The organism is Pseudomonas sp. lyk4-TYG-107 (genome assembly GCF_030209055.1).
Taxonomy (GTDB): domain Bacteria; phylum Pseudomonadota; class Gammaproteobacteria; order Pseudomonadales; family Pseudomonadaceae; genus Aquipseudomonas; species Aquipseudomonas putida_A.
On sequence record NZ_JARVST010000003.1, the window covers coordinates 1 to 57,671 of the forward strand.

51 protein-coding genes are annotated in these 57,671 nt (G+C 60.8%); 21 read left to right on the forward strand and 30 right to left on the reverse strand.

What is annotated here, in order from left to right; genetic code table 11:
• Window positions 1-172: 172 nt before the first annotated feature.
• Both QRN61_RS03430 and QRN61_RS03435 read right to left on the reverse strand, forming a co-directional pair.
• Window positions 173-478 carry a ribbon-helix-helix domain-containing protein gene (locus tag QRN61_RS03430; RefSeq protein WP_150370430.1) on the reverse strand — a complete coding sequence of 102 codons (306 nt, stop codon included), beginning with the start codon at window positions 476-478 and terminating at the stop codon, window positions 173-175.
• Between the two features lie 13 nt (window positions 479-491).
• On the reverse strand, window positions 492-1,073 hold the full coding sequence (locus QRN61_RS03435; protein ID WP_064586386.1) for a DJ-1/PfpI family protein: 582 nt from the start codon (window positions 1,071-1,073) through the stop codon (window positions 492-494).
• Between the two features lie 281 nt (window positions 1,074-1,354).
• Between QRN61_RS03435 and QRN61_RS03440 the strand changes: the two genes are divergently transcribed.
• Entirely contained in the window at window positions 1,355-2,260 is a 906-nt protein-coding gene (locus tag QRN61_RS03440) for a DMT family transporter (RefSeq protein ID WP_285373227.1), read from the forward strand.
• A 59-nt stretch (window positions 2,261-2,319) separates the two neighbouring features.
• On the opposite strand, the gene QRN61_RS03445 is transcribed toward QRN61_RS03440, so the two are convergent.
• The 4 genes from QRN61_RS03445 to QRN61_RS03460 all read right to left on the reverse strand — a co-directional run bounded on the left by QRN61_RS03445 (window position 2,320) and on the right by QRN61_RS03460 (window position 5,840).
• Window positions 2,320-3,537, reverse strand: a complete 1,218-nt coding sequence (locus tag QRN61_RS03445; protein WP_183781561.1) for a class I SAM-dependent methyltransferase — start codon at window positions 3,535-3,537, stop codon at window positions 2,320-2,322.
• Between the two features lie 277 nt (window positions 3,538-3,814).
• The gene (locus tag QRN61_RS03450; RefSeq protein WP_027614420.1) at window positions 3,815-4,432 is read right to left on the reverse strand and encodes a TPM domain-containing protein; all 618 of its coding nucleotides are present in this window, start codon (window positions 4,430-4,432) and stop codon (window positions 3,815-3,817) included.
• Window positions 4,433-4,465: 33 nt separating this feature from the next.
• On the reverse strand, window positions 4,466-5,218 hold the full coding sequence (locus tag QRN61_RS03455; RefSeq protein WP_285373228.1) for a TPM domain-containing protein: 753 nt from the start codon (window positions 5,216-5,218) through the stop codon (window positions 4,466-4,468).
• A gap of 13 nt (window positions 5,219-5,231) precedes the next feature.
• On the reverse strand, window positions 5,232-5,840 hold the full coding sequence (locus tag QRN61_RS03460; protein ID WP_007963199.1) for a LemA family protein: 609 nt from the start codon (window positions 5,838-5,840) through the stop codon (window positions 5,232-5,234).
• Window positions 5,841-6,098: 258 nt separating this feature from the next.
• Here QRN61_RS03460 and bglX point away from each other — a divergent pair, with 258 nt between their 5' ends.
• Entirely contained in the window at window positions 6,099-8,390 is a 2,292-nt protein-coding gene (gene bglX / locus QRN61_RS03465) for a beta-glucosidase BglX (protein ID WP_285373229.1), read from the forward strand.
• Window positions 8,391-8,482: 92 nt separating this feature from the next.
• Here bglX and QRN61_RS03470 read toward each other — a convergent pair whose 3' ends face one another.
• The 5 genes from QRN61_RS03470 to QRN61_RS03490 all read right to left on the reverse strand — a co-directional run bounded on the left by QRN61_RS03470 (window position 8,483) and on the right by QRN61_RS03490 (window position 12,841).
• Complete coding sequence (locus QRN61_RS03470) at window positions 8,483-9,640, reverse strand: phospholipase D-like domain-containing protein (RefSeq protein ID WP_285373230.1); 1,158 nt, start codon at window positions 9,638-9,640, stop codon at window positions 8,483-8,485.
• Between the two features lies 1 nt (window position 9,641).
• The gene (locus QRN61_RS03475; RefSeq protein ID WP_096797056.1) at window positions 9,642-10,232 is read right to left on the reverse strand and encodes a YceI family protein; all 591 of its coding nucleotides are present in this window, start codon (window positions 10,230-10,232) and stop codon (window positions 9,642-9,644) included.
• 190 nt (window positions 10,233-10,422) lie between these two features.
• Entirely contained in the window at window positions 10,423-10,740 is a 318-nt protein-coding gene (locus QRN61_RS03480) for an amidase (protein ID WP_285373231.1), read from the reverse strand.
• Window positions 10,737-11,816, reverse strand: a complete 1,080-nt coding sequence (locus tag QRN61_RS03485) for a serine hydrolase domain-containing protein (RefSeq protein ID WP_285373232.1) — start codon at window positions 11,814-11,816, stop codon at window positions 10,737-10,739. The genes QRN61_RS03480 and QRN61_RS03485 overlap by 4 nt, the downstream gene beginning before the upstream one ends.
• Before the next feature lie 146 nt (window positions 11,817-11,962).
• Entirely contained in the window at window positions 11,963-12,841 is an 879-nt protein-coding gene (locus QRN61_RS03490) for an acyl-CoA dehydrogenase family protein (RefSeq protein ID WP_027614413.1), read from the reverse strand.
• Between the two features lie 153 nt (window positions 12,842-12,994).
• Between QRN61_RS03490 and olsB the strand changes: the two genes are divergently transcribed.
• Window positions 12,995-13,750: an L-ornithine N(alpha)-acyltransferase gene (olsB, locus tag QRN61_RS03495; protein ID WP_007963187.1), complete on the forward strand. Its 756-nt coding sequence runs from the start codon at window positions 12,995-12,997 to the stop codon at window positions 13,748-13,750.
• On the forward strand, window positions 13,750-14,544 hold the full coding sequence (locus tag QRN61_RS03500) for a lysophospholipid acyltransferase family protein (RefSeq protein WP_097086611.1): 795 nt from the start codon (window positions 13,750-13,752) through the stop codon (window positions 14,542-14,544). The genes olsB and QRN61_RS03500 overlap by 1 nt, the downstream gene beginning before the upstream one ends.
• Before the next feature lie 115 nt (window positions 14,545-14,659).
• Here the strand turns inward: QRN61_RS03500 and QRN61_RS03505 are convergent, their stop codons facing one another.
• Window positions 14,660-15,238, reverse strand: a complete 579-nt coding sequence (locus QRN61_RS03505; protein ID WP_027614410.1) for an acyl carrier protein phosphodiesterase — start codon at window positions 15,236-15,238, stop codon at window positions 14,660-14,662.
• Between the two features lie 169 nt (window positions 15,239-15,407).
• Here QRN61_RS03505 and QRN61_RS03510 point away from each other — a divergent pair, with 169 nt between their 5' ends.
• The 4 genes from QRN61_RS03510 (at window position 15,408) to QRN61_RS03525 (ending at window position 18,589) form a co-directional block, all read left to right on the forward strand.
• Complete coding sequence (locus QRN61_RS03510) at window positions 15,408-15,728, forward strand: ArsR/SmtB family transcription factor (protein WP_003222436.1); 321 nt, start codon at window positions 15,408-15,410, stop codon at window positions 15,726-15,728.
• Between the two features lie 5 nt (window positions 15,729-15,733).
• Window positions 15,734-16,900, forward strand: coding sequence for an MFS transporter (locus tag QRN61_RS03515; protein WP_003222434.1), 1,167 nt, complete (start codon window positions 15,734-15,736; stop codon window positions 16,898-16,900).
• Between the two features lie 30 nt (window positions 16,901-16,930).
• Window positions 16,931-17,980, forward strand: coding sequence for an alkene reductase (locus QRN61_RS03520; protein ID WP_027614409.1), 1,050 nt, complete (start codon window positions 16,931-16,933; stop codon window positions 17,978-17,980).
• A 159-nt stretch (window positions 17,981-18,139) separates the two neighbouring features.
• Window positions 18,140-18,589 (forward strand): hypothetical protein, encoded by a 450-nt coding sequence (locus tag QRN61_RS03525; protein ID WP_097086606.1) that lies wholly within the window; start codon window positions 18,140-18,142, stop codon window positions 18,587-18,589.
• 364 nt (window positions 18,590-18,953) lie between these two features.
• Here the strand turns inward: QRN61_RS03525 and emhR are convergent, their stop codons facing one another.
• On the reverse strand, window positions 18,954-19,586 hold the full coding sequence (gene emhR / locus QRN61_RS03530) for an efflux system transcriptional repressor EmhR (protein ID WP_027614407.1): 633 nt from the start codon (window positions 19,584-19,586) through the stop codon (window positions 18,954-18,956).
• Between the two features lie 267 nt (window positions 19,587-19,853).
• On the opposite strand from emhR, the gene emhA reads away from it, so the two are divergent.
• From emhA to QRN61_RS03565, 7 genes are all read left to right on the forward strand, one after another.
• Window positions 19,854-21,008 (forward strand): efflux RND transporter periplasmic adaptor subunit EmhA, encoded by a 1,155-nt coding sequence (gene emhA / locus QRN61_RS03535; protein WP_027614406.1) that lies wholly within the window; start codon window positions 19,854-19,856, stop codon window positions 21,006-21,008.
• Window positions 21,009-21,011: 3 nt separating this feature from the next.
• Window positions 21,012-24,161, forward strand: a complete 3,150-nt coding sequence (gene emhB / locus QRN61_RS03540; protein WP_210557946.1) for an efflux RND transporter permease subunit — start codon at window positions 21,012-21,014, stop codon at window positions 24,159-24,161.
• Complete coding sequence (emhC, locus tag QRN61_RS03545) at window positions 24,158-25,618, forward strand: efflux RND transporter outer membrane subunit EmhC (RefSeq protein WP_027614404.1); 1,461 nt, start codon at window positions 24,158-24,160, stop codon at window positions 25,616-25,618. Before emhB ends, emhC begins: the two co-directional genes overlap by 4 nt.
• Window positions 25,619-26,032: 414 nt before the next feature.
• The gene (locus tag QRN61_RS03550; RefSeq protein ID WP_285373235.1) at window positions 26,033-27,292 is read left to right on the forward strand and encodes an OprD family porin; all 1,260 of its coding nucleotides are present in this window, start codon (window positions 26,033-26,035) and stop codon (window positions 27,290-27,292) included.
• Between the two features lie 188 nt (window positions 27,293-27,480).
• Window positions 27,481-28,671, forward strand: a complete 1,191-nt coding sequence (locus QRN61_RS03555) for an NAD(P)/FAD-dependent oxidoreductase (RefSeq protein WP_285373236.1) — start codon at window positions 27,481-27,483, stop codon at window positions 28,669-28,671.
• Window positions 28,672-28,697: 26 nt separating this feature from the next.
• On the forward strand, window positions 28,698-29,054 hold the full coding sequence (locus QRN61_RS03560) for a DUF1641 domain-containing protein (RefSeq protein WP_027614401.1): 357 nt from the start codon (window positions 28,698-28,700) through the stop codon (window positions 29,052-29,054).
• A 21-nt stretch (window positions 29,055-29,075) separates the two neighbouring features.
• A complete protein-coding gene (locus QRN61_RS03565; RefSeq protein WP_285373238.1) occupies window positions 29,076-29,894 on the forward strand; it encodes a methyltransferase domain-containing protein in 819 nt (272 codons plus the stop codon).
• Window positions 29,895-30,130: 236 nt separating this feature from the next.
• On the opposite strand, the gene pcaC is transcribed toward QRN61_RS03565, so the two are convergent.
• From pcaC to pcaR, 11 genes are all read right to left on the reverse strand, one after another.
• Window positions 30,131-30,523: a 4-carboxymuconolactone decarboxylase gene (gene pcaC / locus QRN61_RS03570; RefSeq protein WP_027614399.1), complete on the reverse strand. Its 393-nt coding sequence runs from the start codon at window positions 30,521-30,523 to the stop codon at window positions 30,131-30,133.
• 10 nt (window positions 30,524-30,533) lie between these two features.
• Window positions 30,534-31,325, reverse strand: coding sequence for a 3-oxoadipate enol-lactonase (gene pcaD / locus QRN61_RS03575; RefSeq protein WP_210557958.1), 792 nt, complete (start codon window positions 31,323-31,325; stop codon window positions 30,534-30,536).
• 12 nt (window positions 31,326-31,337) lie between these two features.
• On the reverse strand, window positions 31,338-32,702 hold the full coding sequence (locus QRN61_RS03580; RefSeq protein ID WP_285373240.1) for a 3-carboxy-cis,cis-muconate cycloisomerase: 1,365 nt from the start codon (window positions 32,700-32,702) through the stop codon (window positions 31,338-31,340).
• 46 nt (window positions 32,703-32,748) lie between these two features.
• Window positions 32,749-34,044 carry an MFS family transporter gene (locus tag QRN61_RS03585; protein ID WP_041070509.1) on the reverse strand — a complete coding sequence of 432 codons (1,296 nt, stop codon included), beginning with the start codon at window positions 34,042-34,044 and terminating at the stop codon, window positions 32,749-32,751.
• A 269-nt stretch (window positions 34,045-34,313) separates the two neighbouring features.
• Window positions 34,314-34,880, reverse strand: a complete 567-nt coding sequence (gene pcaG, locus QRN61_RS03590) for a protocatechuate 3,4-dioxygenase subunit alpha (RefSeq protein ID WP_027614395.1) — start codon at window positions 34,878-34,880, stop codon at window positions 34,314-34,316.
• A 1-nt stretch (window position 34,881) separates the two neighbouring features.
• A complete protein-coding gene (gene pcaH / locus QRN61_RS03595; RefSeq protein ID WP_027614394.1) occupies window positions 34,882-35,586 on the reverse strand; it encodes a protocatechuate 3,4-dioxygenase subunit beta in 705 nt (234 codons plus the stop codon).
• Between the two features lie 37 nt (window positions 35,587-35,623).
• Complete coding sequence (pcaF, locus tag QRN61_RS03600; RefSeq protein ID WP_285373241.1) at window positions 35,624-36,829, reverse strand: 3-oxoadipyl-CoA thiolase; 1,206 nt, start codon at window positions 36,827-36,829, stop codon at window positions 35,624-35,626.
• A complete protein-coding gene (locus tag QRN61_RS03605) occupies window positions 36,826-37,605 on the reverse strand; it encodes a CoA-transferase subunit beta (protein WP_285373242.1) in 780 nt (259 codons plus the stop codon). The genes pcaF and QRN61_RS03605 overlap by 4 nt, the downstream gene beginning before the upstream one ends.
• Window positions 37,605-38,462 (reverse strand): CoA transferase subunit A, encoded by an 858-nt coding sequence (locus QRN61_RS03610; RefSeq protein WP_003222404.1) that lies wholly within the window; start codon window positions 38,460-38,462, stop codon window positions 37,605-37,607. Before QRN61_RS03610 ends, QRN61_RS03605 begins: the two co-directional genes overlap by 1 nt.
• 267 nt (window positions 38,463-38,729) lie before the next feature.
• A complete protein-coding gene (pcaK, locus tag QRN61_RS03615) occupies window positions 38,730-40,076 on the reverse strand; it encodes a 4-hydroxybenzoate transporter PcaK (RefSeq protein WP_096797042.1) in 1,347 nt (448 codons plus the stop codon).
• A gap of 294 nt (window positions 40,077-40,370) precedes the next feature.
• On the reverse strand, window positions 40,371-41,213 hold the full coding sequence (gene pcaR, locus QRN61_RS03620) for a pca regulon transcriptional regulator PcaR (RefSeq protein WP_096797041.1): 843 nt from the start codon (window positions 41,211-41,213) through the stop codon (window positions 40,371-40,373).
• 653 nt (window positions 41,214-41,866) lie between these two features.
• On the opposite strand from pcaR, the gene QRN61_RS03625 reads away from it, so the two are divergent.
• Window positions 41,867-42,067 carry a hypothetical protein gene (locus QRN61_RS03625; RefSeq protein WP_003222398.1) on the forward strand — a complete coding sequence of 67 codons (201 nt, stop codon included), beginning with the start codon at window positions 41,867-41,869 and terminating at the stop codon, window positions 42,065-42,067.
• Between the two features lie 377 nt (window positions 42,068-42,444).
• Window positions 42,445-43,920, forward strand: coding sequence for an inorganic phosphate transporter (locus tag QRN61_RS03630; protein ID WP_003222397.1), 1,476 nt, complete (start codon window positions 42,445-42,447; stop codon window positions 43,918-43,920).
• A gap of 1,034 nt (window positions 43,921-44,954) precedes the next feature.
• On the opposite strand, the gene ccoM is transcribed toward QRN61_RS03630, so the two are convergent.
• The 3 genes from ccoM to QRN61_RS03645 form a co-directional block, all read right to left on the reverse strand.
• Window positions 44,955-45,068, reverse strand: a complete 114-nt coding sequence (ccoM, locus tag QRN61_RS03635) for a cytochrome c oxidase subunit CcoM (RefSeq protein ID WP_003222396.1) — start codon at window positions 45,066-45,068, stop codon at window positions 44,955-44,957.
• 148 nt (window positions 45,069-45,216) lie between these two features.
• The gene (locus tag QRN61_RS03640) at window positions 45,217-45,378 is read right to left on the reverse strand and encodes a hypothetical protein (RefSeq protein ID WP_096797040.1); all 162 of its coding nucleotides are present in this window, start codon (window positions 45,376-45,378) and stop codon (window positions 45,217-45,219) included.
• Between the two features lie 112 nt (window positions 45,379-45,490).
• Complete coding sequence (locus QRN61_RS03645) at window positions 45,491-45,832, reverse strand: aspartate-semialdehyde dehydrogenase (RefSeq protein ID WP_285373244.1); 342 nt, start codon at window positions 45,830-45,832, stop codon at window positions 45,491-45,493.
• Between the two features lie 252 nt (window positions 45,833-46,084).
• Between QRN61_RS03645 and rapA the strand changes: the two genes are divergently transcribed.
• Complete coding sequence (gene rapA / locus QRN61_RS03650; RefSeq protein WP_285373246.1) at window positions 46,085-48,931, forward strand: RNA polymerase-associated protein RapA; 2,847 nt, start codon at window positions 46,085-46,087, stop codon at window positions 48,929-48,931.
• 172 nt (window positions 48,932-49,103) lie between these two features.
• Here the strand turns inward: rapA and QRN61_RS03655 are convergent, their stop codons facing one another.
• Entirely contained in the window at window positions 49,104-50,453 is a 1,350-nt protein-coding gene (locus tag QRN61_RS03655; protein ID WP_285373247.1) for a spinster family MFS transporter, read from the reverse strand.
• 301 nt (window positions 50,454-50,754) lie between these two features.
• Here QRN61_RS03655 and QRN61_RS03660 point away from each other — a divergent pair, with 301 nt between their 5' ends.
• Window positions 50,755-51,123 carry a YkgJ family cysteine cluster protein gene (locus QRN61_RS03660; RefSeq protein WP_098967577.1) on the forward strand — a complete coding sequence of 123 codons (369 nt, stop codon included), beginning with the start codon at window positions 50,755-50,757 and terminating at the stop codon, window positions 51,121-51,123.
• A 148-nt stretch (window positions 51,124-51,271) separates the two neighbouring features.
• Window positions 51,272-53,554, forward strand: coding sequence for a putative bifunctional diguanylate cyclase/phosphodiesterase (locus QRN61_RS03665; RefSeq protein ID WP_027614386.1), 2,283 nt, complete (start codon window positions 51,272-51,274; stop codon window positions 53,552-53,554).
• Here QRN61_RS03665 and QRN61_RS03670 read toward each other — a convergent pair.
• Window positions 53,445-54,341, reverse strand: a complete 897-nt coding sequence (locus QRN61_RS03670) for an NAD(P)-dependent oxidoreductase (protein WP_178085263.1) — start codon at window positions 54,339-54,341, stop codon at window positions 53,445-53,447. The two genes, QRN61_RS03665 and QRN61_RS03670, sit on opposite strands and share 110 nt — an antisense overlap.
• 195 nt (window positions 54,342-54,536) lie before the next feature.
• Here QRN61_RS03670 and QRN61_RS03675 point away from each other — a divergent pair, with 195 nt between their 5' ends.
• A complete protein-coding gene (locus QRN61_RS03675; RefSeq protein ID WP_285373248.1) occupies window positions 54,537-56,735 on the forward strand; it encodes a hypothetical protein in 2,199 nt (732 codons plus the stop codon).
• Window positions 56,736-57,054: 319 nt separating this feature from the next.
• On the opposite strand, the gene QRN61_RS03680 is transcribed toward QRN61_RS03675, so the two are convergent.
• Complete coding sequence (locus QRN61_RS03680) at window positions 57,055-57,360, reverse strand: DUF2288 domain-containing protein (protein WP_097086583.1); 306 nt, start codon at window positions 57,358-57,360, stop codon at window positions 57,055-57,057.
• Window positions 57,361-57,671: the final 311 nt, after the last annotated feature.

Sequence of the window (57,671 nt, forward strand, 5' to 3'; positions counted from 1 at the left end):
CTGCTGATCAGATTGAATGCCATGCTGCGAGACGGCACAGAGTGGCGGTGACGAATGGTGGCAGTAAGACAGTTGCTCCCACATTGGTTAACGAGTGCTCACCTGTTTTTGTGATCACTGGAGATCTACTGTGGGAGCGGGCTTGCTCGCGAAGGGGTCGACTCACAATCGGCTATTTCACCCCGGCCCGCACCACCGACAACTCCGGCGCACTCACCCGTCGCTGACTCAGATACCGCGTGCAACTCACCCGCAGGAACGAAGCGAAATTCACCACCTCCCCGCGATAATCCATCACCTCTTCATACAGCTTGGCGATCAACTGGTTGGTGGTCATGCCATCGACTTCGGCGATTTCGCTGAGGATGTCCCAGAACTGGTTTTCCAGGCGCAGGGTCGTCACCACGCCGCAGATGCGCAACGAGCGCGAGCGGGATTCGTAGAGAATCGGGTCGGCCTTGACGTAGAGCTCGCACATCGGCGAATCCTCGTTACAGGGTGATTTTGGTGCCAAGCAAACCGAGGAAACCGGCCAGCCAGTTCGGATGCGCCGGCCATGCTGGCGCAGTCGCCAGATTGCCCTGAACGTGGCCGTCGGTCACCGGAATATCGATGAACGTGCCACCGGCCAGGCGCACTTCCGGGGCGCAGGCCGGATAGGCGCTGCATTCGCGACCTTCCAGAACGCCCGCCGCCGCGAGCAACTGCGCGCCGTGGCACACCGCGGCAATCGGCTTGCCAGCCTTGTCGAAGGCGCGCACCAGCTCCAGAACTTTTTCGTTCAGGCGCAGGTATTCCGGCGCTCGTCCCCCGGGGATCAGCAGCGCGTCGTAATCGGCCTCGGCGACCTTGGCGAAATCAAAGTTGAGGGCAAACAGGTGACCCGGTTTCTCGCTGTAAGTCTGGTCGCCTTCGAAGTCATGGATCGCGGTGCGCACAGTCTTGCCCGCAACCTTGTCCGGGCACACGGCGTGCACAGTGTGACCGACCATTTGCAGGGCCTGGAACGGCACCATCACTTCGTAGTCTTCGACGTAATCGCCGACCAGCATCAGGATTTTTTTCGCGGCCATGGGGAGGACTCCTCTGGAAATGGGCTTGCAGGAGTATTCAAGGTAGACCTTATCCGTTGGGGCGGGTAACAACCGGCTACTACCTCGAAGACCGCGTTATCGTTTTTCGCGAGCAGGCTCACTCCTACAGGGGAATGCATTCCAATTGTAGGAGTGAGCCTGCTCGCGATAGCGTCCGCAAACTGTACGCCTAAGTCTGTGCCTAGCTGTAACAGCCCGACCCGCCCGGTTTATGGCTAGATGAAGCCACCTCCCTGTCACCTTCAATTCTGGTCACTCACATGTCCTCGCGCGAAAACACCGGCATGGCCCTCGGCCTGCTCGGGGTTGTGATTTTCAGCTTGACCCTGCCCTTCACCCGGATTGTGGTGCAGGAACTGCATCCGTTGCTCAACGGCCTCGGCCGCGCGCTGTTCGCGGCGATTCCCGCGGCAGCGTTGTTGTTATGGCGACGCGAGAAGTGGCCGAGCTGGCAGCAAATCAAAGGCCTGAGCCTGGTAATCGCCGGGGTGATTCTCGGCTTCCCGGTGCTGTCGGCGTGGGCCATGCAGACCTTGCCGGCGTCCCACGGCGCGCTGGTCAACGGTTTGCAGCCGCTGTGCGTGGCGCTGTATGCCGCCTGGTTGTCCCATGAACGCCCGTCGAAAGCCTTCTGGGCCTGCGCCGCACTGGGCAGTGCGCTGGTGCTCGGCTACGCGTTGTACACCGGCGACGGGAGCATTCAGGCCGGTGACTTGTTGATGCTCGGCGCAATTGCCGTCGGTGGTCTGGGCTATGCCGAGGGTGGCCGGTTGGCCAGGGAAATGGGCGGCTGGCAGGTAATCTGCTGGGCGCTGGTGCTGTCGACGCCGCTGCTGCTCGGCCCGGTGTTGTACTTGGCGCTGCAGCATCACGGTGCAGTGTCAGCCAAGGCCTGGTGGGCGTTCGGCTACGTGGCACTGTTTTCGCAGTTTCTCGGCTTCTTCGCCTGGTACGCCGGGCTGGCGATGGGCGGGATCGCGCGGGTCAGTCAGATCCAGTTGCTGCAGATCTTTTTCACCATCGCGTTTTCGGCGCTGTTCTTTGGTGAACATGTCGAGCCGATTACCTGGGTGTTTGCCTGCGGGGTGATTGCCACTGTGAAGCTCGGGCGCAAGACCGCCATCAAACCCCATGTGGGAGCGAGCCTGCTCGCGAAGGGGCCATAACAGCCAGCAGCATCCTTGGCTGGCAGTCTGCCTTCGCGAGCAGGCTCGCTCCCACAAGGTCAGGCGAGAAAGCCGTCGGCGCGCAGCAGGGTTTCCAGACAGTGCTCGCTGATGTTGTAGAAATCCTTGAGCTCCTGAATCTTCACCAGCAACTGAGCCGGGTCCACCGGCTCGGCGCGTTTCACCGCGAGAATCATCTTGTTCTTGTTGGTGTGTTCGAGCGAGATGAACTCGAACACTTTGGTCTCGTAACCGCAGGCTTCGAGGAACAGCGCGCGCAGGCTGTCGGTGACCATCTCCGCCTGTTGGCCCAGGTGCAGACCGTATTGCAGCATCGGCTTGAGCAGCGCCGGACTCTGGATCTGCAGGCGGATCTGTTTGTGGCAGCACGGCGAGCACATGATGATCGACGCACCCGAGCGAATGCCGGTGTGAATCGCGTAGTCGGTGGCGATGTCGCAGGCATGCAGGGCGATCATCACGTCCAGTTCGCTCGGCGCCACGCTGCGCACGTCACCGCACTTGAACACCAGGCCCGGGTGTTCCAACTTGGCCGCGGCGGCGTTGCACAGGTTGACCATCTCTTCGCGCAGCTCGACGCCGGTGACTTCGCCTTCGGCCTTGAGCGTGTTGCGCAGGTAATCGTGGATGGCGAACGTCAGATAGCCCTTGCCCGAACCGAAGTCCGCCACCCGCACCGGTTTGTCCAGCGCCAGCGGTGACGAGGTCAGCGCGTGGCTGAAGACTTCGATGAACTTGTTGATCTGCTTCCACTTGCGCGACATCGCCGGGATCAGCTCGTGTTGCGCGTTGGTCACGCCCAGGTCCTTGAGGAACGGCCGGCTCAAGTCCAGAAAACGGTTCTTCTCACGGTTGTGCTCGGCGGACGGCGCTTCACGCAATTGCTGAGGTTTGCTCTTGAACAGTGAACTCTTGCCCTTTTTGCTGTATTCGAGCTGGGCTTCGTCGGTCACGGTCAGCAAATGCGCATTCTTGAACGCGGCCGGCAACAGCTCGGCAATCACCGCCACGCCTTCGCTCAGCGGCAGATTCTTGGTGATGTCGCGGGTCTTGTAGCGATAGACAAACGACAGGTTTGGCTGCGCCTTGACCGTCACCGCTTTGATGATGATCCGCTGCAGATCCGCCTCTTCACCCACGTACTTGGCCAGCACCAGTTTGATGAAGCCGTTGTGTTCGAGGCTGGTTTGCAGCAGCTCGATGAACTGGGCGTGATGATCGGGCGCGGGTTTGAGGGAGGGGGCGGTAACGGACATGGAAAAGCGGCCTCGGACGGGCGAAATCGGGAATGGCAGGTATTTTAGGGGGGATGGCGCTTGGGGACACGTTCTTATTTACCCAACGGCACAAGAACTCAGCGCACTGCCTGGCCCCTGTGGGAGCGGGCTTGCTCGCGAAAGCGGCGTATCAGGCGACATCGATGTTGAATGTCAGACCGTATTCGCGAGCAAGCCCGCTCCCACACTGGCGTAATCCGGCCATATGTATCAGACAGGCCTTGTTCAGCGGGACCGGAAAGAACCGCACCCAGACTCAGCCCAACACAATCAACCGATTGGGCAATTCATTCCTCACCTGCGTCACCGGCACGTGCACCTTGAGTAATTCACCGCAGGCCTCGATGCACGTCACAAAGCCCTCAAGCGTGCGCCCCTGCCGCACCTGCTCGGTGAACGCGGCGACGATCGCGTCCCAGCTCTTGTTGTCCAGCCGCCGGGAAATCCCCTCGTCCACCAGAATCTCCACGTAGCGCTCGGCCTCGCAGACAAAGATCAGCATCCCGGTGCTGCCGACGGTGTGGTGCAGGTTCTGTTCGAGGAACTGCCGCCGCGCCAGATTCGATGCCCGCCAGTGGCGCACGCGGCGCGGGATCAGATGGGTGGTGATCTTCGGCAGGCGAAACAGCAGGCACAGGACGATGAACAGCCCCCATTGCACCAGCAACAGGCTGTGCATGGTCAGCCAGCCAGTCAGGTAATGGACGATGCCCGGCACCAGCAGCGCCAGCAGGCTGGCCCACAGCAGCGGAATGTACGCGTAGTCATCGGCGCGGGCCGCCAGCACGGTGACCAGTTCGGCGTCGGTGTCGCGCTCGACCCGGGCAATCGCCTCGGCGACTTTGCGTTGTTCGTGTTCAGTCAGTAATGCCATGTCGAAAAGTGCCTGATCATTATTGTTGTGTGTTCACCAGCCGCCGGACGAACCGCCGCCGCCGAAACTGCCCCCGCCGCCGCTGAAGCCCCCGCCTCCAGCGCCACCGCCAAATCCACCACCGCCGAAACCGCCCCCGCCTCCGGAGCCGCCACGGCCGGCGGGAAGGATACCGAGCATCTGGCAGACAAACACGGTCAGGATGAACAACACCACCAGAAAAACGAACAACAGCGGATGCCGCGAGACAAAATCGCTCTGCGGATCGCCGCTCGACTCGTACACCGTCGATGGTTCGTCCAGAGGATTGCCGCCGAGCACCACCAGCATCGCCGCCACGCCGTCGCTGATGCCCTTGCTGAAATTGCCGGCCTTGAACGCCGGGGTGATCACTTGATGAATGATCACCGAACTCTGCGCATCGGTCAGCCGATCCTCCAGACCGTAACCGACTTCGATGCGCAGTTTGCGCTCGTCCCGGGCGACGATCAGCAGCGCGCCGTTGTTCTTGTCTTTCTGGCCGATGCCCCAGTGCCGGCCCAGTTGCACGCCGTAATCCTCGATGGTGGTGCCCTGCAGATCAGGCACCGTGACGACCACCAGTTGCTCGCCGGTGGCCTGCTCGTGAGCCTGCAATTGCTGGCTCAACTGGGCGCGCACCGACGGCTCGATCATCTGCGCCTCGTCCACCACCCGCCCGCTCAGCGCCGGGAACGTCAACTCGGCCCGGGCGCTGACGGCGAACAGCCAGAGCATCAGCACCAGGCCTATCTTCAACACACGCATGGGCAACCTCGAATCAGAACTTCACTTCCGGGGCCTTTTCCGCACCGGGGGTGGTGGCTTCGAAGGTTTCGCGAATCGGCAGGTCGCTGTACATCACGCTGTGCCAGAGGCGCCCGGGAAACGTGCGGATCTCGGTGTTGTATTTCTGCACCGCCAGAATGAAATCGCGCCGCGCCACGGCAATCCGGTTTTCCGTGCCTTCGAGCTGCGATTGCAGGGCAAGGAAGTTCTGGTTGGCCTTCAGGTCCGGATAACGCTCGGAGACCACCATCAAACGGCTGAGCGCGCCACTCAACTGATCCTGAGCCTGCTGGAACTGCTTGAGTTTTTCCGGATTGTCGAGGGTGCTGGCATCGACCTGGATCGACGTCGCCTTGGCCCGCGCCTCGACCACGGCGGTCAGGGTCGCCTCCTCATGCTTGGCGTAGCCTCTGACGGTCTCCACCAGGTTGGGGATCAGGTCGGCACGGCGCTGGTACTGGTTCTGGACCTGGCCCCAGGCCGCCTTGGCCTGTTCATCGAGGGTCGGGATATTGTTGATGCCGCATGCGGTCAACAAAGTGGCAAGCACCAGCAGCGTGGCGACCTGCAGACGCGAGCGGTAGGTTGGACTGACATTCATCAAAGTGATGCTCCCTGGCATATTTCATAAAAAACCGACCGTGAAACCTTCTGCATCAGCGGTTGGGGCATAATCGGCCGCGCCACTGGATTGCAACGGGCCGATGGGCTAAAAAGAGGCCCTGCGCAAACGCAGCCGAGTGTCGGCGGGCGTTTTTGGCTCGGTCATTTTGAGCCTGCACCCGAACAACAATAGTCGCTCCCTAACTTTTGGCTGGCCGGCATTGCATTGCCGCTTGGGCCCTTGAGAAAAATATTCATGAAGAAGCTGTGTTTGCTGGGCCTGTTCGTCAGCCTGGCCAGTCATCAAGTATTGGCCGCCACGACCCCGGTACCCCTGGAAAACAAGGACGCGTTCATCAGCAATCTGATGAAACAAATGACCCTCGATGAAAAGATCGGCCAGTTGCGCCTGATCAGCATCGGCCCGGAAATGCCCCGTGAGTTGATCCGCAAAGAGATCGCCGCCGGCAACATCGGCGGTACGTTCAACTCGATCACCCGCCCGGAAAACCGTCCGATGCAGGACGCGGCGATGCGCAGTCGCCTGAAGATTCCGATGTTTTTTGCGTACGACGTGATCCACGGTCACCGTACGATTTTCCCGATTCCGCTGGCCCTGGCATCGAGCTGGGACATGGACGCCATCGGTCAGTCCGGGCGCGTTGCCGCCAAGGAAGCCGCGGCCGACAGCCTCGACATCACCTTCGCGCCGATGGTCGACATCTCCCGCGATCCGCGCTGGGGCCGCAGCTCCGAAGGGTTCGGTGAAGACACCTACCTGACCTCGCGCATTGCCAAAGTGATGGTCAAGGCCTATCAGGGCGACACGCCGAGCGCAGCCGACAGCATCATGGCCAGCGTCAAGCACTTCGCCCTGTATGGCGCGGTCGAGGGCGGTCGTGACTACAACACCGTCGACATGAGCCCGGTGAAGATGTACCAGGACTACCTGCCACCGTACCGCGCGGCGATCGACGCCGGTGCCGGCGGGGTGATGGTGGCGTTGAACTCGATCAACGGCATTCCGGCCACCGCCAACACCTGGCTGATGAACGACCTGCTGCGCAAGGACTGGGGCTTCAAGGGCCTGGCCGTCAGCGACCACGGGGCGATCTTCGAGCTCATCAAGCACGGCGTGGCCGCTGACGGTCGTGAAGCGGCGAAGCTGGCGATCAAGGCCGGCATCGACATGAGCATGAACGACACCCTGTACGGCAAAGAGCTGCCGGGGCTGCTCAAGTCCGGCGAGATCGAGCAGAAAGACATCGACAACGCCGTGCGCGAAGTGCTCGCCGCCAAGTACGACATGGGCCTGTTCAAGGACCCGTACCTGCGCATCGGCAAGGCCGAGGATGATCCGGCCGACACCTACGCCGAAAGCCGTCTGCACCGCGCCGAGGCCCGTGACGTGGCACGCCGCAGCCTGGTGTTGCTGAAGAACCAGAACGAAACCCTGCCGCTGAAGAAAGACGCGAAAGTCATGCTGGTCGGTCCATTGGCCAAGGCGCCGATCGACATGATGGGCAGTTGGGCGGCGGCCGGTAAGCCGGCGCAATCGGTGACCCTGTTCGACGGCATGAGCTCGGTGATTGGCGACAAGGCCAACCTGATCTACGCCCGTGGCGCGAACATCACCAGCGACAAGAAGGTGCTGGATTACCTGAACTTCCTCAATTTCGATGCTCCGGAAGTGGTCGATGACCCGCGCCCGGCCAACGTGCTGATCGACGAGGCGGTGAAAGCAGCCAAGGACGCTGACGTGATCGTCGCCGCCGTTGGCGAGTCCCGTGGCATGTCCCACGAATCCTCCAGCCGCACCGACCTGAACATCCCGGAAAATCAGCGCGAGCTGATCCGTGCCCTGAAAGCCACCGGCAAACCACTGGTACTGGTACTGATGAACGGCCGTCCGCTGACCATCCTCGAAGAGAACCAGTCGGCTGATGCGATTCTGGAAACCTGGTTCAGCGGCACCGAGGGCGGTAACGCCATCGCCGACGTGCTGTTCGGCGACTACAACCCGTCGGGCAAACTGCCGGTGACCTTCCCGCGTTCCGTGGGCCAGATCCCGACCTACTACAACCACCTGAGCATTGGCCGGCCGTTCACGCCGGGCAAACCGGGCAACTACACCTCGCAGTATTTCGATGACACCACCGGTCCCCTGTTCCCGTTCGGTTACGGCCTGAGCTACACCCAGTTCACGCTGAGCGACATGGCGCTGTCGTCAACCACGCTGAACAAGACCGGCAAGCTCGATGCCAGTGTCACCCTGAAAAATACCGGCAAACGTGACGGCGAAACCGTGGTGCAGCTGTACATCCAGGACGTCGCCGGTTCGATGATTCGCCCGGTGAAAGAACTGAAGAACTTCCAGAAAGTCATGCTCAAGGCCGGCGAACAGAAAGTCGTGCACTTCACCATCACCGAGGATGACCTGAAGTTCTACAACGCCCAGCTCAAGTACGCGGCCGAGCCTGGCAAGTTCAACGTGCAGATCGGCCTGGATTCGCAGGATGTGACGCAGCAGAGCTTTGAGTTGCTGTAATTATTCAGTAACCAATCCCCGTGTGAGAGGGGCCTTTGTGGGAGGGAGCAAGCCCCCTCCCACATTGGAATCCACTGGTTTCGAAATTGGCGTTAACCGCGTCTGTCGAGGATATTGACCACCAACCGATCCACCCAGCCCCAAACCCGCTGCTTCACCCGCCGCCACAACGGCCGGCGCTGCCACTCCTCCAGACTGACCTGCTGGCTCAGACCGAAATCCTTCTCGAAACTCTGCACCACCGCTGCCGTCAACGACGGGTCCAGTGCCTCCAGATTCGCCTCCAGATTGAAGCGCAAGTTCCAGTGATCGAAGTTGCACGAACCGATGCTCACCCACTCGTCCACCAAGACCATTTTCAGGTGCAGGAAGCACGGCTGATATTCAAAGATCTGCACCCCGGCCTTGAGCAGGCGTGGGTAGTAACGATGGCCGGCGTAACGCACCGACGGGTGATCGGTGCGCGGCCCGGTGAGCAGTAACCGGACGTCGACACCACGGGCAGCTGCCTTGCGCAGCGAGCGACGGATTTTCCAGGTCGGCAGGAAATACGGGGTGGCCATCCAGATGCGCTTCTGCCCGCTGTTCAGTGCACGAAACAGCGACTGCAGAATGTCGCGATGCTGACGGGCATCGGCATAGGCCACGCGGCCCATGCCCTCGCCCATGTCCGGGACCTTGGGCAAGCGTGGCAGGCCGACATGCGCCGACGGTTTCCAGGCCCGGCGATGGCGGTTGGCGATCCATTGGCGGTCGAACAGCACTTGCCAGTCGAGCACCAGCGGGCCGTTGATTTCCACCATCACTTCGTGCCACTCGCTGCTGCCCTGCCCCGGTGTCCAGAATTCATCGGTAACACCGGTGCCGCCGACCACCGCCAGACGCTGATCGACCAGCAGCAATTTGCGGTGATCACGATAGAAGTTGCCGACCCAGCGCCGCCAGTTCAGGCGATTGTAGAAACGCAGTTCGACCCCGGCTTTGGTCAGGCGCTGACGCAGGTGCAGGGTAAACGCGAGGCTGCCGTAGTCATCGAACAGGCAGCGTACCCGCACGCCGCGCTCGGCGGCCTGGACCAGCGCCTGAACCACGGCCTCGGCACAAGCGCCCGCCTCCACCAGATACAACTCCAGTTCGACCTGCTCCTCGGCGCGGGCAATTTCCACCAGCATGCGCGGGAAGAATTGCGGGCCGTCGATCAACAGTTCGAACCGGTTGCCGTCACGCCATGGAAACACCGCGCCGCGCATGTCAGCGCGCCGTGAAAATCAGCACCGCACCCACCGGCACCGACAGACTGATGGCCGACAGACCGGCCAAGTTGCGCAGGGTTTCCAGCCCCGGCGCCAGATCGAAATCCTCGGCGTTGATCACCAGTGGTTCCAGGGTCACCACTTGAAAACGCCGGTCATCGAGACGGGTGGCCAACAACTCCGCCGGGTATTCATGTTGCTTGCCGTGCAGGTTGACGGTCAGCGGCAGACGCAATTCCAGCTGCGCACCGGGGGCCAGATCGTTGATCGGGCGCAGGTCGATCCGGGTGCTGATGGTCGCTTCGGGGAATTGCTCGATCTGGAACAGCTCCTTGCGCATGCGCTCGTCGCGCAGCGGGATGCCGCTGTTGATCGAATCCAGCTCGACTTCGACTTCAGCGCGGCCATCCGGATCGACCTTGCCGTGCAGCACCAGAAAGCGCTGCACTTCAGAAATGTGGGCGTTTTTCGTGCTGACGAACGACAGCCGCGACGACTCGCCATCCAGATACCAGTTGGCCTGCGCCGGCAGCGCGGCGGCAGTCAGCAGCAGACTGGCGAAGGCTGTATAGAGGGAGCGGTTGAACATTGAATACTCGTGGGGGCGATAAACCTGCAAGAACCTTAACCGCCCACGCCGTTATTGCAAACTGATCGCCGCAAATCTATCGATTGGAGAAACCTCCTGTGGGAGCGGGCTTGCTCGCGAAGGCGGTGAATCAGTCAACACAAATGCTGAATGGCACACCGCATTCGCGAGCAAGCCCGCTCCCACAGGGTTATCTATTGACTTGAGGATTGAGGCGGCAGCCCTGGCGTTCGCGCAGCCACTGGGCACGATTGCTGCGGCCCATGCCGCTGACGGTGATGGTTTTGCTCGCGCTGTCATCGCTGAATTCGCTGGTTGGCAGCCACTGTTTCACATAGCCCCGGCAATACTCGGCGTCGTTGTTCATCACATAACGGCACGAACAATATTCCTTTGCCGTGTAGGCACTGATGATGTCCGGAAATGCCCAGAGGTTTTCCCGTTCGAGCCAGATCCAGCCGAGCAGCACGATCAGCGCCAACAGCAACACCCGCTTCAACAGCTTCATGGCTGCACCGCCTTGAGTACGCGTTTGAGCAGTTCGTTGTGGCGATAGCTGCCGTCGCGGTCATCGGCGTAACGCACGATCACCAGTTTCTCACTGGGGATCACATACAGCGCCTGGCCCCAATGGCCGAGGGCGGCGAAGGTGTCGGGCGGCGCGTCGGGCCACGGCGCGGCGGCGCCATCCGCCGGGCGATTGAGCCACCACTGACCACCGGGCACCGCTTCGTCCTGATGCGCCTTGTAGCCGGCAAAGGCAGTGCGGTTGAAAGCGACCCAATCCTTGGGCAGCAATTGCCGGTCGTGCCAACGTCCGTCGCGAGCCATCAGCAGACCGACCCGCGCCAGATCCCGCGCCGTGAGATAGGCATAAGAGGACGCGACAAACGTACCGCCGGCATCGGTTTCCCACACGGCGTGGCGGATGCCCAGCGGCTCGAACAACGCGGTCCATGGATAGTCGGGATAACGCTGCGGGCCCACCATGTTCTTCAGCGCCGCCGCCAGCAGATTGCTGTCGCCACTGGAGTAACGGAACGTCTGCCCCGGCGGCGCATAAGCGTCGTGATTGGCAGTGAACGCGGGCATGTCGCGGTGCCCACGGGTGTAGAGCATCGCCACCACCGAGGATTTCAGCGGCGCGTATTCGTAGTCTTCCTGCCAGTCCAGCCCGGAAGCCCAGTGCAGCAGATCCGCTACGGTGATCGTGGGGTGTTGTTCCAGCGCCGGATAAAACTTCGCGACCGGATCATCCAGTTTGAACAGGCCTTCGCCATACGCCACACCGAGTACCGTGGCCATCAGGCTTTTGCTGATCGACCAGGTCAGGTGCGGGATCTCGGCACGGGTCGGGCCGGCGTAGCGTTCGTAGATCAACTGACCGTCGCGGATGATCAGCAGCGCGTCCGTGCGGATGCCCTGGCGGGTAGTGTCGTCGCGGGGTGGGAAGGCGTAGGTCTCTAATGCCTCGACCGCTGCGCCGCTGATTTTTGCTCCAGTCGGCCATTGCTCACCGGGCCATTGCTCGGCCTGGACCGTGAAGCTGATCAGCAGCAGAAACAGGGACAGGCTTTTGCGCATGGTGAGGGCTCTTGGGGAGAACCTGCTGAGGGTAGTCTTGCCACATGACAGATGTGTGGTGTTTTTGCCGCCTTCGCGAGCGAGCCCGCTCCCACATTTGAAACGCATTCCAAGGGTGGGAGCGGGCTTGCTCGCGAAGAGGCCAGTCAGCCCACCGCCAAAGCCTTGGCCAAGCGCTTGGCCCGCGCCCCCGCCGCCAACTGCATCACCCCCTGATCACGCTGCCACATCTGCGCCCACTCCGGACTACCCTCGGCCAACGCCTGATCGATCTCGCCCTTCAGCGCATCAAACTGCGCAAACAAACCGCCCAACAGCACATGCCCGGCCGGGTTATTCGGTGGCTGGCGACTCGCTTCCGCGCACCCGGCCAACAGCGCCAGCAAGCGCAACAGCAGCGGCTGCGACCAGCCACTGTCCTGACCGACGCCATACAGCCACGCGGTCATCGCGCTCAGCACATAGACATCTTCCAGGCTACGAAACGGCTTCACATAAGCGTCCCAGCCATCGCCCGCGAGCAATTCGCACAACGCGCCGTCCAGATGCAGCCGACCGTGACTGATGTCCGGCATCAGCGGCAGTGCCGGGAGTTTTTCCACGCGCACGCCGGGTTCGCCGGGATAGACCACCGCCAGACTCAGGCGCGGCGTTTCGCCGGGTTCTTCACTGCGCGCGGCGACGAGCAGCCAGTCCGCCGCGTCCCCGGCGGTGACGAAATCCTTTCGCCCATTGAGGCGCAAATCTGTCAGGCGCGTCTGCATGTCCGCCGGGCGCAGGCTGCGCTGTTCGGTCGCACACAACGCGCCAAGACTCGGCGGCGCGCTCGGCCAGAGCATGCGCAACGCCGCCTGATACCCCACCAGAAATGCCAGCCCCGGCGTCGCCATCCGCCGCCCTCCGGCCACCGCCAGTTCGAACGGCGTCACGTTGCCCAATTGATGCAGCAAGGTAGCGAAACCTTCCGCCAGATCAGTCACGGCGGGCAGGCGTTCATGGCTTTCGAGCAGGCTGGGCCAGGGCATAAGAGGCTCCTTGAGGGCTGTCATACAAGCATCACCAAACGTTCACGGTGATGACACCGGGGCTACATAGCCTGACTTTGCACAACATGGCTGCATAAAGAAAGTCGATCGGCTGCAACCCACGACGGGTTCAAGGCCCGTACGGAGATTCAAATGACTCAGATCGCCCGCATCAGCGACACCGGCAATGAACGCCGCCTGCAAGCCGAACGCCTGATCGGCGCCGAGGCCTTGCAGCAAGCCCAGGCCTTGCGCTTCAGCGTATTCAGCGGCGAGTTCAACGCCAAGCTGAAAGGCGCGGAACTGGGTCTGGACATGGATGACTATGATGTTCACTGCAGCCACATCGGCGTGCGTGACCTGAACACCGGGCGTCTGGTCGCCACCACCCGTTTGCTCGATCACACCGCCGCCAGCAGCCTGGGCAAGTTCTACAGCGAAGAAGAATTCAGTCTGCATGGCCTCGCCCATCTGCAAGGCCCGATCCTCGAAATCGGCCGCACCTGCGTCGACCCGGCCTACCGCAACGGCGGCACCATCGCCGTGCTCTGGGGTGAACTGGCCGAAGTGTTGAATCAGGGCGGCTACAGCTACCTGATGGGTTGCGCGAGCATTCCGATGCAGGATGGCGGCGTGCAGGCCCACGCGATCATGCAGCGTCTGCGCGAGCGTTATCTGTGCACCGAACACCTGCGCGCCGAGCCGAAGAATCCCCTGCCGTCGCTGGATATTCCATCGAACGTGATCGCCGAAATGCCACCGCTGCTCAAGGCCTACATGCGCCTGGGTGCGAAGATCTGCGGCGAGCCGTGCTGGGACGAAGACTTCCAGGTCGCCGACGTGTTCATCCTGCTCAAGCGCGACGAACTCTGCCCACGCTACGCCAAGCACTTCAAGGCGGCCGTGTGATGAGCCGGTTGCGCGTGTACGCGCGGATCACGCGGGTGCTGCTGGTGGTGGCGCTGGGCTTGACCATGGCCAGCGTCTTCGGCGTGTTCGAACGTCTGGGCCTGGCGCACTCGATGCAACGTCGGCAGCGCTGGTCGCGGTTTTTCATGGCGCGTTTGAGCCATGCCCTGCCCTTTCGCGTGACCGTGCACGGCGAGCTGCCGCAGCAGCCGATGCTGTGGGTCAGCAATCATGTGTCATGGACTGACATTCCGCTGCTGGGCATGCTCACGCCGCTGTCGTTTCTGTCCAAGGCCGAAGTACGCACCTGGCCGGTGGCCGGCTGGCTGGCGGCGAAGGCCGGCAGTCTGTTCATCCGTCGCGGTTCGGGTGACAGCCAGTTGATCCGCAAACAGATGACCCGTCACCTGCAAACGCAACATCCGTTGCTGATGTTCCCGGAAGGCACCACCACCGATGGCCGCTCGCTGCGCACCTTTCATGGTCGCCTGCTGTCGGCGGCGATTGATTCGGAGGTGATGCTGCAACCGGTGGCAATCCGTTATCTGCGCAATGGCGAAATCGACGCGCTGGCGCCGTTCATTGGTGACGATGATCTGCTGTCGCATCTGATGCGTCTGTTCAGCCACGACTGCGGCGATGTCGAAGTGCATCTGCTCAAGCCGATCGCCTGTCAGGGCCGCGAACGTGCGGCGCTGGCGTTCGAAGCGCAGCAAGCGGTGCAGAAGGCGTTGTTTGGTGATATCGCCAAAGCGGCCGAACCGCGTCGCGCCGGCGAACTGATCGCAGCCTGAAACACAGATCCCCCCCCTGTGGGAGCGAGCCTGCTCGCGAAAGCGGTGGATCAACAACATGAATGTTGAATGACACTGCGCTTTCGCGAGCAGGCTCGCTCCCACATTTAGATCTTCAGTGGCTCAGCTTTTTTTGGGCGAAGTCCTGAAGTTGCGGATAGAACAAGCGGAAGTCTTCACTCAGCGGCTCATACAAACGCCGCAACTCCTGCATCGCCCCCGCCAGCTCCTCAGGCCGGGTCAGGCGGCGGGAGATCCCACGCAGCACCTGCTCCAACACTTCAAACTCTTGATACGAACCCAGCCAATCATTGGCAACCATGTGCGGGGCGATTTTCGCCAGGCGTTCTGGCAATTGCCGTTCATTCGACAGCACCCGGTAAACAGCGCGGGTGAAATGTTCCAGCGGCTGATCGGCGTACAGCGTCCAGTCGCGCGCCAGGCAATGGTCGAAAAACACATCGAGGACAATCCCGGCATATCGCCGCCGGGTCTCGGTGAAACGCCCGAGGGCGATGTCCACCAACGGGTGGCGATCGGTGAACACATCAATCCGCCGATGCAACTGAATCGCCGCTTCAATCTGGGGTGCAAATTGCCCTTGCAGGCGTCCTTTGACGAAATCGCCATACAGACTGCCGAGTAATTGCTCGGGGTGCTGGCCTCCGAGGTGTAAATGTGCGAGATAGTTCATGGGCGCAGCTTAGCACTGCGCACTTTCATCGTTACAGCACACGTATCGTTATAACCCGATATACCGATTTATGCGGTCGTCAGATCAAATTCATATTGGTATATCGCGAAATACCGATTTAAATTTCGCCTCATCGCGATATAGCGCTACACATCACGAGCATAAAGCCATGAACCTCGACCTCGACGAAATAATAAAAGCCCTGGCACACCCAGTACGGCGAGACATTCTCATCTGGCTGAAAGACCCCAAAGCCCAGTTTCCTGAGCAGATTCACAACCACGAGTACGGCATCTGCGCCGGGCAGATCGATCAACGCTGCGGCCTGTCGCAGTCGACCGTCTCCGCCCACCTGGCGACCCTGCAGCGCGCAGGTCTGATCAGCAGCCAGAAAGCCGGCCAGTGGCACTTCTTCAAACGCAACGAGGACGTGATCCAGGCGTTCCTCGACGCCATCGTCAAAGAGCTCAGCGCTCCCACAAGGAATTGATTCAAATGCCCCTCTCGCTACTCATTCTGGCCTTGAGTGCCTTCGCCATCGGCACCACCGAGTTCGTCATCATGGGCCTGCTGCCCGATGTGGCAGCCGACCTCGGTGTGTCGATTCCCGGCGCCGGCTGGCTGGTGACCGGTTACGCCCTGGGCGTGGCCATCGGTGCGCCGTTCATGGCACTGGCCACCGCCAGACTGCCGCGCAAGGCCGCACTGGTAGCGCTGATGGGCATTTTTATCGTCGGTAACCTGCTGTGTGCCATCGCCAGTGACTACAACGTGCTGATGTTTGCCCGTGTCGTCACGGCGCTGTGCCACGGTGCGTTCTTCGGTATCGGTTCTGTAGTAGCCGCCGGGCTGGTGGCGCCGAACAAACGGGCGTCGGCCGTGGCGCTGATGTTCACCGGGCTGACCCTGGCCAACGTGCTCGGTGTACCGCTGGGCACGGCGCTGGGCCAGGAAGCCGGCTGGCGCTCGACCTTCTGGGCGGTGACCGTGATTGGTGTAGTGGCGCTGATCGGTCTGATCCGCTTCCTGCCGGCCAAGCGTGACGAGGAAAAACTCGACATGCGCGCCGAACTCGCCGCCCTCAAAGGCGCCGGCATCTGGCTCTCGCTGAGCATGACCGCGCTGTTCGCCGCGTCGATGTTCACCCTCTTCACCTACGTCGCGCCGCTGCTCGGTGATGTCACCGGTGTCTCGCCAAAAGGCGTGACCTGGACCCTGCTGCTGATCGGCCTCGGTCTGACGGTGGGCAACATCATCGGCGGCAAACTGGCGGACAAGCGTCTCGGCGCCACCCTGATCGGCGTGTTCGTGGCGATGGCGGTGGTTTCCACCGTGCTGAGCTGGACCAGCGTTGCGCTGATCCCGACGGAGATCACCCTGTTCCTCTGGGCCACCGCTTCGTTTGCCGCCGTCCCGGCGCTGCAAGTCAACGTGGTGACCTTCGGCAAGGCCGCACCGAACCTGGTGTCGACCCTGAACATCGGCGCATTCAACATCGGCAACGCCCTGGGCGCCTGGGTCGGCGGCAGCGTCATCGCCCACGGTTTCGGCCTGACCAGCGTGCCCCTGGCCGCCGCCGCGTTGGCCGTGCTCGCGCTGCTGGTGACCCTGATCACTTTCCGTCAGAACGGCGACGCCGGTCTGGCCCCCGCTACCCACTGATTAACCACTTCACTGACGAGGGTTGTACACATGGCAACTATTTTCGATCCGATCAAACTGGGCGACCTCGAGCTGTCCAACCGCATCATCATGGCTCCACTGACCCGCTGCCGCGCCGACGAAGGCCGCGTGCCGAACGCGCTGATGGCTGAATACTACGTACAGCGCGCGTCGGCTGGCCTGATCCTGTCCGAAGCCACTTCGGTGACGCCGATGGGCGTCGGCTACCCGGACACCCCGGGCATCTGGTCCAACGACCAGGTGCGCGGCTGGACCAACGTGACCAAAGCCGTGCACGCTGCTGGCGGCAAGATCATCCTGCAACTGTGGCACGTCGGCCGCATCTCGCATCCGTCGTACCTCAACGGCGAAACCCCGGTCGCGCCGAGCGCCATCCAGCCTAAAGGTCACGTCAGCCTGGTGCGTCCATTGGCCGACTATCCGACCCCGCGAGCTCTGGAAACCGCTGAAATCGCCGAGATCGTCGAGGCCTACCGCACCGGTGCCGAAAACGCCAAAGCCGCCGGTTTCGACGGCGTGGAAATCCACGGCGCCAACGGCTACCTGCTCGACCAGTTCCTGCAAAGCAGCACCAACCAGCGCACCGACAACTACGGTGGCTCCCTGGAAAACCGTGCGCGTCTCCTGCTGGAAGTGACTGACGCAGCGATCGACGTCTGGGGCGCCGGCCGTGTCGGCGTGCACTTGGCACCCCGCGCCGATTCCCATGACATGGGCGACGACAATCTGGCCGAGACTTTCACTTATGTGGCTCGCGAGCTGGGCAAGCGCGGCATCGCCTTCATCTGCTCCCGCGAGAAAGAAGGCGCCGACAGCCTCGGCCCGCAGCTCAAAGAAGCCTTCGGCGGTGCGTACATCGCTAACGAGCGATTCACCAAAGACAGCGCCAATGCGTGGCTGGCTGAAGGCAAGGCTGACGCCGTAGCGTTCGGCGTACCGTTCATTGCCAACCCGGATCTGCCGGCACGCCTGAAGGCCGACGCACCGCTGAATGACGCACGTCCCGAGTTGTTCTACGCGAAAGGCCCGGTCGGTTATATCGATTATCCAACGCTGTAAACAACAACAACTAACAAGTAAGCCCCGCCTCGAAAGAGGCGGGGCTTTTTTTATTTTCATACATTTAAAGATTCGCCATCAGAACAATATAAACCTAAGCTCCGTCCAGCAACTCATCAATTACAACCCACCAACTTAATCTAACAAGGCAATATAAAGATGAATGATATAGATCCAAACAAACTTACATTCCTCCTGCAAATCACCAATGCCACGGACTCTACTTTCTGGCTTGAGGATTCCTCTGCAAAGCACCCGCCCTTAACGCGTATCGACAAGATCCTCCCCTACCAGACCGTCTTTATGATGTTTGAAGGAGATCCTCATCTGAAGCAGGACATCGTTATTGATTACGATATCAAAAAGGAGGTATTCAGCACTTACGTCTGCTACACCAACTACAAACAGAAAGTACAATTCGACACTACGCTCAGTTATTGCTACCGACAAATGGCGGGGCACCGAGCTCCAAAGGTCGAACTCTTCTGGGATACCAACGCGTTCTCTATTGGCGCCGAACCCATCACCTGCGGCGCGGCATTGGAAAATGAAAACCCGGTTTACCCTTACAGCTATAAGATGATCGCATTCATGACGCCATCGGCCTGATAGAGAGTTACCTGCTCATGCAGTAACGGTACGGACAACGCTGACATTATAAAGGCGCGAGCAAACCCAAGGCCGTGGCTCAAGCCCATCGGAAGTAACGCAGCCGGAGGTGAGGATCGGGCAAAGGGAACTCAGAAACGAAACGGATCGGTTGGTGCGTATCGGCTGCTCGGCGCCCTTTTAGCCCGAGTCGTTAACATTCATTCACACAGTCGACACAAAACCCCTACAAAATACGTAGCTCGCTACCTATCAACCCGGCCAATGTACGTATATAAAAGCACCCCATTACAAAAAGACTTGAAGCAGGGACATTTCCCCGCTTTAAGTCTTGACACGGATAGATTCAATTACGCATTTTGTTTCATTTGCGCAGGCTGGGGCTCAGGCGCAGCATATCAAGCCCTGTATCGACCCAGCGCTCGGCTTCGGCATGCAATTGAAAGCTGTCCGGCGCCAACAGCCATCCATACAGGAGGCCATCGATATACGCATGAATGCTGATGGCCGCCCGGGCAGTGTCGAGATCTTCCGGCAACTGGCCGCGATTGACCGCATTACGCAGGGTCAGACCGATGCGCAGGTTGCAATCGAGACTGGCCGTGCGGCGCTGCTGGCGCAGATCGCACATTTCATCAGTGAATTCGCACTTATGAAACAGAATCTCGTTGATGCGACGGGTCTTTGGATCCAGGGCTACCTGATGAAACAGATGGATCAACAGCTTGCGCATGCACCCCAACGGGTCGAGTTCGTCCTCGCTCTCGCTGGCCTTGGCCAATTCATCCAGCGGTTCATGCAGGCTGTCGAGCATCGCCTGCACCAGATCGGCCTTGTTGCTGAAATGCCAATAGATGGCACCGCGCGTAACGCCGGCCATCGTCGCGATATCCGCCAGGGTCGTGCGGGCCACGCCCCTTTCATAAAACGCTTTCTCGGCCGCTTCGAGAATCTGGCTGCGCGTTTCCTGAGCTTCCTCTTTGGTACGACGGACCATGGCAGTAAAACCTCAAACAGGATGTTTCAGGGATGGCTGAATATCCGCTGAATAAAGAGGGGGCTGATCTCTCACGAATCGGCTCCCCGGCCTACAATTTCAAACCTTGCGACGCATTTTGTAACAGGGTGGGTACGACGCCAAGCTATTTACAAACAACCATGAACGTAAGTATATTCCTTAGCAAGCTACTTATCCACTCGACCCGATTTTTTTACCCTTTCACACTTCTTGTGCGCAATGTGCGCGCCTGACCCGAGGATCTTCATGCAATTCAAGCCAGCTGTTACCGCTCTGGTCACTGCCGTCGCCCTGGCATCGCTGCTCAGCGGATGTAAAAAGGAAGAAGCGGCCCCAGCCGCTCCGCCTCCTCAGGTCGGCGTCGTCACCCTGCAACCACAAGCGTTCACCCTCACGTCGGAACTGCCGGGGCGCACCAGTGCGTACCGCATCGCTGAAGTTCGACCACAGGTCAACGGCATCATTCTCAAACGTCTGTTCAAGGAAGGCGGCGACGTCAAAGCCGGCCAGCAGCTGTATCAGATCGATCCGGCAGTCTATGAAGCGACCCTGAAAAGCGCCGAAGCCAACCTGCGTTCGACCAAGTCGATCTCCGACCGCTACAAGCAACTGGTCGACGAGCAGGCCGTGAGCCGCCAGGAATACGACACCGCCGTGGCCAATCGCATGGAATCGGAAGCGTCGTTGCAGAGTGCGCAGATCAACGTGAAATACACCAAGGTCTACGCGCCGATCTCCGGCCGTATCGGCCGTTCTTCGGTGACCGAAGGCGCACTGGTCAGCAATGGTCAGGCCGACGCGATGGCGACGATCCAGCAACTGGACCCGATCTACGTCGACGTTACCCAGTCCTCGGTTGAGCTGCTGGAACTGCGCCGCGAGCTGGAAAGCGGTCGCCTGCAGAAGGCCGGCGACAACTCGGCAGCGGTCAAGTTGACCCTTGAGGACGGCAGCCAATACAAGCTCGACGGTAAGCTGGAATTCTCCGAAGTATCGGTTGATCCGACTACCGGTTCCGTGACCCTGCGCGCCGTGTTCCCGAACCCGGATCACACCCTGTTGCCAGGCATGTTCGTCCGCGCCCAGTTGCAGGCCGGGGTCAACGCCGCGGCCATTCTGGCGCCGCAACAAGGCGTGACCCGTGACCTCAAGGGCACTCCGACCGCACTGGTCGTCGGCCCGGACAACAAGGTTGAACTGCGTCAGCTCAAGGCCAGCCGTACCGTTGGCAGCCAGTGGCTGATCGAAGATGGCCTGAAAGCCGGCGATCGTCTGATCACCGAAGGCCTGCAATACGTTCGCCCAGGTGCTCAGGTCAACCCGACCGAAGCGACCAACGTAGCCAAGAACCCGGCCCCCGCTCAAGCAGCTGACAAAGCCGCTGGCGGCAAAGGGGAGTAACTCATGTCGAAATTTTTTATCGACCGTCCGATTTTCGCCTGGGTAATTGCCCTGGTGATCATGTTGGTCGGGGCACTATCGATCCTGAAATTGCCAATCAACCAGTACCCTAGCATTGCACCGCCGGCCATCGCGATCTCCGTGACCTACCCGGGCGCTTCGGCGCAAACCGTGCAGGACACTGTGGTCCAGGTGATCGAGCAGCAGCTCAACGGTATCGACAACCTGCGTTATGTGTCCTCGGAAAGTAACTCCGACGGCAGCATGACCATCACCGCGACCTTCGAGCAAGGCACCAACTCCGACACCGCGCAGGTTCAGGTCCAGAACAAGCTGAACCTGGCCACCCCGCTGCTGCCGCAGGAAGTGCAGCAACAGGGTATCCGCGTCACCAAGGCAGTGAAGAACTTCCTGTTGGTGATCGGCGTGGTGTCGCGTGACGGCAGCATGACCAAGGACGACCTGTCCAACTACATCGTGTCGAACATGCAGGACCCGATCTCGCGGACCGCCGGTGTCGGTGACTTCCAGGTCTTCGGTGCCCAGTACGCGATGCGCATCTGGCTCGATCCGGCCAAGCTGAACAAGTACAACCTGACGCCGTCTGATGTCAGCGCCGCGATCTCGGCGCAGAACGTCCAGGTGTCTTCCGGTCAGCTCGGCGGTTTGCCGGCGCTGCCTGGCCAGCAACTGAACGCTACGATCATCGGCAAGACCCGTCTGCAGACTGCCGAGCAGTTCAAGGCGATCCTGCTGAAGGTCAATCAGGACGGCTCCCAGGTCCGTGTCGGCGACGTGGCCGACGTCGGTCTGGGTGGTGAAAACTCGAGTATTTCTGCGCAGTTCAACGGCAGCCCGGCGTCCGGTCTGGCGGTAAAACTGGCCAACGGCGCCAACGCCCTCGACACCGCCAAAGCGCTGCGCAAGACGATTGACGACCTCAAGCCGTTCTTCCCGCAAGGCATGGAAGTGGTGTTCCCGTATGACACCACTCCGGTCGTGACCGAGTCGATCAAGGGTGTGGTTGAAACCCTGGTCGAAGCGATCGTGCTGGTGTTCCTGGTGATGTTCCTGTTCCTGCAGAACTTCCGCGCCACCGTCATCACCACGATGACCGTGCCGGTGGTATTGCTCGGTACGTTCGGCATCCTCGCCGCCGCCGGTTTCAGCATCAACACCCTGACCATGTTCGGTATGGTGCTGGCCATCGGCTTGCTGGTGGACGACGCCATCGTCGTGGTGGAAAACGTCGAGCGGGTGATGGCCGAAGAAGGCCTGTCACCGAAGGAAGCGACCAAGAAGTCCATGGGCCAGATCCAGGGTGCCCTGGTCGGTATCGCCCTGGTGCTGTCGGCGGTACTGTTGCCGATGGCGTTCTTCAGCGGTTCCACCGGTGTGATCTACAAGCAGTTCTCGATCACCATCGTCTCGGCCATGGCCCTGTCGGTAATGGTTGCACTGATCTTCACCCCGGCGCTCTGCGCAACCATGCTCAAGCCGATCGCCAAGGGTGACCACGGCACGCCGAAAAAAGGTTTCTTCGGCTGGTTCAACCGCAATTTCGATCGCGGTGTCAGGAGTTACGAGCGCGGTGTCGGCAACATGTTGTCGCGCAAAGCCCCGTACCTGCTGGCGTACCTGCTGATCGTCGTCGGCATGATCTGGCTGTTCACCCGCATTCCAACCGCGTTCCTGCCGGAAGAAGACCAGGGCGTACTGTTCGCCCAGGTGCAAACCCCGGCCGGTTCCAGTGCCGAACGTACTCAAGTCGTGATCGACGAGATGCGTACCTACCTGCTGGATAAAGAAGCGGGGGCGGTGTCCTCGGTGTTCACCGTGAACGGCTTCAACTTTGCCGGTCGTGGTCAGAGTTCGGGTCTGGCGTTCATCATGCTCAAGCCATGGCACGAGCGTGATTCGAGCAACAGCGTGTTTGCCTTGGCACAGCGTGCGCAGCAACACTTCTTCAGTTTCCGCGATGCGATGGTGTTTGCGTTCGCCCCGCCGGCGGTACTGGAATTGGGTAACGCCACCGGTTTCGACGTGTTCCTGCAGGACCGCGCCGGTATCGGTCACGAAAAACTGATGGAAGCCCGCAACCAGTTCCTCGGCATGGCCGCGCAGAGCAAGGTGCTCTACCAGGTACGTCCGAACGGTCTGAACGACGAGCCGCAATACCATCTGGAAATCGACGATGAGAAAGCCCAGGCCCTGGGTCTGAGCCTCTCCGACATCAACAGCACCCTGTCGATCTCCTTCGGTAGTAGCTACGTCAACGACTTCATCGACCGTGGTCGGGTGAAGAAGGTGTATGTGCAAGGTCAGGCCGGTGCGCGCATGAGCCCTGAAGACCTGAAGAAGTGGTACGTGCGCAACAGCGCCGGGACCATGGTGCCGTTCTCCGCGTTCGCCAAGGGCGAGTGGATCTACGGTTCGCCGAAACTGGCGCGTTACAACGGCGTCGAAGCGATGGAAGTGCTCGGTTCTCCGGCGCCGGGTTACTCCACCGGTGAAGCGATGGCCGAAGTCGAAGCGATTGCCAAGAAGCTGCCGGCCGGTGTCGGTATCTCCTGGACCGGTCTGTCCTACGAGGAACGTCTGTCGGGTTCGCAGGCGCCAGCGCTGTACGCCCTGTCGCTGCTGATGGTGTTCCTGTGTCTGGCGGCGCTGTATGAAAGCTGGTCGATTCCGATCGCGGTCATGCTCGTGGTACCGCTGGGGATCATCGGTGCGTTGATGGCCACCAGCCTGCGCGGTCTGTCCAACGACGTGTACTTCCAGGTGGGCCTGTTGACGACCATCGGTCTTGCGGCTAAAAACGCCATTCTGATCGTCGAGTTCGCCAAAGAGCTGCATGAACAAGGGCGCAGTTTGCGCGATGCAGCGATCGAAGCGTGCCGCATGCGTCTGCGACCGATCATCATGACCTCGCTGGCGTTCGTCCTCGGTGTAGTACCGTTGGCGATCTCCACCGGTGCCGGTTCGGGTAGCCAGCACGCGATCGGTACTGGCGTGATTGGCGGTATGCTCACGGCCACGATCCTGGCGATCTTCTGGGTCCCACTGTTCTTCGTCACGGTTTCGTCCATCGGCCAGCGTAAAATCGCCGACCCGGACGAGACGACTGAAACTCCTAAAGAGGCTGGCCAATGAGCAAGTCGCTACTCTCCATCGCAGTCGCCGCCTTCGTGCTGAGCGGTTGCTCGCTGATCCCCGATTATCAGCAGCCTGAAGCACCGGTCGCGGGCCAGTACCCGCAGGGCCCGGCGTACTCGCCGGCCCAGGCTCCGGCGCAAGCCGCTGCCGAACAGGGCTGGAAGCAGTTTTTCCATGACCCGGCCCTGCAACAGCTGATCCAGGTATCACTGGAAAACAACCGCGACCTGCGTGTCGCGGCGCTGAACATCGATGCCTACGCTGCGCAGTACCGCATCCAGCGTGCTGACCTGTTCCCGGCGGTTTCGGCCAATGCCAGCGGCAGCCGTCAGCGGGTTCCGGCCCGTGCCTCGCAGACCGGTGAAGCGAACATCAGCAGTTCCTACACCGCGACCGTCGGCATCAGCGCCTACGAACTCGACCTGTTCGGTCGGGTGCGCAGCCTGAGCGAACAAGCGCTGCAACAATATTTCGCCACCGAAGAAGCGCGCCGCAGCACGCAGATCAGTCTGGTGGCCAGTGTGGCCAACGCCTACATGACCTGGCAGGCCGACAAGGAACTGCTCAAGCTGACGCAAGACACCCTCGGTGCCTTTGAAGAAAGCTACAAGCTGACCAGCCGCAGCAACGAAGTCGGTGTGGCTTCGGCGCTGGACCTGGCGCAGTCGCGCACCTCGGTGGAAAACGCCCGGGCGCAATTGGCCAAGTACACCCGTCAGGTGGCTCAGGACGAAAACAGCCTGACCCTGCTGCTCGGCACCGGCATCCCGGCCAATCTGCAAGCGGCCAAACCGCTGTCGGATGATCTGCTCAGCGACGTACCGGCCGGTCTGCCTTCGGACCTGCTGCAGCGTCGTCCGGACATCCTCCAGGCCGAGTACAACCTGAAAGCGGCCAACGCCAACATCGGCGCCGCCCGTGCAGCGTTCTTCCCGAGCATCAGCCTGACCGCCAACGCGGGCAGCCTGAGCCCGGACCTGTCCGGTCTGTTCAAGGGTGGTTCGGGAACCTGGCTGTTCCAGCCGCAGATCAACCTGCCGATCTTCAACGCCGGCAGCCTGCGTGCCAGCCTCGACTACGCCAAGATCCAGAAGGACATTGGCGTGGCGAACTACGAGAAGTCGATTCAAACCGCCTTCCAGGAAGTCGCCGACGGCCTGGCTGCCCGCCAGACCTACACCGAGCAGTTGCAGGCGCAGCGTGACTTCGTCGCGGCCAACCAGGATTACTACCGCCTGGCCGAGCGTCGTTACCGCATCGGTGTCGACAGCAACTTGACCTTCCTCGACGCCCAGCGTCAGTTGTTCAGTGCTCAACAGGCACTGATCACCGACCGCCTCGCGCAGCTGACCAGTGCGGTCAACCTGTACAAGGCCCTGGGTGGTGGCTGGAATGCGCAGACCGCGCAGAACGAACCGCTGAAAGAAGAAGCACCGAAGATGAAGCTGTTCTGATCATCCGGTGAACACAAGGAGCCCGCCATTTGGCGGGCTTTTTGTTGCCTGTCAGAAAAGTGTGTGGTTTGGGCTGGCCCCTTCGCGAGCAGGCTCGCTCCCACAGGGGATCGCATTCCAAATGTGGGAGCGAGCCTGCTCGCGAAGAGGCCTTCACAGACACCCTGAAATCCAACTGAATCTTGCGTTCGGTAATCGCCCAAAACCCGCTTTCCCCGATTGAATCCCGCCCACCGCGCCCCGCACCATTCGCTCCACAAAACCAATAACAACAGGTTCGACACCATGCTCCCGCGCCCTGTCCCGTCCGGCTGATCGCCGCCGCTTCATCCCTAATTCTGCAAGCTCGTGCCCGCTCCGAAAATGGCGGCAACGGCTCTGTTCGACCTAAAAAAAATAACAAGAGACCCTGCGATGACTCATCCCACTGCGCCGTACGCACTCCCCGGCCTGATCGCCCTGGCCCTGACCGGCGTCGCCCTCCCCGCCGCAGCCGAAGAAGCCGGTTTCGTCGAAGGTGCCAAGGTCAACCTCAACCTGCGCAACTTCTACATCAACCGCAACTTCACCAACCCGACCAAGGCTCAGGGCAAGGCTGAAGAGTGGACGCAGAACTTCATCCTCGACGCCAAATCCGGCTTCACCCAAGGCACCGTTGGCTTCGGCATGGACGTGCTCGGCCTGTACTCGGTGAAACTTGATGGCGGCAAAGGCACCGGTGGCACGCAACTGCTGCCGCTGGATCACGACGGGCGGCCGGCGGACAACTTCGGTCGCACCAACGTCGCGTTCAAGGCCAAGCTCTCTCAGACCGAAATCAAGGTTGGCGAATGGATGCCGGTGCTGCCGATCCTGCGCTCGGACGACGGCCGTTCGCTGCCGCAAACCTTCCGTGGCGGGCAGATCACTTCGAAGGAAATCAACGGGCTGACCCTGTACGGCGGGCAGTTCCGCGCCAACAGCCCGCGCGACGACAGCAGCATGAGCGACATGTCGATGACCGGCAAAGCGGCGTTCACCTCTGATCGCTTCAACTTTCAGGGCGGCGAGTACGTTTTCAACGAAAAACGCACGCAGATCGGCCTGTGGAACGCCGAACTCAAGGACATCTACAGCCAGCAATACCTCAACCTGATTCACAGCCAGCCACTCGGCGACTGGACGCTGGGCGCCAACCTGGGCTTCTTCTACGGCAAGGACGACGGCAGCGCCCGCGCCGGCGAACTCGACAACAAGACCTGGTCGGGGATGTTCTCGGCCCGCTACGGCGGCAACACCTTCTACGTCGGCCTGCAAAAACTCACCGGCGACAGCGCCTGGATGCGGGTCAACGGCACCAGCGGCGGCACCCTCGCCAACGACAGTTACAACGCCAGCTACGACAACGCTCAGGAACGCTCCTGGCAGGTGCGCCACGACTACAACTTCGCCGCCCTGGGCATCCCCGGCCTGACCCTGATGAACCGCTACATCAGCGGCGACAACGTGCACACCGGAACCATCACCGACGGCAAGGAATGGGGCCGCGAATCGGAACTGGGCTACACCGTGCAGAGCGGCGCCCTGCGCGACCTCAACGTGCGCTGGCGCAACTCGACCATGCGCCGCGATTTCAGCAACAACGAGTTCGACGAAAACCGTCTGATCATCAGCTATCCGATCAGCCTGCTCTGAACCCGCACGCCGGCGCTGCACAAGCGGCGCCGGCATCAACCACTGGTCAGCCCGGACTGGCGATTTGTCGAGGCGCAGATACAGTCAACAGAGTGTGTAAATTCTCCAGCCTGCTGTAGGAGCCCTTAGTTTTCTTCCGTTATCTCCGGATGCTGTACGCGAAGCTGCCTTGGCCACGGAGGTCAGGTATGAGCAAGCGAATAGTTATCGTCGGTGGCGGTGTAGGTGGAACCATGCTGGCCAATCAACTGGTCGGCAAGCTGTATCCCGAAGTTCTACGCGGCGACGTCTCGATCACATTGCTGTCCAGTTCCCCCGATCATTACTACAAACCTGCGTTCATGTACGTGGCGTTCAGCCAGTTCTTCGAAGAAGAACTCAAACGTCCGGAACGCTCATTGTTGCGCCCGGAAATCAGTTTCCACGTTGAAGACGTCACCCGTTTCGACTTTTCCGGGCAGCAATTGCGCACCCGTACCGGCAAGCGCTTCGACTATGATTTTCTGGTGATCGCCACCGGCTGCGTGCCGGCGCCGGAACGCATCGCGGGTCTGCAAGAAGCCGGCGACCACTTCTATCAATACCTTCCTGCCCGGCAGTTGGCGCAACGCCTGAACAGCATCGAAAAAGGCCGGATTTTCATTACCGTGTCCTTCCCGCAGACACCGAACGTCCCGCACCAATGCGGAATCGCACCCGTGGAAACGACATTGATGCTGGATGATTTGTTGCGTCGTCGAGGTGTTCGCGAGCAGGTGGAAATCATCTACACCTACCCGACGGTTGCCCAGCTATTGCGCAATTGTCTGTTCTTGCAGCGCCCCACGGGTGAAATTCTGCCGAGCATTTTTGCCCGGAAAAACATTCAATTTCAGCGCGGCTTCACCCTGAGCCATGTGGATCCTGATGCAAAAATCGCCTACTCAGCCGAGGGCGATGCGCAACCCTTCGACATTCTGATGGCTACTCCACCCATCCAGGCCGTCGAGGTGGTGCGTGGGTGCGGCATCTCACACGCCGCCAATGATGAAGGATGGCTGCCGACCAATCACGAAACGCTGCAGGTCTACGGTCTGGAGAATGTCTACGTGATCGGCGACACCGTCGACCTGCCGGTCAGCAAGGCCGGCGGCGCCTGTCATAACCAGGCGCCGGTGATCGCCAACAACATCACCGCCCAGATCCGTCTTGGCGCACCCAACTCGGTATACGACGGGCGGGTACAGGCGGTAGCCCAAATGGGCCTGAATGCCGGGATGCCACTCTGGTACGACTACGCCCACGATGTATTGCCAACACCCCCGACCAAATTGGGCGGTCTGCTCAGAAACGGTTTCAATCGCGGTCTTTACTGGGCGGTGGCCCGGGGAATGCTATGACCCTGCACAGGGAGGAGTGATTGCTCATGAACATGCCCGAGGAAATGTCAGCCACGCCCGGGTTCACTGCGCTGATGGCAAAACTGCAGCCGTTAATCGATGGCGGACGCCTGGAGAATATTGTCGACCTGCTTTCCCTGGTTTCCGATATCGCCGATCTGCTCGACGCGGCCATGGTGGAAAAACTCGCGCAATTGTTCGAGAGCAGCACAGCCGCCACCTGGACAGTCAGTAATGCAGTGCGCGTAGCCAAAGCCGAAGTATCGGCACAGTCAGCGGCGCCGGGCACTCTGGCATTGCTCAAACTGCTGAATGAAGAGGACACACGCAAAGGCGTGGCCGTTGTCCTGAAGACCCTCAACGTCATTGGACGACAACTGTAATCCGCCAGAGAGGACCTCCTCATGAGCGCCAAACTCGAAACGGCAGGGAACGCCTGCACCCACTGGGACGCCAAGGCGTACCAGCAGTTTTCCCGTCTCAGGCAACGCCCGGTCAACGAATTGCTCGACCGCGTCGATCTGCACGACCCTAAACACATTTATGACCTGGGCTGCGGCACCGGCATTGCCACGCAGCTGCTGGCCGAACGCTGGCCGCGTGCGCAGTTGCTGGGTGTCGACAGCTCGCGGCAGATGCTTGATCAGGCCCGGTGCCTGCCGATCAACGCTCAATGGCAAGAGTGCGACCTGCTCGACTGGCAACCCGAACAACCGGCCGATCTGCTGCTCGCGGCGGCGGTGCTGCATTTCATTGGCGATCATCAACACCTGCTGCCGCGCCTGTTGGGGTATCTGAACCCCGGCGGCTGTCTGGCGGCGCACATGCCGGACTGGCGCGAGGCCTTGTGGTATCGACTGATGCTCGACACCCTCGACGACGCGGGACCGGGACACACCCCCATCGGCACACCGCAACTGCGCCAGTGCATGGCTGCGCGGTCATTGTTGACACTGGAGGACTATTACCGCGTGCTGGCGCCGCTGACCACGTCGCTGGAGATCTGGGAAACCGAGCAATTGCAGGTGGTTGGCGGCAAATCGCCGGTGTACGACTGGGTGAAGGTCTCGGCGCTGCGGCCGGTGATGCAGACGCTGACGTCTCAGGAACAGGCGCGGTTTATCTATCACTTCCTGATGCGGGTGCATAAACATTACCCGCCGGAGAAAAACGGGCAGACACTGTTTCCCTTCAAGCGGATTTTCATTGTCGCCAAGGTCTGAGTGTCTGTGCTGATTGATGCATCACGGCGTCTGCCGCTTTCGCAAGCAAGCCCGCTCCCACAGGGAAATGCATTCCCAATGTGGGAGTGAATTTTCATTGTCGCCAGCGTTTGAGTACCTGTGCTGATTGATGCATCACGGCGTCTGCCGCCTTCGCGAGCAAGCCCGCTCCCACAGGGAAATGCATTCCAAATGTGGGAGCGGGCTTGCTCGCGAAGGCGTCAGTTCAGGCACCATCACTCCCGGGATTCGACTCCCAGTTCATCCCACACCGACTCCGCCAGATGAAACGTGGCATTCGCCGCCGGGATCCCGCAATAAATCGCGCTCTGCATGATCACTTCCTTGATCTCGCTCCGGCTCACACCGTTGTTGGCCGCCGCACGCAGATGCAATTTCAGCTCGGCCTCGCGGTTCATCCCGATCAGCATGGCGATGGTGATCAGGCTGCGCGTGTGCCGTGGCAGACCCGGACGGGTCCAGATGTCGCCCCAGGCGTGACGCGTGATCATCTCCTGGAATTCCGAGTTGAACTCGGTCAGCGCATTCAGGCTGCGATCAACGTGGGCATCACCCAATACCGCGCGGCGGACTTGCAGGCCTTCGTCGTAACGTTGTTTCTCGTCCACAAAAACTTCCTCACTGAGCGTTCAGAAACGCCAACACACGATCACTGAAAGCGGCACCGGCCTGCACGTTGGACAGGTGCGCAGCATAGAACTCGGCGTACTCGGCGCCGCGCACATGCTCCTGAATGAAATGCCCGCCGGACGGTGGCGTCACCGCATCTTCAGTACCGGCAATCACCAACAACGGCAGGTTGATCGAGGCCAGTTGCTCACGGAAATCGGCATCGCGCACTGCCGCGCAATTGGCCGCATAACCTTCAGGCGAAGTCGCCGCGAGCATGTCGGTGATCTTCTTCGCCGCGGCCGGATTGGCCGCGGAAAAATCCGGGGTAAACCACCGGGCAATCGACGCATCACGCAATGCGACCATCGCTGCCGGGCCATCACGCAACACGGTTTCGATGCGCGGATTCCACACCGACGGGTCGCCGATCTTCGCGGCGGTGTTGCACACAATCAGTTTGTGCAGACGATGACCGGCATTGATCCCCAGCCACTGGCCGATCAACCCGCCCATCGACAATCCGCAAAAATGCGCGCGCTCGATGTGCAGCGCATCGAGCAGACTCAGCACGTCGCGGCCCAGTTGCTCGATGCTGTAAGGCCCCGGCGTCACCAGCGACTGGCCGTGACCACGGGTGTCGAAACGCAGCACCCGGAAATACTCGGTGAACGCCGGCATCTGCGCGTCCCACATGTGCAGGTCGGTGCCCAGCGAGTTGGACAGCACCAGCACCGGCGCATCGACCGGGCCTTCAATAACGTAATGCAGTTCGCCATCGGCGAGTTGAACGAAAGCCACAGCCCTCTCCTTTCAAACAGACAATGCGTTGTGTTCGGCCACCGCGCGCTCGACCCAGACTTGCGCCTGGCCGAGGTAATGCGCGGGGTCGAGCAGATGATCCAGTTCGGTGCTGCTCAGTTCGGCGGTCACTTGCGGCTCGTCGCCGAGTACCGCACGCAGGTGGCGCTGTTCGGCCACCGCGCGTTTGCAACATTGTTCGAGCAGGTGATGCGCAGTGTCGCGGCCGACCCGCTGCGCGAGGACGATGCTCACCGCTTCGGCCAGCACCAGCCCTTGGGTCAATTGCAGATTGCGCGCCATGCGCTCGGCATCGACTTCCAGACCATCGGCCAGCAAGCACGCCTGTTGCAGCGCACCGGACACCAGGCAGCAGATCTCCGGCAGGGTTTCCCATTCGGCATGCCAAAGACCGAGGCTGCGTTCGTGCTCCTGCGGCATGGCGCTGAACAGCGTCGAGACCAGCCCCGGTACCCGCGTCGCCGCGCCGATCAACACCGCCGCGCCGACCGGATTGCGCTTGTGCGGCATGGTCGAGGAACCGCCCTTACCCGGTGCCGACGGCTCGAACACTTCCGCCGCTTCGGTCTGCATCAACAGACTGACGTCGCGCCCGAGCTTGCCGAGGCTGCCGGCGATCAAACCGAGTACCGCGCCGAACTCGACGATGCGATCACGCTGGGTGTGCCACGGTTGCTCAGGCAAAGTCAGTTGCAGCTCTTCGGCCAGCGCCTGCGCGATCGGCAGCGCTTGCTCGCCGAGCGCCGCAAGGGTGCCGGAAGCACCGCCGAATTGCAGCACCAGCAGCCGCGGCTTGAGTTCGCGCAGACGCTGACGGCTGCGGGTCACCGCGCCGAGCCAACCGGCGATCTTCATCCCGAGGGTCACGGGCGTGGCGTGCTGCAGCCAAGTGCGCCCGGCCAGTGGCGTCGTCGCATGCCGTTTGGCTTGGGTGGCGAGCGAATCGGCGAGCGCTGCCAGATCGCTTTCAATCAGCTCCAGCGCCTGCCGCAATTGCAGGACCAGCCCGGAATCCATCACATCCTGACTGGTCGCCCCCAGATGCACATAACGCTCGGCCTCGGCACTGCTCGCGGCAATCTGCTTGCCCAACGCCTTGACCAGTGGAATCGCCGAGTTACCGGCCGTGGCAATCGCCTCGCCCAGCGCCGCGAAGTCATACAGACCGGCATTGCAAGCGGCGGCAATCGGCGCGACGGCGGACGCCGGAATCACCCCGACCCGCGCTTCGGCCCGGGCCAGCGCCGCTTCGAAATCGAGCATGGCCTGCACCCGGCCCTGATCGCAGAACACCTCGCGCATGTCGCGGGCCGTGAAGTAGGCATCGAACAATTGATTGCCCGGTCGCTGAGTCATAAACAGTCCTTGCCGGCGCGGGCCAATGCGGCCCGCGCACATCGGTTTACAGATCGTGGTGCAAGTACGCCGCCTGTTTCGGCAGGCGCAGGCTAAACAGGAACGCCACCGCCATCATCACCGTGACGTACCAGTAGAACGCGTTTTCCATGCCCCCGGCTTTCAGGCTCAGGGCCACGTATTCCGCCGAACCGCCGAAGATCGCGTTGGCCACCGCATAGGCCAGACCGACGCCGAGGGCGCGGACTTCCGGCGGGAACATTTCGGCTTTCACCAGGCCGCTGATCGAGGTGTAGAAACTGACAATCGCCAGCGCCACGGTGATCAGCACAAAGGCCAGAATCGGGCTGCTGATGCTTTTCAGGCTCAACAGGATCGGCACAGTGAACAGCGTACCGAGCGCGCCGAACCAGAGCATCGAATTACGTCGGCCGATCTTGTCGGCGAGCATGCCGAACAGCGGCTGCATGCACATATACAGGAACAGCGCGCCGGTCATGATGTAGCTGGCGGTCTTGGCGTGCATGCCGGCGGTGTTCACCAGGTACTTCTGCATGTACGTGGTGAAGGTGTAGAAAATCAGCGAGCCACCGGCGGTGTAACCGAGCACGGTGATGAAAGCGGCTTTGTGATCACGGAACAGCGCGCGGATGCTGCCGGCGTCCTTGTTCTCGCGCATTTCCTTGCTGGTGGTTTCTTTCAGGGAGCGACGCAGGAACAGCGAAATCACGGCCGCCACCGCACCGACAACAAATGGAATCCGCCAGCCGTAAGCACGCAGTTCATCTTCACTGAGGAACTGTTGCAGGATCACCACCAGCGACACCGCCAGCAGTTGCCCGCCAATCAGCGTCACGTACTGGAACGAGGCGAAAAAGCCGCGCTGGCCCTTGAGCGCGACTTCACTCATGTAGGTGGCGGTGGTGCCATATTCGCCACCCACCGACAGGCCTTGCAGCAGCCGCGCGAACAGCAACAGCAGCGGTGCCCAGACGCCGATGCTGGCGTAAGTCGGCAGACAGGCGATGAGCAGGGAGCCGAAACACATCATCAGCACCGAAATCATCATCGAGGTCTTGCGGCCCTTCTTGTCCGCCAGCCGCCCGAAAATCCAGCCGCCAATCGGGCGCATCAGAAACCCGGCAGCGAACACCCCGGCCGTGTTGACCAGTTGCACCGTAGGGTTGTCGGAGGGGAAAAACGCCGGGGCGAAATAGATCGCGCAGAAGGCGTAGACGTAGAAGTCGAACCATTCGACCAGGTTGCCGGACGAGGCACCGACAATGGCGAAGATGCGCTTGCTGCGCTCCTCGCCGGTGTAATGAGCGGTGGTAGTGGTCATTGTTTTTTACTCTGAAGGGACAGGTGAGAGTCTAGACACACTTCGCAACAGTCCCGTTCCACGGATACATCCACGAGGCATTACACAACCCCTCCTCTGAAAGAGGGCTTGTGGCGAGGGGATTCATCCCCGATCGAGTGCGCAGCACTCGCAAATCCGGCAGACGCGGTGTGTCAGTTTCACCGTGAACTCCGGTCTTGGGGCTGCTTCGCAGCCCATCGGGGATAAATCCCCTCACCACAAACTCACTCCAATGGAACGAGGTGCGATCAATAATCGAAGAACACCGTCTCCGCCTCAGTGCCCTGCAAAATCACATTCCACTGATACACACCCGCCGCATCCGGCTTCGCCAGCAACGTCCCGCGGCGCTCCGCCGGCACACATTCCAGCAGCGGATCATCGACGTTCGCCGGATCGCCTTCAAAGTAGATGCGTGTCAGCAAGTGCTTGACCAGACCACGGGCAAATACCAGCACCACCAGATGCGGCGCCTGGGTCGAGCCCTTCAGGCCTTCGACCGTGCCCGGTTTGATCGTGGTGAAACGGAAGCGCCCTTCGGCGTCCACCGGCACCCGGCCAAAACCTTCGAAGTGCGGATCCAGCGGTTTGTCCTGCTCGTCTTCCGGGTGCGCGTACTTGCCTGCGGCGTTGGCCTGCCAGACTTCGAGCATCGCGTCGTTGACCACATCGCCGTTGCCGTCAACGACTTGGCCGGTGATCGCCACGCGCTCGCCGAGGGTTTGTTCGACCGCGAGGTTTTCGCGGTTCAGCCAGGTCAGGCCGATGTGGTAGTACGGCCCGACGGTGTGGGACGTGGTGGCAGTCAGCGTCATCTTATTTCTCCATCGGCGTGGCGTCGCGGCCGCGCAAGACGATGTCCCAGCGATAGCCGAGGGCGTAGGACGGAATGGTTTTTTCCAGATCGAAAGCGGCGATCAGACGTTCCTTGGCGGAGGTGTCCGGCACGCAGTTGTAGATCGGGTCGTAGGCCAGCAGCGGGTCGCCGGGGAAATACATCTGCGTCACCAGACGGGTGAGGATGCTCGGCCCGAACAGCGAGAAATGGATGTGCGCCGGTCGCCACGCGTTGTGGTGGTTACCCCACGGATAGGCGCCGGGCTTGATGGTCTGGAACTGATACCAGCCATCGGCGTCGGTCACGGTGCGGCCGGTGCCGGTGAAGTTCGGGTCCAGCGGTGCGTCGTGCAGGTCGCGCTTGTGGTTGTAGCGACCGGCGGCGTTGGCCTGCCAGATCTCCACCAGAATCCCCGGGACCGGCAAACCGTTTTCGTCGAGCACACGGCCGTGAATGATGATGCGCTCGCCCAACGGCTCGCCGTCGTGCTGCGCGGTCAGGTCGTTGTCTTTCTCGGCGACGCGTTCGGCACCGATGGTCGGGCCGGTGATCTCCGACAACGAATGCGGCAGAAACACCAACGGTTTGGACGGCGAGCGCAGGTTGGTGGATTGATACGTCGGGTGCAGGTACTCGGGCTGGGTGCCTTCCTGCGGACGACGGTAGCCAGGCTTGTCAGTCATTTCGCTTTCCTCAGTTCTTATCAGTCGACGCGCTGCGTCAGACGCGTTCGATGGCCAGGGCCAGACCCTGTCCGACGCCGACGCACATGGTCGCCAGACCTTTCTTGCCGCCAGTCTTTTCCAGCTGATGCAGCGCAGTCAGCACCAGTCGCGCGCCGCTCATGCCCAACGGGTGGCCCAAGGCAATCGCGCCACCGTTCGGGTTGACCTGCGGCGCATCGTCGGCCAGACCCAATTCACGCAGCACCGCCAGGCCCTGGCTGGCGAAGGCTTCGTTGAGTTCGATCACATCGAAATCGCTGACCGCCACGCCGAGACGCTCGATCAGTTTGCGCACCGCCGGCACCGGGCCGATGCCCATCACCCTAGGTGCAACACCGGCGCTGGCCATACCCAGCACTTTGGCCCGTGCTGTCAGGCCGTGTTTTTTCACCGCTTCCGCCGACGCGAGAATCAGCGCGGCAGCGCCGTCGTTGACCCCGGACGCGTTGCCGGCGGTGACGGTCTTGTCCGGGCCGTTGACCGGTTTGAGTTTGGTCAGCGCTTCAATTGTCGTGTCGGCGCGTGGATGCTCGTCCTGGCTGACCACGGTTTCGCCCTTCTTGTGGGCGATCCGCACTTCGACGATTTCCTCGGCGAAGTAGCCCGCAGCCTGTGCAGCGGCCGTGCGTTGCTGACTGCGCAGGGCAAACGCGTCTTGGTCGGCACGCGACACTTTATAGTCGTCTGCCACGTTGTCGGCGGTCTGCGGCATCGCGTCGACGCCGTACTGGGCCTTCATCAGCGGGTTGATGAAACGCCAGCCAATGGTGGTGTCTTCCAGTTTCATGTTGCGCGAGAACGCTGCGTCCGACTTGCCCATCACGAACGGCGCGCGGGACATCGACTCGACGCCGCCGGCAATCGCCAGCTCCATCTCGCCGCTGGCAATCGCACGGAAAGCAGTGCCGATCGCGTCCATGCCCGAAGCGCAGAGACGGTTGAGGGTCACGCCCGGCACGCTGTCCGGCAGCCCCGCCAGCAGCAGCGCCATGCGCGCCACGTTGCGGTTGTCTTCACCAGCCTGGTTGGCGCAGCCGAGGAACACTTCGTCGATCGCGTTCCAGTCCACCGAAGGATTGCGTTCCATCAGCGCCTTGATCGGCACGGCGGCCAGATCGTCGGCGCGCACGGCGGACAAACCGCCGCCAAAACGGCCGATGGGGGTGCGAATCGCGTCGCAGATATACACGTCACGCATCATGCTTCTCCCGGTGCCTGGCCGTGGGCGGCGGCGGTGCGCGCTTCGAGATCGCGCAGTGCAGAGAGTTCGACTTCGGTCGGTGCCGCCGTGGTTTCAACGTTGTCGGCAAAGCGGATCGCCCAACCGGTGGCGGCGACCACTTGCTCGCGGGTCACGCCTGGGTGCAGGGCGGTGACCACGAATTCGTGGGTGCCCTGCTCCGGTTCCATGATGCACAGGTCGGTAATGATCCCGACCGGGCCGGCACCCGGCAGGCCCAGACGCTTGCGCGAATCGCCGCCCTCGCCGTGACCGACCGAGGTAATGAAGTCGAGCTTGTCGACGAACGAACGCGCCGACTGCTTGAGGATGATCAACACGCTCTTCGCCGAACCGGCGATCTCCGGCGCGCCACCGGCACCCGGCAGGCGCACTTTCGGCGCGTGATAGTCGCCGACCACAGTGGTGTTGATGTTGCCGAAACGGTCGACCTGCGCGGCGCCGAGAAAACCGACGTCGATGCGCCCACCCTGCAGCCAATAGCGAAAAATCTCACCGGTCGGCACGACGGTGTCGGCGGTTTCCGCCAGTTCACCATCACCGATCGACAGGGGCAGCACGCTCGGCTTGGCGCCAATCGGACCCGATTCGTAGATCAGCACCACGTCCGGCGACGAAGTCAGGCGCGCAAGGTTGGCGGCTTTCGACGGCAGGCCGATGCCGACGAAGCACACCGAGCCGTTCTTCAGGCGACGGGCCGCAGCGACGGTCATCATTTCATTGGTGGTGTAAGTCATTACTTGGCCTCCGAAGCAGCGGCCAACTTGGCCTGGAACTCGCTGAAGTCAGCGCAGCCATGGATGTATTCGTTGATCCACGCGGTAAACGTCTCACGGTCGCGGGCGATCGGATCCCACGCCTGATAGAAGCGATTGTCACGCTCGGTGTAACCGTGGGCGTAGGACGGATGCGCGCCGCCGGGTACGTGGCAAACCGCGCTCAAGGCCCAGGTCGGCAGCACGCAAGCGTTCATCGGGGCGTTGAGGTTGTCGACGATTTCCTCGACGGTGACGATGCAGCGCTTGGCCGCCAGTGCCGCTTCTTTCTGCACCCCGAGAATGCCCCACAGCAGCACGTTGCCCTGACGGTCGGCTTTCTGCGCGTGGATCACGGTGACGTCTGGACGCACCGACGGCACGGCCGCCAGCACTTCACCGGTGAACGGGCAGGTCACGGACTTGATCAGCGGGTTGACCTTCGGCAGGTCGGAACCGGCGTAGGCCCGCAGTACGGCGAACGGTAGGCCGGAAGCGCCGGCGACGTAGGCGTTGGCCAGGTCGGCGTGGCTGTGCTCTTCGATTTCCAGGGCATGCGGCCACTGCTTCTCGACCGCATCGCGCAGACGGTGCAGCGAACCCACACCCGGATTGCCGCCCCAGGAAAAGATCAGCTTGCGTGCACAACCGGCACCGATCAGTTGGTCGTAGATCAGGTCAGGCGTCATTCGCACCAGGGTCAGATCTTTCTTGCCCTGCCGAATGATTTCATGACCTGCCGCCGTAGGGATCAGGTGAGTGAAGCCTTCGAGCGCGACGGTGTCGCCGTCGTTGACGAATTGCTTCACCGCGTCGTGCAGCGAAAGGATCTCAGCCATGGAGCAGGCTCCCGTTTTTGTAGTGAATCGCCAGTGATAAAAAGGCGCGAGGTTCAGCGCCGGAGTCACTGAAGATTAAGCCGCTGAAAATCGCCAAACAATCCGATAATCGACTGAGTGTTCGTTTATCGAACGGATTGTTACTCCCCTAACTATCTCCTCATTCGCGAGCAGGCTCGCTCCCACATTGGAATGCATTTCAAAATGTGGGAGCGAGCCTGCTCGCGAAAAGACCGGAACATTCAACGCAAATCAAAATGACTCGACTCAAGTCGCATCCGCATGACTGACCATGCCTTTGATCACCACCGCCGTCGTCGCCAACGCCGCCGGAATCACCAGCGCCGTCAGCACCTGCTCGAAATTCCAGCCCAGGCCCAGCAACGTCGCGCCCATCCACGCCCCGAGAATCGCGCCAAACCGGCCAATCCCGAGCATCCACGAGACCCCGGTCGCCCGCCCCTGAGTCGGATAAAACCGCGCCGCCAGCGACGGCATCGCCGATTGCGCACCGTTGACGCACATCCCGGCCACCAGCACCAAGGTCGCCAGCAACGTGATGTTGCCCAGACTCTGCCCCACCGCGTAGGCAAACACCCCAGCCAGCAGGTAGAACGTGCCGATGACCTTGTGCGGATTGAAGCGGTCCATCGCCCAACCCACAGCGACCGCACTCAACACCCCGCCGAACTGGAACAACGCGCCGATGAACGCCGCCTGCTCCATGCTCGCGCCGCTGTCACGCATCAGGGTCGGCAGCCAACTGGTCAGCAGGTAAACGATGACCAGACCCATGAAGTAGGTCAGCCACAGCAGCAAGGTGCCGGCGCTGTAGGTGCCGGAGAAAATCACCGCGAACACATTGCGCGCCTTGACGGTTTTCTGTTCCGGCACGCTGAAACTCGAGGCCTGCGCCACGGCGACCGGATCGATCGGCGACAAGGTCTTGCGCACTTTGTCGGTGCCGCGATTACGCACCACCAGATAACGCGCCGACTCCGGCAGCCAGAACAGCAGCACCACCGCGAGGATCAACGGCAGGATCCCGCCGATCAGCAGCAGGCTGTGCCAGCCGAACGCCGGGATCAGCTTCGCCGAAATGAAACCGCCACCGGCCATGCCGAGGTTGAAGCCGCAGAACATGCTGGTCACCAGCAAGGATTTCTTGCGCTCCGGGGTGTATTCCGAGAGCAGCGTGGTGGCGTTGGGCATGCCGGCGCCCAGACCGAGGCCGGTGAGGAAGCGCAACACCAGCAGTTGCTCGACGTTGGTGCTGTAGGCCGAGGCCAGGCTGAAAGCGCCGAACAGCAGCACCGCGCCAACCAGCACCACTTTGCGTCCGAAGCGGTCAGCCAGCGGGCCGGAACCCAGTGCGCCGAAGACCATGCCGATCAACGCGGCGCTCATTACCGGGCCCAGGCTGGCGCGGTCGATGCCCCAGTCCTGGGACAGTGCCGGCGCGATAAACCCCATCGCCGCGGTGTCGAGACCATCGAGAAATACAATCAGGAAACACAGGATCACCACACGCCACTGATAGCGCGAGATCGGTTGGGCATTGATGAAGGTCTGCACGTCGAGGCAGTTACCTACAGCGGACTGAGGCTGGTTCATTATTTTTATTCCACGCAAAAAACGCAGTCGAACGGCGGCCGGCCAAAGAGCGGCACGGTCACAAGAATAGAAGATCGATATCAGGCGTTGCGGTGAATCCGGCAACAGGGAATGGAGCTGAGACAGTCGGGGAGCATGCGCATGGTGAGTTGCCTCTTGTCATTATTATGGGAGTCGACAATCCGGCAGGCTCATTCAAATCTGCGCCGGATGACGCTGCCGCGACATTAATGATCCGGGGCTTTTAGCGTCAATTCGATAAACGCAACACTGTGCGTTTATCGAACAGCTTCATCAGGCGAACAACTGCGCGCTGAGGTCGCGGCTGGCACTGAGCAGGCCCGGCAGGAAGCGTTGTTCCAGTTCGGTACGGCTGACGCGGCCGGCGTGGGTGCTGACATTAAGCGCCGCCACCACCTGGCCCGACGCATCGTAAACCGGCACGGCAATCGAACGCAGGCCTTGTTCGAGTTCCTGATCGACGATGCACCATCCCTGCTGCCGTACTTCCTGCAGGCATTCGAGCAGACTTTCGGGGGTGTGCAGCGTGCGGCTGGTCTTGGCCACCAGTTCGGCATGCTCGAGGTATTCGCGCAGCGAGGTGTCGTCCAGCGCCGCCAGCAGGATGCGGCCCATCGATGTGCAATAGGCCGGCAGACGCCCGCCCACCGACAGGTCCACCGAGATCAGCCGTTGCGTGGTCGCCGAGCGGGCGATGTACAAAATGTCGTCACCTTCGAGCGTGGCCATGTTGCAGGCTTCGTGCAGTTGCTCGCTCATGCGGTCGAGGTACGGCTGGGCCGACACCGCCAGCGGCGTCGACGACAGATACGCGTGGCCGAGGGTCAGCACTTTGGGCAACAACGAGTACGTGCGGCCATCGGTGGTGGCGTAACCCAGTTTGATCAGAGTGTGCAGGCAACGGCGCACAGCAGCGCGGGGAATTTCTGTGCGATGGCTGATCTGGGCGATGGTCAGGTGCCGCTTGCGCTCCTGAAATGCCTGCACCACCGCCAGGCCACGGGCCAGCGAGGTCATGAAATCCGGATCGCCGGTCAGCGCCTGGATGCGTTTGGCCGGCGAAGCGACGATCGGCGGCGCCACGGAGGTGAAGGAGTTGCGCAGTTGATCGTTCATTTCTTGTCCTTTTTTGCGGCACGAATCAATGGCTATACAAGCGGCTCGCCAGCAGATGCACAAGAGTCGAGACACCAAGATTGGGCGATTATCGAACCGCCGACCGATTATCGCAATCCATCAGCCTCTGTCCTTCTTGGCTTCTTCATTCATTCACCTGCCTGTTCATACAACTTCGCATGCCTCATTAGTTGATCGACTTAATGGCGCCAGAAACTGAACGCGAGTCCTTAAAAGGTTTCGGCGAATTTCAACTAGCGATAAAACTTGTCAGTAACAAAACGATCACACATCCCGAACCGTTTTTAACTTGGCAAAGATAGTCATTCCCGAATCGACCGCTATAATGCACCTCAGCGGCGCCACGTTTTCACTGGCCGAGGGTGCCGCCCGCTGACCCGATGCCTATTGCCGTCAGCCCGGCCAGCGCCTGACGCTCATTATTCATGCACCGCCAGCGCGCTTGCTGAAACAGGAAACTGATGCTGCGTCAGTTTTAATCTGGTGCCGTAGCCGCCTGCAACATGGAAGTCTTGATCGCCCTGCCGATAACGCCAATGCCTGACCCGGCATGGCCCTTTGGTGGACGTGTTCAATCGACTCGTTGCCGTGCGTTTCACCAGATATTTATCTCAACTCAAACAGGTAGCACTGTGACGAAAGACGAACTGCGCGCGGAACTTGAGCGCCAGGAACAACGTTACAAGGAAGTTTACGGCGGGGAAGTCACCACCTACGCCGCGCAACCCGAACCGGAACGCAAGGCATGGCGCAAACGCCCCACCGTTCAGGATCAGGTTTTCCAGCAAGAACTGAAAAAGATGGAAGAAGAACTCAAAACCGAAGAGCCCTGAACGGGCGATCCTGAGATTTTCGAGGGTCTGCGTCGCCACCGGCTAAAAGCACGGTGACCCGACCATGCCTTGCGCGCCCGCTATCCGCGGGCAGCGGCCCACCTCCCCCCGGCCTGCACGGGAAAGGAGCGTGTCTGACTCGTTTCAGAGATATTTCACACAGGCGTTTGAGGCTCGCGCGCGCTCAACGAAATGCCTGCTGCCCGAAGGTTTTTTCAAGCTAATCAAACACTTGAAAAACCCTGCAACATGCTCGGGCATTGCACCTTGCAACAATTTAATTCGACATTGATTGCTACCGATGAGCAGGTAGGGGATCGATTTCCAGTCTTTTCTGGCATAATCGCGCCCCCTTATGACCGGGTCAGAAAACCTTCATGATCGATTTATTCAGCGGACTGGATGCTTGGGTGCTTGTGAGCCTCTTGCTCGCCCTGACGTTTGTCCTCGCCTTCGAGTTCATCAATGGATTTCATGACACCGCTAACGCGGTAGCCACTGTTATCTACACCAAAGCCATGCCGCCTCACCTGGCGGTGTTCTTCTCCGGTGTGTTCAACTTCCTCGGCGTGTTGCTGGGCGGCGTTGGCGTGGCGTATGCCATTGTTCACCTGCTGCCGGTGGAACTGCTGATCAATGTGAACACCGGCCATGGCCTGGCGATGGTGTTCTCGTTGCTCGCCGCGGCGATCACTTGGAACCTGGGCACCTGGTACTTCGGTATCCCGGCCTCCAGTTCCCACACCCTGATCGGCTCGATCCTCGGTGTCGGCCTGGCCAACGCCCTGATCAACAACATCCCGTTGGCCGACGGCGTGAACTGGCAGAAAGCGATCGACATCGGCGCCTCGCTGGTGTTTTCGCCAATGGCTGGCTTCCTGATCGCCGCGCTGATCCTGATCGGCCTGAAGTGGTGGCGTCCGCTGTCGAAGATGCACAAGACTCCGGAACAGCGCCGCAAGATCGACGACAAAAAGCACCCGCCGTTCTGGAACCGTCTGGTTCTGGTGATTTCGGCCATGGCCGTGAGCTTCGTGCACGGTTCCAACGATGGCCAGAAAGGCATCGGCCTGATCATGCTGGTACTGATCGGTATCGTGCCGGCGCAGTTCGTCCTCGACCTGAGCAGCACCACCTACCAGATCGAGCGCACCCGCGACGCGACCCTGCACCTGAGCCAGTTCTACAAGCGCAACGCCGATTCCCTGGGCGAATTCCTGGCCCTGGGCAAAAGTGTTGAAGGCGATCTGCCGGAAAAATTCCGCTGCAACCCGCAGCAGACCGAACCGACCATCAACGCCCTGCTTGGCACCCTTAAAGGTGTAGCGGACTACCATTCGCTGTCCTCGGAAAGCCGCATCGAAGTCCGTCGCTACTTGCTGTGCCTGGACGACACCGCGAAGAAAGTCGGCAAGCTGCCAGGCCTGGAAGCGCGTGAGAAGGCTGACCTGGACAAACTGCGCAAAGACCTGACCACCACCACCGAATACGCCCCGTTCTGGGTGATTCTCGCGGTGGCCCTGGCCCTCGGCCTGGGTACCATGGTCGGCTGGAAACGCGTGGTACTGACCATCGGCGAGAAGATCGGCAAGCAGGGCATGACCTACTCTCAAGGCATGTCGGCGCAGATCACTACCGCCAGCTTGATCGGTATGGCCAACATCTTCAGTCTGCCGGTATCGACCACTCACGTGCTGTCCTCGGGCGTGGCGGGCACCATGGTCGCCAACAAGAGCGGCCTGCAGGGTGGGACTGTTCGCACCATCTTGCTGGCGTGGGTGCTGACCCTGCCGGCGACTGTGGCGCTGTCGGCTGGGTTGTTCTGGTTGGCGTCCAAAGCGTTGGGTAGCTGATAGACCGCTGCACATGAGAAAGGCGCGATTCGTGAGGATCGCGCCTTTTTTGTTTTGTTTTGGTTGAGAGTTGGATTGGGGGCATATCCGTTGCTTCGGGTGCTGCCGCTGGCGGTTTCGCTCTTACAGCGAGTCACTTTTGACAAACGCCTCAAAAGTAACCAAAAAGTCTTGCCCCGGCGTACGGCACTTCGCTTAGGCTCAGTGTTCCCTCGCTACGGTGTCCATCCGGGGGCATCGCCTCCGGTTTGCTTCGCTGCACCTCCTCTCGATGTATGCGGCTTCGCCGCATGGCGCTGCGCGCCTAACCCCCTGATGGACACCTACGCTCGGCCTGCCGAAGGGGCTGAAGATCAAAAGCCACATCAAGAGCCAAAGCCAAAGCCAAAGCCAAAGCCAAAGCAGATCAAAAGATCACAGCCTTCGGCAGTTCCTACAGGGGATTGGGTGTATTCAGTTTTGAGATTTGGTCGGCTGTCAGGCCGCCTTCGCGAGCAAGCTCGCTCCCACAGTTGGATGAGTGCATTCAGTCAGAGATCGGTCGGCTCGTAGGCCGCCATCGCCAGCAGGCTGGCTCCTACAAAAAAGCAAAAGCCGAGCGCACGCTTTTCCACCACTCAACACGATGAGCGTTAGCTCGAGTAAAGCTTTTGATCTGAGGGCCCGTCGGCAGGCTGAGTGGAGGGATTTGTCCGGGGGTGGGAGCGCAGCGACCGTTTGGCGCAGCCAAACACAGCGAGAGGAGGTGCAGCGAAGCAAACCGTAGGCGCTGCCCCCCGGATGAATCCCGCAGCGAAGGAACCCGAGCCTAAGCGAGGGCCGAACGTCAGGGTAAAGCCTTTTGGGTTACCTTTTCGGCGTTTGGAAAAGGTGACCCGCCGTAAGGGCGGAACCCTAAGCCGCCATTACCGCAGCAACGGATATTCACAAAGCACACCCAAAGTCTGGTCGGCCCAAAGGCCGCCAAGACACAAAAAAAAGGGCAACCGAAGTCGCCCCAAAATGCCTTGCGTGCTCATCAAACCCGGAAAGACCTACTTCTTGCGCTTATTCGCATCCTTCCAGATAAAAAATCCAAACCCTGCAAAAAACAGAACCATGAGCCCCACGGTCAGAACCCCGGCAAACACCACGTTATCGAAAAACATGACTGTGGCCTCCTGGCCCCTGCTTTGCTGCGATGGAGCTAAGTTAACCAATCGCGCAGGCGCAGAAATTGACCAGGATCAAGTCCGGTCAACACAGAAGGCAAAGGCGGGAAAATAACTGACCTGCATCAAAGGATGCAGGGGAAGATCAACGCTTTTTCGGTTTCTTTTTCGGCTTTTTCTGAGCTTTTCCCAACGGCATGGCTTGCTCAAAGGCCTTGCGCACTTCGTTCAGCCGCTTCTCGTTGAGATCATGCACACGCTTGGCGCGCTCGGTGCCGAGGTCGATCAGTTTTTCATCTTGGCTCATGACGTTCAGCGCATCACTTGAAGAAAACACAACTGCCGCATCAGAGGCAGGACTGCGCCAATCATGCAGCCTGACGCCAGCGCTCGACAACAATTGATGTAAATAAGCAGACTCAGATCTCGATATCGACCCACAAGCCCTGACGCGGCTGATCTTCCATCAGCGGCACCACCGGCACGGTGTTGTCGGCATTCAGCTCGGTGCCCGGCACGGCCAGATGCTCTTCCGGGTCTTCGTCGGCTTCGCGACGGCGACGATCACGCTCCTGTTGGCGACGCTGTTCGTCGCGCGCCAGCAGTCGATCCTCTTCCGGGTCGCGTTTTTGCAGGTCGATCGTGCTTTCGTTGGAGCTTTCCTGCACCGGCACCACCGGAGGAATGTCCGGCCGCTGGCGAATCGGATCCTGCTGGGAAGTGATCGGCACAGCGCTCAGGGGGAGCATCGGTGGCAGCATATAAAGGGTCTCCTGTCAGCAGGCTATCGGCTGCGGCAAAGGCGCCTTGAGCCACTGGTCGCAAACTTGTGACCGGGTTGGCACTGTAGGAGCTGCCGAAGGCTGCGATCTTTTCATGGGACAACGTAGAACTCAGGTGTTTCCGTAGATCAAAAGATCGAAGCCTGCGGCAGCTTCTGCCCAGTAATCTTTGGCCCTGAAGCCTGCATTCCGTTAAGATAGCCCGCTTTTTCAAGGTGGGAGTCAGGCAGCATGGCGCAGCAGTATCAACCGGGGCAACGCTGGATCAGTGACAGCGAAGCAGAGCTTGGTTTAGGCACCGTTCTGGCACAGGACGGCCGCTTGTTGACCGTGCTTTACCCGGCCACTGGCGAAACCCGCCAGTACGCGCTACGGAATGCGCCCCTCACCCGCGTGCGGTTCTCGCCGGGTGACACCATTACTCACTTCGAAGGCTGGAAGATGACCGTGCGCGAAGTCGACGACGTCGACGGGCTGATGGTCTATCACGGCCTCAACGGGCAGAACGAAGCCGTCACCCTGCCGGAAACCCAGCTGTCGAACTTCATTCAGTTCCGTCTGGCCAGCGATCGTCTGTTCGCCGGGCAGATCGACCCGCTGTCGTGGTTCTCCCTGCGCTACAACACCCTGGAACACACCAGCCGCCAGTTGCAGTCTTCGCTCTGGGGCCTGGGCGGCGTGCGTGCGCAACCGATCGCGCACCAGTTGCACATCGCCCGTGAAGTCGCCGACCGTATTGCGCCACGGGTTCTACTGGCGGACGAAGTGGGTCTGGGGAAAACCATCGAAGCCGGTCTGGTGATCCATCGCCAACTGCTGTCGGGCCGCGCCAACCGAGTGCTGATCCTGGTGCCGGAAAACCTGCAGCACCAGTGGCTGGTGGAAATGCGCCGCCGCTTCAACCTGCAGGTCGCGCTGTTTGACGAAGAACGCTTCATCGAAAGCGATGCCACCAACCCGTTCGAAGACACCCAGCTTGCATTGGTTGCCCTGGAGTGGCTGGTCGAAGACGAGAAGGCGCAGGACGCCTTGTTCGCCGCCGGCTGGGATCTGATGGTGGTCGACGAAGCCCACCACCTGGTGTGGCACGAAGACAAGGCCAGCCCCGAGTACTCGCTGGTCGAACAATTGGCTGAAGTGATTCCCGGCGTGCTGCTGCTCACCGCGACCCCGGAACAACTCGGTCAGGACAGCCACTTCGCCCGTCTGCGCCTGCTCGACCCGAACCGTTTCCATGACCTGGCCGCGTTCCGCGCCGAGAGCGAGAACTATCGCCCGGTGGCCGAAGCCGTTCAGGAACTGCTCGACAAAGGGCGCCTGTCGCCGGAAGCGCACAAGACCATCCACGGTTTCCTCGGCAACGAAGGCGAAGCCCTGCTGACCGCGGTCAACGATGGCGATAGCGAAGCCAGCGCGCGTCTGGTGCGCGAGCTGCTCGACCGCCACGGCACCGGCCGCGTGCTGTTCCGTAACACCCGCGCCGCGGTGCAGGGTTTCCCCGAGCGCAAACTGCACCCGTACCCGCTGCCATGCCCGGACGAATACCTCGAACTGCCGCTGGGTGATCACGCCGAGCTGTACCCGGAAGTCAGCTTCCAGGCCCAGCCGGACGCCAGCGAAGAAGAGCGCTGGTGGAAATTCGACCCGCGCGTCGAGTGGCTGATCGATCAGCTGAAAATGCTCAAGCGCACCAAAGTGCTGGTGATCTGCGCCCACGCCGAAACCGCGATGGACCTGGAAGACGCCCTGCGCGTGCGTTCCGGGATCCCGGCCACAGTGTTCCATGAAGGTATGAACATCCTCGAGCGTGACCGCGCCGCCGCCTACTTCGCCGACGAAGAATTTGGCGCACAAGTGCTGATCTGCTCGGAAATCGGCAGTGAAGGTCGCAACTTCCAGTTCGCCCACCACTTGGTGCTGTTCGATCTGCCGTCGCACCCGGACCTGCTTGAACAGCGTATCGGTCGTCTCGACCGGATCGGCCAGAAGCACATCATCGAACTGCACGTGCCGTACCTGGAAACCAGCCCGCAAGAGCGCCTGTTCCAGTGGTACCACGAAGCCCTGAACGCGTTCCTCAACACCTGCCCGACCGGCAACGCCTTGCAGCATCAGTTCGGCCCGCGCCTGCTGCCGCTGCTTGAAGAAGCCGACGACGGTGAGTGGCAAGCGCTGATCGACGAAGCGCGCACCGAGCGCGAGCGTCTGGAAGCCGAGCTGCACACCGGCCGCGACCGCCTGCTGGAACTCAACTCCGGTGGCGCTGGCGAAGGTGACGCACTGGTCGAGGCGATCCTTGAGCAGGACGACCAGTTCGCCCTGCCGATCTACATGGAAACCCTGTTCGACGCGTTCGGCATCGACAGCGAAGACCATTCGGAAAACGCCCTGATCCTCAAGCCGAGCGAGAAGATGCTCGACGCCAGCTTCCCGCTGGGCGATGACGAAGGCGTGACCATCACCTACGACCGCAACCAGGCGCTGTCGCGCGAAGACATGCAGTTCATCACCTGGGAACACCCGATGGTGCAGGGCGGCATGGACCTGGTGCTGTCCGGTTCGATGGGCAACACCGCCGTCGCGCTGATCAAGAACAAGGCACTGAAACCGGGCACGGTGTTGCTGGAACTGCTCTACGTCAGCGAAGTGGTTGCACCGCGCTCGCTGCAACTGGGCCGCTACCTGCCGCCGGCCGCCCTGCGCTGCCTGCTCGACGCCAACGGCAACGATCTGTCGGCCCGCGTCTCGTTCGAAACCTTGAACGATCAACTGGAAAGCGTGCCCCGCGCCAGCGCCAACAAGTTCATCCAGGCCCAGCGCGATCAGCTGACGCCACGGATCAACGCCGGTGAAGACAAGATCACCCCGCGTCACGCTGAGCGCGTGGCCGAGGCCCGTCGTCGTCTGGCGGCGGACACCGACGAAGAACTGGCGCGCCTGACCGCGTTGCAAGCGGTCAACCCGACTGTACGCGACAGCGAACTGGATGCGTTGCGCAAGCAGCGTGAACTGGGTCTGGCGATGCTGGATAAAGCGGCATTGCGTCTGGAAGCGATCCGGGTGTTGGTGGCGGGTTAAGCCGCCCTACTCCAGCGTTGAAAACAACAAGGCCCGCAGTGATGCGGGCCTTTTTGTTTGTCTGTTATTTATCCGGTGATGCTACTGGCCCTTTCGCGAGCAGGCTCGCTCCCACAGGGATTGTGTTCACGCTGGAGATCCAATGTGGGAGCGAGCCTGCTCGTGAGGGCGATCATGCCGTCGCCACAGAAACATCAGGCTCAACCACCGCAACCAACCCCTCCTTCATCCGCTGCGCATCGCGCACAAAACACCGCGCCGCCAGAAACAGAAACACCATGGTGAAGAACAGCGCCACCGGTATCAGATACATCGCGTCATGCAGCCCGACCGCCTTGAACGCCTCGGTCATCTGCTCGGCCCCCGCCGAGAGCATCGCCGATTTGGCGAAATGATCGGACAAGGCCCCCACCACCACTGGCCCCAAGCCGCCGCCGAGCAGGTACAGCCCGGCAAAGAACAGCGGCATCGCCGTGGCCCGCAGGCGTGGTTCGACCACGTCCTGAATCGCCGTGTACACGCAGGTGTAGAAGTTATAGGCAAACAGCCAGCCGACACTGAACACCGCGACGAACACGCCGATCTCGACCCGTCCGGCATGCAGCGCCCACGCGGTGCACAGGGTCGAGATGATCAGACTGAAGCCGGCAAACAGCAGCCGGCCGTTGGCGACTCGTTGATGAATCTTGTCAGCGATCCAGCCGCCGAGGGTCAGACCGATCAACCCGGTGACGCCGACGATCACGCCGGTCGCCACCGCCGCCTCCTGCAACGGCATCAGGAAGTAGCGCTGCAGCATCGGCACCAGAAACGAGTTGCAGGCATAGGTGGCGAAGTTGAAGCACAAACCGGCCATCACCAGCCACAGGAATGTCGGCACCGCCAGCACCCGGCGGATAGGCTTGTCGACTCTCTCTTGGGACACCTGCACGGTTTCCGCCGCGCCGCGTTTGGGTTCCTTGATGAAGAACATGAACACCGCGAGGATCAGCCCCGGCACCGCCGCGATAAAGAACGGCGCGCGCCAGCTGTCGAAGGCCTTGACCATCGCGCCGATGGTGAAGAACGCCAGCAGCAGGCCCAACGGCAAGCCGAGCATGAAAATACCCATGGCCCGCGCCCGACGGTGCGCCGGGAACAGGTCACCGATCAACGAGTTGGCGGCCGGCGCGTAACTGGCCTCGCCAATGCCGATGCCCATGCGCACCAGCAGAAAACTCCAGAAACTGCCGACCAGCCCGTTGACCGCGGTCAGCGCGCTCCAGGTCGCCAGGCCCCAGCCCATCAATTTGCTGCGCGAACCGGTATCGGCCATGCGCCCCAGCGGCAGGCCGGCGATCGCATAAACCAGGGTGAACGCGGTGCCGACGATTCCCAGTTGAAAATCGCTGAGGTGCCATTCCATGCGGATCGGCTCGATGATGATCGCCGGAATGGTGCGGTCGAAGAAATTGAACAGGTTGGCAAGGAACAACAGGAACAGAATGCGCCAGGCATTCGCCGCTTGGGTCGAGTTCTGCATGGGTCCGTCTCTTTATTGTTATGTGGGCTTCACTGCCGACGCATCCGAGCCCGGAACCTGCAATCTAGACAGGCCTGCCGGGGCTGTCTGTGATCATTCGTCAGCCTGATAACGGGCCATGGCACTGTAACGAAACGTAAGCCCTTGATAACACTGAAATCCCCCATAAACCGGGGGTTTCGCGGCAAAACCCGGCTACAAAAAAATACTTTCGCGCCCCCCTTCCCAAGTTCATGGCGAAGCCTAGAATAGCCGCCGGATCCGTCCGGATTCGCCGATCAACCCCTTTGATACCCTCCCCATGTCCGAAGTCAGTCCGTGTCTGAATTGCGGTGCCTGCTGTTCCCATTTTCGCGTGTCTTTTTTCTGGGGTGAATGCGCCTCCTCCGGCGGTACGGTGCCCGATGAACTGGTGACGCAGATCAGTCCCAGTCGGGTAGCGATGAACGGCACCGACTGCAAATCGCCGCGGTGTACGGCGTTGATCGGTGAAGTGGGCAGTAACGTGCAGTGCTCGATTTACGAGCAACGCTCCAGTCCCTGCCGCGAATTCGATGCTTCCTGGGAATACGGCGAACAGAATGTCGATTGCGACAAGGCGCGCGCCCGCTTCGGCTTGCCGCCGCTCGAACCGGAATGGAATCAGATCCCTTACGACCAAAGCGCCTGATGGTTTAGCGCCAATCGCTATAAGGCTCATGCCGAAATGGTTGGCGCCAATGTGCCACTACCGCTTGCATGGCAAAAACCGCCTCTATACTCCTCTCATTCGCCTGCGTTGCTGACGCAGCAGGGACGACTTCACAGACGGGGATGCTATGGAGTGGCTTGGTTTGCAGTTTGTTACCGAGCTGCCGCAGAGCGGGCAGGTCATTCTCGATTGCACACACAATCCCTTGCTGGTGCTGGTGGCCTATCTGGTCGCCTGCGCCGCGAGTTTTGCCACCCTCGACATGGCCGAGCGGGTTGGCCACGCCGAAGATCCGGGTTCGCAGCGGGTCTGGCGCTGGATCGGCGCCACCTGCCTGGCTGGCGGCATTTGGGCCATGCACTTCATCGCCATGCTGGCATTCCAGGCGCCGCTGGAAATCCATTACGAACTGGCCACCACTCTGTTTTCCCTGGTGATCGCCCTGCTCGCCTCATGGCTGGCGATGCACACCCTGAGCGTGCCTCAACCCTCGCTGATGCAATACCTGAAAACCGCCATCGTTATTGGCCTGGGCATCGCCGGCATGCATTACGTCGGCATGGCGGCGATGCACTCGGTGGCCACTGCGTATTACCAGCCGCTGCTGTTCTGCCTGTCGATCGTGATTGCCATCGGCGCCAGCTTCGCCGCGCTGTGGGTCGCCGGTTATCTGCGTGAAGGCAGCGGCCGTTTTCATCAGTTGCTCAAATACACCGCCGCAGTGATCCTCGGCGCCGGCATCATCAGCATGCACTTCACCGGCATGGCCGCGTTGCATCTGGTGGTGCCCGAGGGCGCAGCACCGACCCTGAGCGGCGAAACCAATTACCTGCAACTGGGCCTGACCGTCGCATTGATCATCCTGCTGATTCTCGGCAGCGCGATCAGCGCGGCACTCGCCGACAAGAAACTGCAAAGCAAGGAACACGATCTGCGCCGGGTCAACGCCCTGCTCGGCCAGCTCGATCAGGCGCGGATGTCATTGCAGCAAGTGGCCAATTACGACGCGCTGACCAACCTGATCAACCGCCGCGGTTTCAACCAGCTTTTCGCCGAGAAACTCAACCAGAAAACCAGCGAAGGCGGCATGCTCGCGGTGATGTTTCTCGACGTCGACCACTTCAAGCGAATCAACGACAGCCTCGGCCATGACGCCGGCGACGCCCTGCTCAAAGTCATCGCCAATCACATCAAAGGCTCGGTGCGCAGCCATGAAGACGTGGTCGCCCGCTTCGGCGGTGACGAGTTCTGCATCCTGATCAGCCTGCGTGAACGTGAGGAAGCGCGCAACATGGCGCAACGGATCATGCTGAAAATGAAGGAGCCGATCGAACTGGCCGGCCGCCGTATGGTGATGACCACCAGCATCGGCATCAGCCTGTTCCCCGACGACGGCACCACCTGCGAAGAACTGCTCAAGCACGCGGATCTGGCGCTGTATCAATCCAAGGGCGCCGGGCGTAACGGCCTGCATTTTTTCAGTGCCAACATGAAGACCCGCGCCAGCCTCGAACTGCAACTGGAAGAAGAACTGCGCCAGGCCCTGCGCGAAGAAAACGGGCTGACGCTGTATTACCAACCGATCTTCGAACTGAAAACCGGTCGAGTGACCAAACTCGAAGCGCTGATCCGCTGGCAGCATCCGGTGCATGGCTTGCTGGCCCCGGATCGCTTCATCGCGATCGCCGAAACCAATGGCCTGATCGCCGAACTGGATAACTGGGTGTTGCGCCGGGCCTGCACTGACCTTGGCGAACTGACGCGGCATGGCTGCAACGACCTGAAAATCGCCTGGAACTGCTCGCCGCTCAACCTTGCCCGGGAAGAGCTGGCCGATGAGATCGAAAGCGCACTGCGCAGCGCTGGCGTTGCGCCGGAACGGCTGGAACTGGAAGTCACCGAAAACGCGCTGATGGGCAACATCGCCAACACCCTGGTGCTGCTGCGGCAGATTCGCGCCCTCGGGGTGTCGCTGTCGATCGACGACTTCGGCACTGGCTATTCATCGCTGGCCTACCTCAAGCGCCTGCCGCTCAATACGCTGAAAATCGACCGCTCGTTCATCCTCGACATTCCCACGGCGACCGCCGACATGGAGATCGTCCAGGCGATCATCGTCATGGCCCACACCCTGCATTTGCAGGTGGTGACCGAAGGCGTGGAGAGCCTGGAACAGTACGAATTCCTCGAGCGCTCAGGCTGCGATTTCATTCAGGGCTACCTGCTCAGCCGCCCGGTGCCGCTGGACGAGTTACGCCCGGTGCTGGAAGAAATCAATCAGCGCAAACACTCGCACGCGGTCAATCCGTTGAGTCTGGCGCGCGGTACATTTGTACCAGTGTCGCTGGATCCTTCTGCAAAAAGCCCTGCGCCCCATGCAGGCGCATCAATTGTGCGGCCAATCCGCTGATCGGCGTGGCCGAGCCTTGTTCGCGGGAGAATTTCACTGCGGTATCGAGGTCCTTGAGCAGCGTGCGCACGTGCCATTTCACCGGTTCGAAACGGCTCTCGGCCATTTGCGGGGCGAGGATCTGCAACGGTTTCGAATCGGCAAAACCACCGGCCAGCGCTTCGGCAATCAGGCTCGCATCGACTCCGGCCTGTTCGGCCAGCGCCACTACTTCGGCGATCACCAGCGCATTGCAGGCGACGATCATCTGGTTGCAGGCCTTGGTCACTTGCCCGGCGCCGATGCCACCCATGTGCGTGACCCGTTGACCAAGGCTGAGCAGCACCGGGCGCACCCGCTCCAGATCCGCCACCGCGCCGCCGACCATGATCGCCAGACTGCCGGCCTCGGCACCCACCACGCCGCCGGACACCGGTGAGTCGAGCCAGCTCATCCCGGTCTTGTCGGCCAACTCGGTGGCCATTTCGCGGGTAGCGGTCGGTTCGAGGCTGGAAAAGTCCACCAGCAACTGGCCGCTTTTCGCACCTTCAGCGACACCCCCGGCGCCAAACACCACCTCGCGCACCACCGCCGTGTCGGCCAGACAGAGCATCACCACGTCCGCGTGTTCGCACAGTTCAGCGGGGCTTGCCACCTGCCGGGCGCCGGCTTCGACCAGTGGCGCGCACTTGGCGGGGTTGCGGTTCCACACGGTCAACGGGTAGCCGGCAGCCAGCAAACGGCGGCACATCGGCAGGCCCATCAGGCCGATTCCGGCAAAACCCAACGAAGGGAGCGTTGACATCATTTCGCCTCTTTTTGATTAAAGATCACTGAATAATGGCCGATTCATGAACGATCAGGAAAGGATTCCCCCGTGCGACGATCAGGCCAAGCCCCTGACGCCCGGGCCAAATTCGCGCAATAAAAGACGCGAGATCTTATTCCGTGAGGCTCGCTGACACTGGTCAGCGGACCAACCAGTCCAGGTATATGGCGCACAATGACTTCTAAAAACAATCCCGCCACTGCGGTATCCGATCTGCCCCTGAGCCCTGCCGCAAACAGCCCGTCATCATCGAAGCCATTGCCTCCCTCGCGCCCGCTGGGCACTCAGCAATATCTGTACTACACCGAAACCAACACCGACCGCATCCTCGACAACCTCGATGGCCTGCGTGATCTGGTGTTCCCGCGTCCACCGCACCTGGAAGGCGACAACGAACAGCACAACGATCAGGAGTTTCCGTCGGTGTGCCTGATCGGCCTCGGTCGCTGCGGCTCGAACATCGCACTCGACGTCGCGGAGCTGGTGTACAACGCGCGCAAGTTCTACCTCAACGAATTCAACAACGAAGACCGCGCTGCTGACCGCCGTCTGGCCGACAAGGGCTACAGCCCGGCGCAGTGGATCAAAAACAACCTGCGGATCGGCACCAACAAGTCGAGCAAACCGGTGTTCCTCGTCGAACCGCTGGTGATGCTCGGCGACCTCGACAAGGACATCGCCGGGCGCATCCGCTTCTCGCGCAAGGGCGAGAAAAGCGGCTTCCTGCGCGATTACAGCAAAATGAAGATCATGGACTTGTCCGAAGTCCACGCCGGTGGCGCCGGTAACGCGCCAATCCTCGGCCAGTATCTGGCGAAGATCATCCTCAACAAGGACACCCAGCGCTTCTCCAGCCCTGACTGGAAAATGATCCACTCGTACCTGATCGACAGCTGCGGCATCAAGGCCAACCAGTCGCGCCTGTACTTCTCGATCTTCAGTGCCGGCGGCGGTACCGGTTCGGGCATGGCCTCGGAATTCGGTCTGGCCCAGCAGCACTCGTACATGAACAAGACGTTCGACACCAAGCCGATGGACGAGCACGACGGCAAGAGCGGGCATTCGTTCGTGTTCGAGCCGATCTTCACCAGCGGCATCTGCGTGCTGCCGAACATTTCCGATCACCGCAGTGAAATGTCCGAGGCGCTGCACATCAACGCCGGCCGCCTGCTGTGCAAATACCTGTCGGAAGAATGGGATTTCTCCTACAACTTCGCCAATGAAGACAGCAGCGAAGCCAGCGTCATGGGCCGTATCCGCCCATGGAACGCGATGATGCTGATCTCCAACGACATCATGCGTTACGCCGAAGAGAGCGATGACGGCAACATCCAGAACATTGATGTCAATGCGATGGAAAAGCACGCCAACCAGTACATCTCGCAGCAGATTTTCAACATTCTGACGGCGCAGGCGGTGACCACCGACTACGACCAGAACTACTTCCGCCGCGCCGGCATCGACATCGGCGAAACCATTCGCCTGGATGCCAACGACCTGTTCATGAGTCTGGCCGGCCCGGTGGCGATTGCCTACGCCGAATCGGTGGTGCCGGAAACCCCGCCGCCGAGCAGCGACAAGTTCAAGGTGTTCGACAAAGAGCCACAGCGCCTGAACATCGACGACCTGTTCTTCCGCTCGATCGACCTGCCGCACTTCAACAAGGTCACCCAGGCCATCGAAGGCATCAGCCTGCTGCCGATCGAATCCAAGCGCTATCGCGCCTCGCTGGAGCAGTACAAGAATTCCGGCTACGACGCCGCGGCGCTGCACGACCTGCACTTCTTCAAGAACTGCTCGTCGGTGGTCTCGATCGTCTCGTTGCCCAAAGACTACAAGCTGTCGTACATGGATCTGAACCGGTTGAAGACCCACCTCAACAGCCTGTTCCCCAACACCACGCTCAAGCGTTATGCGCTGGTGATCGGCGCTTCGGCCAACCTGTCGCTGACCACCCTGATCGCCAAGAGCCCGTGCCTGTCGGACGACTTCCTGACGTTGATCGTGGCGTTCATCAAGCGCTGCTTCGCCAAGACGCCGTACCGTTTTGACGAGACTTTGGACAACTCGATCCTCGACTTCATCATTAATGAAGAGTTCGACGAAGACCGCATCGACGATCTGCTCAACGAGTTCGAGAACCCGGCGAAGATCCTCGACACCAACTGGTACGCGATCAAGCCGATGTACGAGAAGAAGTACCGCGAGCTGATCAACGACAAGGACAAGTTCGTCTCGATTAACGACATTCGCCTGTCGCGCGATTGCGTGAAGAAAGCGATCAAGTACCTGCGCGAGATCTACCGTCACCGGATCGGCAAGACCAAGGTTATTTCCCTGAATAACCATACCGGGAAGACTTACTCGGTCTAAAGTCAGACCGAGTCGCCCCAATCGCTGGCAAGCCAGCTCCCACAGGGTCTGCGTGAACACAACTATTTGTGAACACCACAAAACCTGTGGGAGCTGGCTTGCCAGCGATGGGGCCGGCAAATTCTCTGAAGATTTCAGTCATTCCAAAATCCAGAAACAATTAAGCAGCCCTCAGGCTGCTCAATAAACTGTTCCCGTTACGTTTACGTCACCGTGAGGCCACCCACGCTTGTGGCCTTTCTCTACGGCAACGTGCCATCACGCTACTCGGCTACACACTTTTCGCCGCTGGCCAGGCGCACCATAAAGGTGCACAGCCTCAGATGGCCGCCCTTTCCTGGATCATAATCCACGGACTCACCACCACCGCCCACAGCTGTGGATCACGCTCGAAAATATCCAGCGCCCGCGTTTCAGACAGCTTGGCGACCTTGTCCTCGGCCAGCCAGGCGGCGACTTTCTCGCCATCATCCGAGGCCACGGCCTCGGCGGCGGCGATCAAATCCAGAGCCGGGTCGACCCACAATAGGGCACCCTTGGCGAAGAACGGCTCCAGCTCTTTCCAGGTAATAGATGCGGTTTCACCAAGCAGCTTGGCATAGAGGGTGCTAGGTTCTTGATTCATGGGACTGTCCGGAAAAGAAATCGACGCGAATGATAACGTCGGTGGTCCGGCAGAAAAACCCGGTTGCAAATGGCTTCACCGAACGAAAAGAGCAGGAACGCCAAGGAATGCTGGTGTTTGGGATATATGCCCGCGAAAGCCCCGCCGCAATTCTGTCTTTTTCATTCAAAAATGCGACACCCCCAAGTTTTGTCCCTCGGCGCCTGCTTCCCAGGCCAACAACCGGCGCTCTACACTGTACCGGTACAGTTGCCGGGGGCATTTCCGGAGGGTATCGCAAAGATATCTGACCCGGTTCTGCTGCTACGGCG

Bases quoted from the DNA above. Each gene is read 5' to 3' on its own strand.
- ccoM (WP_003222396.1), bottom strand. From the start codon at position 45,068: ATGTTTTTCGATAACGTGGTGTTTGCCGGGGTTCTGACCGTGGGGCTC.
- QRN61_RS03515 (WP_003222434.1), top strand. From the start codon at position 15,734: ATGCCCCTCTCGCTACTCATTCTGGCCTTGAGTGCCTTCGCCATCGGC.
- QRN61_RS03565 (WP_285373238.1), top strand. From the start codon at position 29,076: ATGAGCGCCAAACTCGAAACGGCAGGGAACGCCTGCACCCACTGGGAC.
- QRN61_RS03640 (WP_096797040.1), bottom strand. From the start codon at position 45,378: ATGAGCCAAGATGAAAAACTGATCGACCTCGGCACCGAGCGCGCCAAG.
- pcaF (WP_285373241.1), bottom strand. From the start codon at position 36,829: ATGATGCGTGACGTGTATATCTGCGACGCGATTCGCACCCCCATCGGC.
- QRN61_RS03440 (WP_285373227.1), top strand. From the start codon at position 1,355: ATGTCCTCGCGCGAAAACACCGGCATGGCCCTCGGCCTGCTCGGGGTT.
- QRN61_RS03450 (WP_027614420.1), bottom strand. From the start codon at position 4,432: ATGGCATTACTGACTGAACACGAACAACGCAAAGTCGCCGAGGCGATT.
- QRN61_RS03665 (WP_027614386.1), top strand. From the start codon at position 51,272: ATGGAGTGGCTTGGTTTGCAGTTTGTTACCGAGCTGCCGCAGAGCGGG.
- QRN61_RS03475 (WP_096797056.1), bottom strand. From the start codon at position 10,232: ATGTTCAACCGCTCCCTCTATACAGCCTTCGCCAGTCTGCTGCTGACT.
- QRN61_RS03655 (WP_285373247.1), bottom strand. From the start codon at position 50,453: ATGCAGAACTCGACCCAAGCGGCGAATGCCTGGCGCATTCTGTTCCTG.
- QRN61_RS03460 (WP_007963199.1), bottom strand. From the start codon at position 5,840: ATGAATGTCAGTCCAACCTACCGCTCGCGTCTGCAGGTCGCCACGCTG.
- QRN61_RS03610 (WP_003222404.1), bottom strand. From the start codon at position 38,462: ATGGCTGAGATCCTTTCGCTGCACGACGCGGTGAAGCAATTCGTCAAC.
- QRN61_RS03605 (WP_285373242.1), bottom strand. From the start codon at position 37,605: ATGACTTACACCACCAATGAAATGATGACCGTCGCTGCGGCCCGTCGC.
- rapA (WP_285373246.1), top strand. From the start codon at position 46,085: ATGGCGCAGCAGTATCAACCGGGGCAACGCTGGATCAGTGACAGCGAA.
- emhC (WP_027614404.1), top strand. From the start codon at position 24,158: ATGAGCAAGTCGCTACTCTCCATCGCAGTCGCCGCCTTCGTGCTGAGC.
- QRN61_RS03670 (WP_178085263.1), bottom strand. From the start codon at position 54,341: ATGATGTCAACGCTCCCTTCGTTGGGTTTTGCCGGAATCGGCCTGATG.
- QRN61_RS03585 (WP_041070509.1), bottom strand. From the start codon at position 34,044: ATGACCACTACCACCGCTCATTACACCGGCGAGGAGCGCAGCAAGCGC.
- QRN61_RS03500 (WP_097086611.1), top strand. From the start codon at position 13,750: ATGAGCCGGTTGCGCGTGTACGCGCGGATCACGCGGGTGCTGCTGGTG.
- pcaK (WP_096797042.1), bottom strand. From the start codon at position 40,076: ATGAACCAGCCTCAGTCCGCTGTAGGTAACTGCCTCGACGTGCAGACC.
- QRN61_RS03455 (WP_285373228.1), bottom strand. From the start codon at position 5,218: ATGCGTGTGTTGAAGATAGGCCTGGTGCTGATGCTCTGGCTGTTCGCC.
- QRN61_RS03675 (WP_285373248.1), top strand. From the start codon at position 54,537: ATGACTTCTAAAAACAATCCCGCCACTGCGGTATCCGATCTGCCCCTG.
- pcaR (WP_096797041.1), bottom strand. From the start codon at position 41,213: ATGAACGATCAACTGCGCAACTCCTTCACCTCCGTGGCGCCGCCGATC.
- QRN61_RS03550 (WP_285373235.1), top strand. From the start codon at position 26,033: ATGACTCATCCCACTGCGCCGTACGCACTCCCCGGCCTGATCGCCCTG.
- bglX (WP_285373229.1), top strand. From the start codon at position 6,099: ATGAAGAAGCTGTGTTTGCTGGGCCTGTTCGTCAGCCTGGCCAGTCAT.
- QRN61_RS03480 (WP_285373231.1), bottom strand. From the start codon at position 10,740: ATGAAGCTGTTGAAGCGGGTGTTGCTGTTGGCGCTGATCGTGCTGCTC.
- QRN61_RS03485 (WP_285373232.1), bottom strand. From the start codon at position 11,816: ATGCGCAAAAGCCTGTCCCTGTTTCTGCTGCTGATCAGCTTCACGGTC.
- QRN61_RS03645 (WP_285373244.1), bottom strand. From the start codon at position 45,832: ATGCTGCCACCGATGCTCCCCCTGAGCGCTGTGCCGATCACTTCCCAG.
- QRN61_RS03680 (WP_097086583.1), bottom strand. From the start codon at position 57,360: ATGAATCAAGAACCTAGCACCCTCTATGCCAAGCTGCTTGGTGAAACC.
- QRN61_RS03525 (WP_097086606.1), top strand. From the start codon at position 18,140: ATGAATGATATAGATCCAAACAAACTTACATTCCTCCTGCAAATCACC.
- pcaG (WP_027614395.1), bottom strand. From the start codon at position 34,880: ATGACGCTGACTGCCACCACGTCCCACACCGTCGGGCCGTACTACCAC.
- QRN61_RS03560 (WP_027614401.1), top strand. From the start codon at position 28,698: ATGAACATGCCCGAGGAAATGTCAGCCACGCCCGGGTTCACTGCGCTG.
- emhR (WP_027614407.1), bottom strand. From the start codon at position 19,586: ATGGTCCGTCGTACCAAAGAGGAAGCTCAGGAAACGCGCAGCCAGATT.
- QRN61_RS03430 (WP_150370430.1), bottom strand. From the start codon at position 478: ATGTGCGAGCTCTACGTCAAGGCCGACCCGATTCTCTACGAATCCCGC.
- emhA (WP_027614406.1), top strand. From the start codon at position 19,854: ATGCAATTCAAGCCAGCTGTTACCGCTCTGGTCACTGCCGTCGCCCTG.
- QRN61_RS03435 (WP_064586386.1), bottom strand. From the start codon at position 1,073: ATGGCCGCGAAAAAAATCCTGATGCTGGTCGGCGATTACGTCGAAGAC.
- QRN61_RS03630 (WP_003222397.1), top strand. From the start codon at position 42,445: ATGATCGATTTATTCAGCGGACTGGATGCTTGGGTGCTTGTGAGCCTC.
- QRN61_RS03555 (WP_285373236.1), top strand. From the start codon at position 27,481: ATGAGCAAGCGAATAGTTATCGTCGGTGGCGGTGTAGGTGGAACCATG.
- QRN61_RS03445 (WP_183781561.1), bottom strand. From the start codon at position 3,537: ATGTCCGTTACCGCCCCCTCCCTCAAACCCGCGCCCGATCATCACGCC.
- QRN61_RS03520 (WP_027614409.1), top strand. From the start codon at position 16,931: ATGGCAACTATTTTCGATCCGATCAAACTGGGCGACCTCGAGCTGTCC.
- QRN61_RS03505 (WP_027614410.1), bottom strand. From the start codon at position 15,238: ATGAACTATCTCGCACATTTACACCTCGGAGGCCAGCACCCCGAGCAA.
- QRN61_RS03580 (WP_285373240.1), bottom strand. From the start codon at position 32,702: ATGACTCAGCGACCGGGCAATCAATTGTTCGATGCCTACTTCACGGCC.
- QRN61_RS03510 (WP_003222436.1), top strand. From the start codon at position 15,408: ATGAACCTCGACCTCGACGAAATAATAAAAGCCCTGGCACACCCAGTA.
- QRN61_RS03490 (WP_027614413.1), bottom strand. From the start codon at position 12,841: ATGCCCTGGCCCAGCCTGCTCGAAAGCCATGAACGCCTGCCCGCCGTG.
- olsB (WP_007963187.1), top strand. From the start codon at position 12,995: ATGACTCAGATCGCCCGCATCAGCGACACCGGCAATGAACGCCGCCTG.
- QRN61_RS03660 (WP_098967577.1), top strand. From the start codon at position 50,755: ATGTCCGAAGTCAGTCCGTGTCTGAATTGCGGTGCCTGCTGTTCCCAT.
- QRN61_RS03470 (WP_285373230.1), bottom strand. From the start codon at position 9,640: ATGCGCGGCGCGGTGTTTCCATGGCGTGACGGCAACCGGTTCGAACTG.
- emhB (WP_210557946.1), top strand. From the start codon at position 21,012: ATGTCGAAATTTTTTATCGACCGTCCGATTTTCGCCTGGGTAATTGCC.
- pcaH (WP_027614394.1), bottom strand. From the start codon at position 35,586: ATGACTGACAAGCCTGGCTACCGTCGTCCGCAGGAAGGCACCCAGCCC.